The 55231-nt window shown below is 73.0% G+C and carries 55 protein-coding genes (1 of these 55 cut by a window edge); 31 read left to right on the forward strand and 24 right to left on the reverse strand.

The features are described from left to right. A partial coding sequence (locus HS99_RS23560) for a D-alanyl-D-alanine carboxypeptidase family protein (protein ID WP_370863290.1) occupies positions 1-1043 on the reverse strand: 1043 nt, incomplete at its 3' end. A 204-nt stretch (positions 1044-1247) separates the two neighbouring features. Between HS99_RS23560 and HS99_RS23565 the strand changes: the two genes are divergently transcribed. After that, entirely contained in the window at positions 1248-1445 is a 198-nt protein-coding gene (locus HS99_RS23565; protein ID WP_030278751.1) for a hypothetical protein, read from the forward strand. 79 nt (positions 1446-1524) lie between these two features. Here HS99_RS23565 and HS99_RS23570 read toward each other — a convergent pair whose 3' ends face one another. Further along, positions 1525-2283, reverse strand: a complete 759-nt coding sequence (locus tag HS99_RS23570; RefSeq protein WP_030278749.1) for a TetR/AcrR family transcriptional regulator — start codon at positions 2281-2283, stop codon at positions 1525-1527. Positions 2284-2374: 91 nt separating this feature from the next. Here HS99_RS23570 and HS99_RS23575 point away from each other — a divergent pair, with 91 nt between their 5' ends. The 3 genes from HS99_RS23575 (at position 2375) to HS99_RS23585 (ending at position 8315) form a co-directional block, all read left to right on the forward strand. Further along, positions 2375-3229: a siderophore-interacting protein gene (locus HS99_RS23575; RefSeq protein ID WP_030550646.1), complete on the forward strand. Its 855-nt coding sequence runs from the start codon at positions 2375-2377 to the stop codon at positions 3227-3229. 473 nt (positions 3230-3702) lie between these two features. Next, positions 3703-7194: a S8 family serine peptidase gene (locus tag HS99_RS23580; protein ID WP_030550644.1), complete on the forward strand. Its 3492-nt coding sequence runs from the start codon at positions 3703-3705 to the stop codon at positions 7192-7194. A gap of 152 nt (positions 7195-7346) precedes the next feature. After that, positions 7347-8315 (forward strand): alpha/beta fold hydrolase, encoded by a 969-nt coding sequence (locus HS99_RS23585; protein ID WP_030278743.1) that lies wholly within the window; start codon positions 7347-7349, stop codon positions 8313-8315. On the opposite strand, the gene HS99_RS23590 is transcribed toward HS99_RS23585, so the two are convergent. Both HS99_RS23590 and HS99_RS23595 read right to left on the reverse strand, forming a co-directional pair. Continuing rightward, positions 8312-9046, reverse strand: a complete 735-nt coding sequence (locus HS99_RS23590; protein WP_030278742.1) for a response regulator transcription factor — start codon at positions 9044-9046, stop codon at positions 8312-8314. The two genes, HS99_RS23585 and HS99_RS23590, sit on opposite strands and share 4 nt — an antisense overlap. Then, positions 9043-10284 carry a sensor histidine kinase gene (locus tag HS99_RS23595; protein ID WP_078938765.1) on the reverse strand — a complete coding sequence of 414 codons (1242 nt, stop codon included), beginning with the start codon at positions 10282-10284 and terminating at the stop codon, positions 9043-9045. The genes HS99_RS23590 and HS99_RS23595 overlap by 4 nt, the downstream gene beginning before the upstream one ends. A 258-nt stretch (positions 10285-10542) precedes the next feature. Between HS99_RS23595 and HS99_RS23600 the strand changes: the two genes are divergently transcribed. Then, complete coding sequence (locus HS99_RS23600; protein ID WP_078938763.1) at positions 10543-12753, forward strand: MMPL family transporter; 2211 nt, start codon at positions 10543-10545, stop codon at positions 12751-12753. 47 nt (positions 12754-12800) lie between these two features. Here HS99_RS23600 and HS99_RS23605 read toward each other — a convergent pair whose 3' ends face one another. From HS99_RS23605 to HS99_RS23615, 3 genes are all read right to left on the reverse strand, one after another. Next, positions 12801-14243 (reverse strand): vWA domain-containing protein, encoded by a 1443-nt coding sequence (locus HS99_RS23605; RefSeq protein ID WP_030278736.1) that lies wholly within the window; start codon positions 14241-14243, stop codon positions 12801-12803. Beyond that, a complete protein-coding gene (locus tag HS99_RS23610) occupies positions 14240-15148 on the reverse strand; it encodes an AAA family ATPase (protein ID WP_046386202.1) in 909 nt (302 codons plus the stop codon). The genes HS99_RS23605 and HS99_RS23610 overlap by 4 nt, the downstream gene beginning before the upstream one ends. Positions 15149-15318: 170 nt before the next feature. Then, positions 15319-15990 (reverse strand): hypothetical protein, encoded by a 672-nt coding sequence (locus HS99_RS23615; protein WP_030278732.1) that lies wholly within the window; start codon positions 15988-15990, stop codon positions 15319-15321. A gap of 306 nt (positions 15991-16296) precedes the next feature. Between HS99_RS23615 and HS99_RS23620 the strand changes: the two genes are divergently transcribed. The 3 genes from HS99_RS23620 (at position 16297) to HS99_RS23630 (ending at position 18437) form a co-directional block, all read left to right on the forward strand. After that, the gene (locus HS99_RS23620; RefSeq protein ID WP_046386203.1) at positions 16297-17049 is read left to right on the forward strand and encodes a TetR/AcrR family transcriptional regulator; all 753 of its coding nucleotides are present in this window, start codon (positions 16297-16299) and stop codon (positions 17047-17049) included. A 141-nt stretch (positions 17050-17190) separates the two neighbouring features. Next, a complete protein-coding gene (locus tag HS99_RS23625; protein ID WP_030278729.1) occupies positions 17191-17844 on the forward strand; it encodes a DUF6230 family protein in 654 nt (217 codons plus the stop codon). 2 nt (positions 17845-17846) lie between these two features. Continuing rightward, on the forward strand, positions 17847-18437 hold the full coding sequence (locus HS99_RS23630) for a DUF6114 domain-containing protein (protein ID WP_370863291.1): 591 nt from the start codon (positions 17847-17849) through the stop codon (positions 18435-18437). 117 nt (positions 18438-18554) lie between these two features. On the opposite strand, the gene HS99_RS23635 is transcribed toward HS99_RS23630, so the two are convergent. Further along, a complete protein-coding gene (locus HS99_RS23635) occupies positions 18555-19643 on the reverse strand; it encodes an NAD(P)-dependent alcohol dehydrogenase (RefSeq protein ID WP_046386206.1) in 1089 nt (362 codons plus the stop codon). A gap of 144 nt (positions 19644-19787) precedes the next feature. Here HS99_RS23635 and HS99_RS23640 point away from each other — a divergent pair, with 144 nt between their 5' ends. Both HS99_RS23640 and HS99_RS23645 read left to right on the forward strand, forming a co-directional pair. Further along, complete coding sequence (locus HS99_RS23640) at positions 19788-20684, forward strand: helix-turn-helix domain-containing protein (RefSeq protein ID WP_037828204.1); 897 nt, start codon at positions 19788-19790, stop codon at positions 20682-20684. Between the two features lie 100 nt (positions 20685-20784). Next, positions 20785-22062: a globin domain-containing protein gene (locus HS99_RS23645; protein ID WP_030550632.1), complete on the forward strand. Its 1278-nt coding sequence runs from the start codon at positions 20785-20787 to the stop codon at positions 22060-22062. On the opposite strand, the gene HS99_RS23650 is transcribed toward HS99_RS23645, so the two are convergent. Then, a complete protein-coding gene (locus HS99_RS23650) occupies positions 22055-23443 on the reverse strand; it encodes a selenium-binding protein SBP56-related protein (protein ID WP_030550631.1) in 1389 nt (462 codons plus the stop codon). The two genes, HS99_RS23645 and HS99_RS23650, sit on opposite strands and share 8 nt — an antisense overlap. Before the next feature lie 246 nt (positions 23444-23689). Here HS99_RS23650 and HS99_RS23655 point away from each other — a divergent pair, with 246 nt between their 5' ends. Both HS99_RS23655 and HS99_RS23660 read left to right on the forward strand, forming a co-directional pair. After that, a complete protein-coding gene (locus HS99_RS23655; protein WP_050367187.1) occupies positions 23690-24661 on the forward strand; it encodes an alpha/beta hydrolase in 972 nt (323 codons plus the stop codon). A gap of 29 nt (positions 24662-24690) precedes the next feature. Further along, positions 24691-25539 (forward strand): spermidine synthase, encoded by an 849-nt coding sequence (locus tag HS99_RS23660; protein WP_030550629.1) that lies wholly within the window; start codon positions 24691-24693, stop codon positions 25537-25539. A gap of 592 nt (positions 25540-26131) precedes the next feature. Here the strand turns inward: HS99_RS23660 and HS99_RS23665 are convergent. Beyond that, positions 26132-27025, reverse strand: coding sequence for an NADP-dependent oxidoreductase (locus tag HS99_RS23665; protein ID WP_030278713.1), 894 nt, complete (start codon positions 27023-27025; stop codon positions 26132-26134). Positions 27026-27095: 70 nt separating this feature from the next. On the opposite strand from HS99_RS23665, the gene HS99_RS23670 reads away from it, so the two are divergent. From HS99_RS23670 to HS99_RS23695, 6 genes are all read left to right on the forward strand, one after another. Next, entirely contained in the window at positions 27096-27701 is a 606-nt protein-coding gene (locus HS99_RS23670) for a TetR/AcrR family transcriptional regulator (protein WP_030278711.1), read from the forward strand. 90 nt (positions 27702-27791) lie between these two features. Then, positions 27792-28634 carry a class I SAM-dependent methyltransferase gene (locus HS99_RS23675; protein ID WP_030278709.1) on the forward strand — a complete coding sequence of 281 codons (843 nt, stop codon included), beginning with the start codon at positions 27792-27794 and terminating at the stop codon, positions 28632-28634. A 288-nt stretch (positions 28635-28922) separates the two neighbouring features. Beyond that, a complete protein-coding gene (locus HS99_RS23680) occupies positions 28923-29588 on the forward strand; it encodes a DedA family protein (RefSeq protein WP_030278707.1) in 666 nt (221 codons plus the stop codon). Positions 29589-29676: 88 nt separating this feature from the next. Beyond that, positions 29677-30357: an O-methyltransferase gene (locus HS99_RS23685; protein WP_030278705.1), complete on the forward strand. Its 681-nt coding sequence runs from the start codon at positions 29677-29679 to the stop codon at positions 30355-30357. 73 nt (positions 30358-30430) lie between these two features. After that, a complete protein-coding gene (locus HS99_RS23690) occupies positions 30431-31330 on the forward strand; it encodes a Gfo/Idh/MocA family protein (RefSeq protein WP_030278703.1) in 900 nt (299 codons plus the stop codon). Further along, positions 31327-31959: a ribonuclease FAU-1 family protein gene (locus HS99_RS23695; RefSeq protein WP_046386277.1), complete on the forward strand. Its 633-nt coding sequence runs from the start codon at positions 31327-31329 to the stop codon at positions 31957-31959. Before HS99_RS23690 ends, HS99_RS23695 begins: the two co-directional genes overlap by 4 nt. Positions 31960-31965: 6 nt before the next feature. Here HS99_RS23695 and HS99_RS23700 read toward each other — a convergent pair whose 3' ends face one another. Then, a complete protein-coding gene (locus HS99_RS23700) occupies positions 31966-33075 on the reverse strand; it encodes a hypothetical protein (protein ID WP_030550625.1) in 1110 nt (369 codons plus the stop codon). Between the two features lie 236 nt (positions 33076-33311). Here HS99_RS23700 and HS99_RS23705 point away from each other — a divergent pair, with 236 nt between their 5' ends. The 3 genes from HS99_RS23705 (at position 33312) to HS99_RS45160 (ending at position 36559) form a co-directional block, all read left to right on the forward strand. After that, on the forward strand, positions 33312-35318 hold the full coding sequence (locus HS99_RS23705) for a transglycosylase domain-containing protein (protein WP_046386278.1): 2007 nt from the start codon (positions 33312-33314) through the stop codon (positions 35316-35318). A gap of 23 nt (positions 35319-35341) precedes the next feature. Beyond that, positions 35342-36349: a glycoside hydrolase family 113 protein gene (locus HS99_RS23710; RefSeq protein WP_030550623.1), complete on the forward strand. Its 1008-nt coding sequence runs from the start codon at positions 35342-35344 to the stop codon at positions 36347-36349. A 72-nt stretch (positions 36350-36421) separates the two neighbouring features. Then, positions 36422-36559: a hypothetical protein gene (locus tag HS99_RS45160; RefSeq protein ID WP_170066672.1), complete on the forward strand. Its 138-nt coding sequence runs from the start codon at positions 36422-36424 to the stop codon at positions 36557-36559. 58 nt (positions 36560-36617) lie between these two features. Here the strand turns inward: HS99_RS45160 and HS99_RS23715 are convergent, their stop codons facing one another. The 3 genes from HS99_RS23715 to HS99_RS23725 form a co-directional block, all read right to left on the reverse strand. After that, positions 36618-37880 (reverse strand): polysaccharide deacetylase family protein, encoded by a 1263-nt coding sequence (locus HS99_RS23715; protein WP_030550622.1) that lies wholly within the window; start codon positions 37878-37880, stop codon positions 36618-36620. Between the two features lie 120 nt (positions 37881-38000). Further along, complete coding sequence (locus HS99_RS23720; protein ID WP_030278692.1) at positions 38001-38984, reverse strand: trypsin-like serine peptidase; 984 nt, start codon at positions 38982-38984, stop codon at positions 38001-38003. Between the two features lie 115 nt (positions 38985-39099). Further along, complete coding sequence (locus HS99_RS23725) at positions 39100-40137, reverse strand: medium chain dehydrogenase/reductase family protein (RefSeq protein WP_030278690.1); 1038 nt, start codon at positions 40135-40137, stop codon at positions 39100-39102. Between the two features lie 120 nt (positions 40138-40257). Between HS99_RS23725 and HS99_RS23730 the strand changes: the two genes are divergently transcribed. Then, positions 40258-40899, forward strand: coding sequence for a TetR/AcrR family transcriptional regulator (locus HS99_RS23730; protein ID WP_030550620.1), 642 nt, complete (start codon positions 40258-40260; stop codon positions 40897-40899). Here the strand turns inward: HS99_RS23730 and HS99_RS23735 are convergent. Together HS99_RS23735 and HS99_RS23740 are read right to left on the reverse strand one after the other, a co-directional pair. After that, on the reverse strand, positions 40896-41081 hold the full coding sequence (locus HS99_RS23735; protein ID WP_030278685.1) for a hypothetical protein: 186 nt from the start codon (positions 41079-41081) through the stop codon (positions 40896-40898). The genes HS99_RS23730 and HS99_RS23735 overlap by 4 nt on opposite strands. Beyond that, entirely contained in the window at positions 41078-41407 is a 330-nt protein-coding gene (locus tag HS99_RS23740; RefSeq protein WP_050366979.1) for a recombinase family protein, read from the reverse strand. Before HS99_RS23740 ends, HS99_RS23735 begins: the two co-directional genes overlap by 4 nt. Positions 41408-41533: 126 nt before the next feature. Between HS99_RS23740 and HS99_RS23745 the strand changes: the two genes are divergently transcribed. The 6 genes from HS99_RS23745 to HS99_RS23770 all read left to right on the forward strand — a co-directional run bounded on the left by HS99_RS23745 (position 41534) and on the right by HS99_RS23770 (position 46862). Then, the gene (locus HS99_RS23745; RefSeq protein WP_030550616.1) at positions 41534-42361 is read left to right on the forward strand and encodes a helix-turn-helix domain-containing protein; all 828 of its coding nucleotides are present in this window, start codon (positions 41534-41536) and stop codon (positions 42359-42361) included. After that, positions 42358-42567, forward strand: coding sequence for a DUF397 domain-containing protein (locus HS99_RS23750; RefSeq protein WP_030550614.1), 210 nt, complete (start codon positions 42358-42360; stop codon positions 42565-42567). Before HS99_RS23745 ends, HS99_RS23750 begins: the two co-directional genes overlap by 4 nt. A gap of 130 nt (positions 42568-42697) precedes the next feature. Beyond that, positions 42698-43726, forward strand: a complete 1029-nt coding sequence (locus HS99_RS23755; protein ID WP_030550612.1) for a phosphotransferase family protein — start codon at positions 42698-42700, stop codon at positions 43724-43726. Continuing rightward, positions 43726-44937, forward strand: coding sequence for an acyl-CoA dehydrogenase family protein (locus tag HS99_RS23760; protein ID WP_030550611.1), 1212 nt, complete (start codon positions 43726-43728; stop codon positions 44935-44937). The genes HS99_RS23755 and HS99_RS23760 overlap by 1 nt, the downstream gene beginning before the upstream one ends. A 59-nt stretch (positions 44938-44996) precedes the next feature. Then, positions 44997-45461: a hypothetical protein gene (locus HS99_RS23765; RefSeq protein WP_141763793.1), complete on the forward strand. Its 465-nt coding sequence runs from the start codon at positions 44997-44999 to the stop codon at positions 45459-45461. 120 nt (positions 45462-45581) lie between these two features. Next, the gene (locus HS99_RS23770) at positions 45582-46862 is read left to right on the forward strand and encodes an alpha/beta hydrolase family protein (protein WP_030550609.1); all 1281 of its coding nucleotides are present in this window, start codon (positions 45582-45584) and stop codon (positions 46860-46862) included. A 68-nt stretch (positions 46863-46930) separates the two neighbouring features. Here the strand turns inward: HS99_RS23770 and HS99_RS23775 are convergent, their stop codons facing one another. The 5 genes from HS99_RS23775 to HS99_RS23795 all read right to left on the reverse strand — a co-directional run bounded on the left by HS99_RS23775 (position 46931) and on the right by HS99_RS23795 (position 50492). After that, positions 46931-47410 (reverse strand): ricin-type beta-trefoil lectin domain protein, encoded by a 480-nt coding sequence (locus HS99_RS23775; protein WP_037828201.1) that lies wholly within the window; start codon positions 47408-47410, stop codon positions 46931-46933. 198 nt (positions 47411-47608) lie between these two features. Further along, positions 47609-48541, reverse strand: coding sequence for an ATP-grasp domain-containing protein (locus HS99_RS23780; protein ID WP_030550607.1), 933 nt, complete (start codon positions 48539-48541; stop codon positions 47609-47611). Between the two features lie 173 nt (positions 48542-48714). Further along, positions 48715-49359: a hypothetical protein gene (locus HS99_RS23785; RefSeq protein ID WP_030278668.1), complete on the reverse strand. Its 645-nt coding sequence runs from the start codon at positions 49357-49359 to the stop codon at positions 48715-48717. Further along, complete coding sequence (locus HS99_RS23790) at positions 49356-49994, reverse strand: RNA polymerase sigma factor (RefSeq protein ID WP_078938471.1); 639 nt, start codon at positions 49992-49994, stop codon at positions 49356-49358. Before HS99_RS23790 ends, HS99_RS23785 begins: the two co-directional genes overlap by 4 nt. Before the next feature lie 84 nt (positions 49995-50078). Beyond that, the gene (locus tag HS99_RS23795; RefSeq protein WP_030278663.1) at positions 50079-50492 is read right to left on the reverse strand and encodes a winged helix-turn-helix transcriptional regulator; all 414 of its coding nucleotides are present in this window, start codon (positions 50490-50492) and stop codon (positions 50079-50081) included. Between the two features lie 79 nt (positions 50493-50571). Between HS99_RS23795 and HS99_RS23800 the strand changes: the two genes are divergently transcribed. Then, the gene (locus tag HS99_RS23800) at positions 50572-51402 is read left to right on the forward strand and encodes an NAD(P)H-binding protein (RefSeq protein ID WP_030278661.1); all 831 of its coding nucleotides are present in this window, start codon (positions 50572-50574) and stop codon (positions 51400-51402) included. Here the strand turns inward: HS99_RS23800 and HS99_RS23805 are convergent. The 3 genes from HS99_RS23805 to HS99_RS23815 are packed head-to-tail and all read right to left on the reverse strand — an operon-like array spanning position 51391 to position 53905. Continuing rightward, positions 51391-52362, reverse strand: a complete 972-nt coding sequence (locus HS99_RS23805; protein WP_030550603.1) for an NADPH:quinone oxidoreductase family protein — start codon at positions 52360-52362, stop codon at positions 51391-51393. The genes HS99_RS23800 and HS99_RS23805 overlap by 12 nt on opposite strands. Beyond that, a complete protein-coding gene (locus tag HS99_RS23810; RefSeq protein WP_030278657.1) occupies positions 52359-53150 on the reverse strand; it encodes an SDR family NAD(P)-dependent oxidoreductase in 792 nt (263 codons plus the stop codon). Before HS99_RS23810 ends, HS99_RS23805 begins: the two co-directional genes overlap by 4 nt. Then, positions 53147-53905: an SDR family oxidoreductase gene (locus HS99_RS23815; RefSeq protein ID WP_037828198.1), complete on the reverse strand. Its 759-nt coding sequence runs from the start codon at positions 53903-53905 to the stop codon at positions 53147-53149. The genes HS99_RS23810 and HS99_RS23815 overlap by 4 nt, the downstream gene beginning before the upstream one ends. A 193-nt stretch (positions 53906-54098) precedes the next feature. Here HS99_RS23815 and HS99_RS23820 point away from each other — a divergent pair, with 193 nt between their 5' ends. Next, entirely contained in the window at positions 54099-54725 is a 627-nt protein-coding gene (locus tag HS99_RS23820) for a TetR/AcrR family transcriptional regulator (protein ID WP_030550601.1), read from the forward strand. 90 nt (positions 54726-54815) lie between these two features. Next, positions 54816-55231, forward strand: the 5' portion of a protein-coding gene (locus HS99_RS23825) for a maleylpyruvate isomerase N-terminal domain-containing protein (protein WP_030278651.1). It continues 214 nt past the right edge of the window; only the first 416 of its 630 coding nucleotides appear in the window; its start codon is at positions 54816-54818; the stop codon falls past the right edge of the window.

Here is a 55231-nt window from a genome sequence, read left to right on the forward strand (position 1 = left end):
CCGCCGGACGGGGTGCCGGCCGCGCCGCCGGTGCCGCCCGTGGTGGCCTGCGGGGCGAGGTCCTCGACCAGCTGCCCGACCGGCTGCACCTTGCCCGCGGCCGCGAAGCCCCAGTCGAGCAGGCTGGCGGCCTCGTCGTACACCCTGCCCTGGGCCCGGGGGTGCATCACCGTCACCAGCAGGGTGCGGCCGCCGCGCTCGGCGGCGCCGGTGAAGGTGGCGCCGGCGTTGGTGGTGTAGCCGTTCTTCACGCCGATCAGGCCCGGGTACTTGCCGAGCAGCCGGTCGGTGTTGGCGATGTCGAAGACGGTGCGCTGGCCGGTGTTCTTGTCCAGGCCGCCGGGGAAGCGCGCGGTGCGGGTGGAGCAGTACGAACGGAAGTCGGCGTTGCGCAGCCCGGCGCGGGCGAACAGGGTGAGGTCGTACGCGGAGGAGACCTGGCCGTCCATGTCGTAGCCGTCCGGGGAGGCCACCTTGGTGTCCTTGGCCTGGAGCGACCGGGCGCGGGCCTGCATCTCGCTGACGGTCTGCGGGACGCCGCCGTTCATGTGCGCCAGGACGTGCACGGCGTCGTTACCGGAGCTGAGGAAGACGCCCCGCCAGAGGTCCTCCACCCGGTACGGCAGGTTCTCCTTGACGCCGACCAGGCTGCTGCCGACACCGAGGTCGGCGAGTTCGTCGGCGGTCACCTGGTGCTCCAGCGAGCGGTCGAACTTCGGCAGCACGGTGTCCGCGAACAGCATCTTGAGGGTGCTGGCCGGGGGCAGCGGCAGGTGGGCGTTGCGGGCGGCGAGCACTTCGCCGGTGCCGGCGTCGGCGACCAGCCAGGAGCGGCCGGTCAGTTCGCCGGGCAGCGCGGGGGCACCGGCCAGCGGCGCGACCTGGACGTCCGAACGGCCCAGCCGCTCCCCGCCCACGGCGGAGGAACCGGTGTCCTGGGCGAGGGCTGCCGGGGCACCGACGCCGAGCGCCAGGGCGGAGACGGCGGAGACGGCCGTGATCCTGGTCGCGGACGGTGGCTTCGGTTGACGCTTTGGCTGCACACGGCGAACGTACCGGCGCCGCCGCCGGGCCGCCGTGCCTGCTGCTCCGTCCGGAGCCACCGGCCCTTCCGTCGCCCGCCTGCCCGCCTGCCCGTCCTCCTGCGTGCCCGTCCTCCTGCGTGCCCGGCGCCCGCGACTTTGGTGATCGCCGGTCGCGCCGAAAGTCGGTTGGGCGGGCGGCCGCGGGTTCCTAGGCTCGGAGGCATGAAGAACCTGCTCGGCTACCTCGGTTTCGTGCTGATCCTGGGCGGCGGCTCCGGCCTGCTGTCGGACCGGCTCGGGGGTTTCCGGCTGTTCGGGTTCGTCCGCTTCCTGGTGCCGGACGGCCACGAGACCGCCGGGTACGCGGTGCTGCTGGTGCTCGGCGTCCTGCTGGCGATCCCGGCCGCCCGCCAGGGCTGACCCCGCAGCACCGGCCCACCCACCGGGGCTGAGCCACCATGGCCGACCAACCGGGGCTGACCCGTTCGGCCCGAGCGCCTCAGCTCCCGGCCCCCGAGGCCACCCCGTCGAGCAGCACCGCGAGTCCGGTGCGGAAGGCCTCCCGGCCGCTGTCCTCGGGCGCGCCGCCGCCGGCGCTCTGCAGGGCCGTGAGCAGCGGGAAGCGTTGCGGGAAGTCCGGTGCCAGTTCGGCGAGTCGGGCCGAGCGGGCGTTCCACCAGTCCTCGTCGGCGACGCCGGTGGCGGCCGCTGCGCCGCGCGCGTCCGCGGTGGTGGCGGCCGTGCCACGGACGAACTGCCAGAGTGCGGCGACCGCTCCGCGCAGTCGTTCCGGGGCGAGCGCGGCCGGCTGGAGGGCCGCCAACAGGCGTTCCATCGCGGTGAGTTCGGCTGGTCCGAGGACGGGGCGGGCCTGCGAGACCTGGAGTACCCAGGGGTGGCGCAGGTAGCAGGCGTAGAGGTCCTCGGCCCAGGCGGTGACGGCGGCCCGCCAGCCGTCCGACAGCGGGAGTCCGCCGGGGAGTTCGGCGAGCACGCGGTCGTGCATCAGGTCGAGCAGTTCGGCTTTGCCCGGCACGTAGGTGTAGAGCGCCATCGCGGTGCGGCCGAGCCGTTCGCCCACGGCGCGCATCGACAGGGCGGACATCCCCTCGGCGTCGGCCACCGCGATTCCGGCGGACACGATCGCGTCCACACTCAGACCCGGTTTCGGGCCGCTGCGCCCGGTGCGCGGTTCCTCGCCGCCCCACAGCAGGGCGAGCGAGCGATCGGGGTCTCCCTGCCCGGCGTAGACGGTCATCCAGGCATCTCCTTATGGCGTAAAGTACCGGTCCGACGGCAACTCTTTATGCCGTAAGGTTATCAGCATTCCGCATCGAAGGGGTTTCGCGATGACACTGCCCGTCACCTTCCTCGAGGTCATGGCGGTCGCCCGGATCACGCCGCGCACCGCCCGGGTCACCTTCGAGGCCGAGGCCCTGGCCGACAGTGTGGGCACGACGCCCGACCAGCAGCTCAAGCTGTGCTTCCCGCGCCCCGGGCAGCGCCTGCCGGTGCTGCCCGCCCAGCAGGACGACCCGATGGGCTGGTACCAGGCCTACCTGGCCGTCCCCGAGGCCGAGCGCCCGCTGCTGCGCAGCTTCACCCTGCGCCGCCGGCACCCCGGCACCCGCCGGATCGAGGTCGACTTCGTGCTGCACGGCGACGCGGGCCCGGCCGCCGCCTGGGCGCTGCGGGCCGCACCGGGGGACCGGCTCGGCCTGGTCGGGCCGTCCGCGCTGTACGCCCCGCCGGTCCCGTTCGCCGAGGCCGCGGCGCAGGCCGACTGGGTGCTGCTGGCCGGGGACGAGACGGCACTGCCGGCCATGGCGACGCTGCTGGAGGCGCTGCCCGAGGGGGTGCGGGCGTACGCCTGGATCGAGGTCGCGGACCGGGCGGAACGCCAGGAGCTGCGCAGCCGTGCCGACTTGGAGGCGCGGTGGCTGTATCGGGACGGCGCGGCTCCGGGCAGCCTGCTGACCGGGGTGTTCCGGGAGGCCGCACTGCCGGGCGGCCGGCCCTTCGTCTGGCTGGCCGGGGAGGCGGGGGCGGTACGGGCGGTGCGCCGTCACCTGGTCGAGGGGCGGGGGGTGCCGAAGCGGGACGTCGACTTCACCGGGTACTGGCGCCACCGGCTGACCCAGGACGACGCGCCGACGGCCGAGGACCTGGCGGACGCCCGGGAGCGGCTGGCCGCCTCCTCCTGACGGCGCGTGACCGGAACCCGCCGGGCGGCGCAGGCGCGTGGAGGTGTGTGGACGAACTCCCCGGCGCCCGCGCGCCGTCCGCCCGGCGCCGTCGAAGTGCGTTGTTTCGGCTGCGGTCGACGGGGAAGGAAGGGTCGCAGTGTCGACAAGTAGGCAGCCGGTGGCGATGTTCCGCCGGTGGCCAGAGTTCGCCACCGGCGCTTTTTGCCGGTCGATCGGTCAGTTCTCACCGTTCTCCGACCGTCCCTGATCGGTGAAAAAGGGGCGGACGCCGCCGGATTTATACTGTGTATTTTACTTTCTGATGGTCATTTTTACTTTCTGATGGGGATTTCCCCCCTTGTCGCGGTCGTGTCGGATGCGCTGGAATGCGACCGCTGTCGGGACGCGCGGTCCGGAGCACACGCGTCCGACCAGGATCCGGGTACGCTCAGCCGTGCAACCTGACGTCTCATCAGACGAAAGGATGTCCATTGATCGGCTGGCGCAAGACCCAGCTAGCAGCCGCCGTCACCGTCACCGCCGCGTCCATGGTCCTGAGCCTCGGGACCATCGCGAGCGCAGCTCCGGCCCAGGACCCGCAGAACGCCCAGGCGGCGTCCTCGGACGGGGCGCCGGCACCGGTGATCGTGATCCTGAAGGACCAGATAGCGGACGCCCCGGCCGACCACGGCCACCTGGGCGCCCGTCAGCAGAAGACCGCCGGCTCTCAGGCGCCGCTGCTGAACAAGGTCAAGGCCAACGGCGGCACCAACGTCAAGAGCTTCGTGGTCGGCAACGCCTTCTCGGCCACGGTCAGCCCGGCCCTGCGCGCCTCGCTGCAGGCCGACCCGGCGGTCGCCGCCGTCGTCGCGGACACCCAGGTCCAGGTCGCCCCGGTCGCCGGGACCAAGGCCAAGAAGGACGCGGACACCGCGGCCGCGCCCTCGGGCACGTCCGGCGACGCGTCGAAGGCCGTTACGGGCAGCAACGGCCAGGCCTCCCAGGAGAACGCGACCAACACGGTCTGCCCCTCGGACCCGTCCAAGCCGCTGATGGAGCCCGAGGGCCTCTACTCGGTGCACGCCTACACCGGCAACGGCAACCCCGGCGTGGAGAACCTGGCCACCGGCAAGGGCGTCAAGGTCGCCTACATCGCCGACGCGCTCGACCCGAACAACCCGGACTTCATCCGGGCCGACGGTTCGCACGCCGTGGTCGACTACCAGGACTTCTCCGGTGAGGGCTGGAACACGCCGAGCGGTGGCGCCGAGGCCTTCGGTGACGCTTCGGCGGTCATCGCCCAGGGCCGTCAGACCTACGACGTCTCGCAGTGGGTCAACGCCTCGCACCCGCTGCCGGCCGGCTGCAACATCCACATCCGCGGCCTCGCCCCGGACGCCGACCTGGTCGCCCTGAAGGCCGGCGGCGAGATGATGTCCAACTCGTCGATCCTGCAGTCCATCGACTACGCGGTGCGGGTCGCCCACGTGGACGTGCTGAACGAGTCCTTCGGCGGCAACGTCACCCCGGACAGCGGCGCCCACGACACCATCGCGCTCTTCAACGAGCAGGCCGTCAAGGCCGGTGTCACCGTCGCCGTCTCCACCGGTGACGCGGGCCTCAGCGGCACCATCGGCACCCCGGCCACCGACCCGTACGTGATCTCGGTCGGCGCCTCGACGGACAACCAGAACTACCAGCAGACCGGTTACGCGGCCTCCAAGTTCTCCAACGGGACCTGGAGCAACAGCCGGATCTCCGCGCTGTCCTCGGGTGGCTTCACCCAGGCCGGCCGGACCCTCGACCTGGTCGCCCCGGGCGAGTCGGACTGGGCGCTGTGCACCGCCGACACCTCCAAGTTCGCGGACTGCACCAACTTCAACGGCAAGCCCACGAACATCCAGTCGTTCGGTGGCACCAGCCAGGCCGCCCCGTTCGTCACCGGTGCCGCGGCCCTGGTCATCCAGGCCTACCGTGACACCCACGGCGGCGACTCGCCGTCCCCGGCGCTGGTGAAGAAGTTCATCACCGGCACCGCCTCCGACCTCGGCGTCCCGGCCGAGGAGCAGGGCGCCGGTCTGCTGAACGTCCGGGCCGCCGTCGAGGCCGCCCGCGGCTACGACGACGGCGACGGCACCGACGGTGCCCGCACCGTCGTGGTCAACACCGGCCAGGTCAACATCTCCGGCACCCCGGGCTCGACCCACACCGCCGACGTCTCCGTCACCAACACCAGTGACGAGACCCAGTCGGTGAGCGCCACCACCCGCAGCTTCGCCCCGCAGGCGAACAACCAGCAGACCGTCAAGCTGGACTCGTCCGCGACCGACACCTTCAAGTACGCCACCAACGGTGCCACCTGGGTGCAGAAGCAGGTCAAGTTCACCGTTCCGGCCGGTGCCGACCGCCTCGCGGCGTCGATCGCCTGGCACGGCGGCCCGAACCCGGTCACCAACGGCCCCGTGGTCCGCATGACGCTGCTCGACCCGTCGGGCCGCTTCGAGACCAACACCCGTCCGCAGGGCGGCGCCACCCCGGCCAACTACGGCCTGGTCGACGTCCCGCACCCGGTGGCCGGCGAGTGGACCGCGGTCCTCTACACCCCGGCGGGCAAGGCCGGTTACACCGGCGACGTCCAGTTCGGCACCTCCACCCAGCGCGCCGTCCCGGCCGGCTCGGTGAGCCCGAACACCACCGACCTGAAGCCGGGTGAGACCAAGACCCTCAAGGTCCAGCTCACCACCCCGGCGACCAGCGGTGACAGCAGCGAGGCCGTCGTGGTCTCCAGCTCGAACGGCAACACCACCAGCGTTCCGGTCGTGCTGCGCAGCCTCGTCCCGGTCAAGGACGGCAAGGGCACCTTCACCGGCACCATCACCGGCGGCAACGGCCGCGGCTCCTCGCCGACGCAGATGTTCGCCTACGGCTTCGACGTCCCGAAGGGCCAGAAGGACCTGCGGGTCGGCGTCACCGTCGCCAAGGACGCGAACCTGTTCATGCAGGGCGCGCTGATCAGCCCGAACGGCACCCCGATCGACATCGAGGGCAACGCGCTGTTCGACGCCCAGGGCAACGTGACCGGCACCGCCAACGGCGTCTCGGCCACCACGGTCAACCCGGCCGAGGGCCACTGGCGCTTCGTCCTGAACGTGCTCGGCCCGGTCAGCGGCCAGGAGCTCTCGCAGGACTTCGCCGGCACCATCGCGCTCAACCAGAACCAGGCCACCGCGGCCGGTCTGCCGAACGACGCGAAGACCAAGCTGGCGGCCGGCAAGCCGGTCACCGTCAACGTGAACTACACCAACAACACGGTCGCCCCCCAGTCGATCGCGGCCGACGGCCGCCTCGACAAGCGCGTCGACCTGCCGCTGGTGCCGCAGGGTGCCTCGGCCAGCGTCAACCTGCCGCTGAGCCTCACCTCCTCGGTGCCGAGCTTCCTGGTGCCCCCGGGCACCGACCAGCTCAAGGCCGTGGCGGCGTCCACGACGCCGGCGCAGGTCGAGCTGAGCGCCACCACCGCCTCGCCGGACCTCTTCGGTGACCTGAAGAAGGCCCAGGACGGCTCGACCATCTCGGTCGCCACCTCCAAGGGCAGCGCCGAGCAGCCGGTCGTCCCGGGTGCCTGGGGCACCTTCGTCCAGCAGATCGGCCCGTTCGGCCCCGCCGGCGCGCCGAAGGGCACCTCCACCATCACCGCCACCGCGCACACCCTGGCGTTCGACCCGGCGCTGACCTCCAGCACCGGTGACCCGTACGCCTCCGGTGTCAACGCCTCGGCCCCGGCCGCCGCCCCGGTGACCGTCGCCCCCGGCGCCACCGGCTCGCTGCAGGTGACCCTCACCCCGAACGGCCCGAAGGGCAGCACGGTCAAGGGTGTGCTCTACCTGGTGTCCGGCCCGACGTTCGTGCCGACCGCCAACAACAGCCTCGGCACCACCGGTGCGGTGCTCGCGGCGATCCCCTACAGCTACACGGTGAACTGACGCTCAATCAGTTCAGCGGTAGCTGAGGCCGAGGCCGTCCCGGGAACTCCGGGGCGGCCTCGGCCGCTTCGGCCCCCCGGGATTCCGGACCCGCCGCGCTGGGCAGGTTCGGATCGAACTGACCATCCGTCGGGCCGAACAGGGAGCGGGAGTTGAACGAGGCGATCGAGCACAGCCACGTCGAGGTGAACGGCGTACGGCTGCACCTCGCGGAACAGGGGGAGGGGCCGCTGGTCCTGCTGCTGCACGGCTTCCCGGAGAGCTGGTACTCCTGGCGGCACCAGTTCGCACCGCTCGCCGCCGCCGGGTACCGGGTGGTCGCCCCCGACCAGCGCGGCTACGCCCGCAGCTCGCAGCCGGCGGACGCCGACAAGTACACCCTGCTGCACCTGGTCGGCGACGTGACCGCGCTGATCGGCGCGCTCGGCGCGGAGCGGGCCGTGGTCGTCGGGCACGACTGGGGCGCACCGGTCGCCTGGGCCACCGCGGCGCTGCGCCCGGACCTGGTGCGCGGCGTCGCCGGGCTGAGCGTGCCGCCACTGCCGATCGGCGGGCCGCCGCCGCTGCGGGCCGCCCGGGAGAACTTCGGGGACGGCTTCTACCAGCTCTACTTCCAGGAGCCGGGCCGGGCCGACGCCGAGTTGGCGGCCGACATCAAGTCCAGCCTGCGGCGCATCCTGTGCGGCGTCCAGCCGGACGGCGTGCCGCGCCCGTGGATCGTGCCCGAGGGCAAGGCCCTGCTGGAGACCGTCCCCGAGCCCGAGGAGCTGCCGGACTGGCTCACCGACGCCGATCTCGACGCCTTCACGGCCGACTACGCACGGCACGGCGGGCAGGCCTTCACCGGCGGGCTCAACTGGTACCGCAACCTGGACCGCAACGCCGAACTGCTGGCCGCCTTCACCGGCGTGACGGTCGAGGTCCCGGCGCTGTACGTCGCGGGCGAGCAGGACCTGGTCAACGCGATGGTGCCGCCGGAGGCCCTGGCCCACCTGCTGGGCCGGCTGCCCAGGCTGCACCGGCACGTCCGGCTGCCGGACACCGGGCACTGGACCCAGCAGGAGCGCCCGGCCGAGGTGACCGAGGCGCTGCTGGACTTCCTGAAGAGCCTGGACGGCTAGCCGCTCCGTTCGGCCTGGTCGCCGTTGCCCGTGCGGGCGGTGACCAGGCCGGATTCGTAGGCCGCGATGACGGCCTGGGCGCGGTCCCGGACGTCGAGCTTGCCGAAGATGCTGGTGATGTAGTTCTTCACGGTGGACTGGCTGATGTCCAGGGCCAGCGAGATCGCGGCGTTGTCCAGGCCGGTGGCGATCAGCCGCCAGACCTCGACCTCGCGGGGCGTGAGCTCGCCGGTGCCGGGCGCGGGCGGCGCCGGGGCGGCGGCCGCGACGGGTGCCCGGACGTAGGTCGAGATCAGCCGGGTGAGCAGGCGCGGGGCGACCACCGCCTCCCCGGCGTGCACGGTCCGGATCGCCGCGGCCAGGTCCTCCGGGGAGACGTCCTTGGGCAGGAACCCGTGGGCGCCGGCGCGCAGCGCGGCCACCACGTACTCGTCCATGTCGAAGGTGCTGAGGGCCAGCACCCGACAGTCGGGCAGCACCCGGGCCAGTCGTTCCGTCGCGCCGACGCCGTCCAGGACGGGCATCCGGATGTCCATCACCACGACGTCGGGGCGCAGCCGGAGGGCGGCGGCGACGGCCTGCTCCCCGTCCTCGGCCTCGCCGACCACGTGGAGGGACGGGTCGGGGGAGAGGATCAGCGACAGGCCGCGCCGGACCAGCGGCTGGTCGTCCACGACGAGCACCTTGACGGCGGTGCCGGCGCCGTCGCCCGGGTGGCTGCGGTCGGTCACCGGATCTCCTGCCCGTGCTGGACGGCCGCCTCGGCCGATTCGTCGCAGGAGAGCGGGAGTTCGGCCCGCACGGCGAAGCCGCCCTCCGGCCGGGGGCCGGCCGTCAGGGTGCCGCCGTGCAGGGCGACGCGCTCGCGCATGCCGAGCAGGCCGTACCCGGCCGGGCCGGTGCCCGGCGCGCGCTCCGGCGGCGTGCCGCCGCCGTCGTCCCGAACCTCGACGGTGATCCGGTCCGGGTGGTACGCCAGGCGGACGGACGCCCGGGCGGGGCCGGCGTACTTGCGGGCGTTGGTCAGGCCCTCCTGGACGATCCGGAACACGGTCAGGCCGACGGTCGGCGGCAGCGGGCGCCGGGGCCCGTCGACGGTGAGCTCGGTCGGCAGCCCGGCCAGGCAGGACTCGTCCACCAGCCGGACCACCTCGTCCGCCCCGGGCTGGGGCAGCGGCGGGACGGACTCCGGTTCGTCGCCGGCCCGTAGGACGTTCAGCAGCTGGCGCATCTCGCGCAGCGCCAGCCGTCCGGAGGACTCCAGGGTGACCAGGGCGTCCCGGACCACCTCCGGCCGGTCGAGGTTGGCGCGGGCGCCGCCCGCCATCAGCTGCATCGTGGTGATGTGGTGGGCCACGATGTCGTGCAGCTCCCGTGCGATCCGGCGGCGTTCCTCGGCCACCGCGCGGTCGGCCTGCAGCCGCCGGTTGGCGTCCACCTCGCGCTGCCAGCGCGCGACCACGAGGCCGGCGCAGCCCACCAGGACGGCGGAGAGCGGGTCCGCGACGACCTGCTGCCAGAGCGGGGCGTGGAAACCGACCTGGCTCAGTGTGGTGGCCGCGGCCGTCAGCACGACGGCCGCCAGCGTGACCGGGACGCTCCGGCTGCGGCCGACCGAGAAGAGGGCGACGGTCAGCACGGCGCCGAAGTGCGGGCCGATCGGGGCGGTCAGGTCGATCGCCGCCTGGAGCACCAGGACGGCGGCGAGCACCGGCACCGGACGGCTGTGCCGGGCGAGCAGCGGCAGGGCGGACAGCACGATGAGGGCGAGGCCGGGCACGGTCAGGCCGCGGGCGCCGGCCACCTCGCCGAGGAACAGGTAGCCGAGCAGGTCGATGGCGCCGGCCCCGATGGCCACCAGGGCGTCGGGGCGGCTCCACGACAGGCCGACGACGGTGCCCTCCGTGGGCACGGTGCCGCCCGCGGGGACGGCGTCCGCCGTACGGCTGTCGGGCTGGTGCCCGCTCATCTGGTCCTCCCGGTTGATCATCGCTGACCCGCCCATTCTGGCATCGGCCGACCGGCCCGCACGTGCTCCCGGAGGCCGAGGGCGCGGGGGCCGGACCAGGACCACGGTCCCGGTTCCGCCGCAGGTGGGGGAGCGCGGGCCCTGTTCCGGATCGTCCGCTGCTCGGACGCTCCGGTACCCCCTCGCCTGATGGTCTTGGGACGGGCCGGGAAAACCCGGCGCCGAGGCCGACGTTCGCGTCCATCAGCCGGAGGAACAGTGATCCGCGCACTGACCGGGTTCTCCACCAGACACGCATGGAAGGTCATCGCCCTGTGGGCGGTGCTGGGCATGGGGCTGGGGGTCCTGGGCCCGATGCTGATGTCCCGGGTGACCGAGTCCCAGAGCGGGGACTTCCTGCCCCGGAGTTACGACTCGGCCGCCGCGCAGCGGATCGGGGAGGAACACTTCGGCGTGAAGTCGGACGCCACCACGGTCACGGTGCTGGTCGCCCGGACCGACGGCAAGGCGCTCGGCGCCGCCGACCAGCAGCGGATCGAGTCCGAGGCCGCGAAGCTCGCCACCCACCGGGTCACGATGCCCCGGCGGGCGGACGATCCGGAGTTCCTCGTCACCGACCGCTCCCAGACGCCCCGGATCGCCCCCGCGACGGTGGCGCCCGACCGGACCTTCGAACTGCTCTCGGTCGAGTTCACCGGCAACGCCTCGGAGGAGGGCGTGCAGGGCGTCTTCAAGGCCTTCCGGGACGACGCCCGCACACGGTTCGCCGACCTCGGCATGCGCACCGGGTTCACCGGCGGCCTCGCCCAGGTGTCGGACAGCGCCGACGCCAACCGGACCGCCGCGACGATCGGCAGCGCCCTCGTCACGGGACTGATCGTCCTGCTCAACGTGCTGGTGTTCCGCAGCGTCCTCGCCGCCGTGCTGCCGCTGCTCGCGGTCGCCGTGATCGGGGGCGCGGCCACCGGCGCCGTGGCCGGCGCGGCTTCGCTCACCGGCCTCAAGCTGGACGCCAGCACCCCGAGCCTGATCTCCGTGGTCCTGCTCGGCATCGGCGTCGACTACCTGCTGTTCCTGCTCTTCCGGTTCCGCGAGCAGTTGCGGGCGCGGCCCGAGCAGCCCGCCCGGGAGGCCGCCGCCCAGGTGTCCGGCCGGGTCGGTACCGCGATCACCTCCGCCGCGCTGACCATCGTGGCCGCCTTCGCCACCCTGGGCGTGGCGACCTTCGGCCTGTTCCGCTCCCTCGGCCCGGCCATCGCCGTCGCCGTGCTGGTCATGCTGCTGGGCAGCCTGACCCTGATGCCCGCCCTGCTGGCCGCCTGCGGACGCAAGATGTTCTGGCCGTCGCGCAGCCTGCGGCGGGTGCCGCGACCGGGCCTCGCCGCCCGCCTCGGCGACCTGGTCGCCCGCCGGCCGCTGGCGCTGCTGCTCGCCTCCGTCGCGCTGCTCGGCGCGCTGGCCGCCGGTACGGCCGGGCTCCGGATGAACTACGGCCAGGCCGACGACACCAGGACGCCGGCCACCGCCACCGCCGAGGAGATCGCCCGTGCCCTGCCGGCCGGGGTGTCCGACCCGACGACCGTCTACCTGGTGGCCAAGGACGGGGGCACCCTCGACGCCGGCCGGTTCGACGGCCTCGCCCACGCCCTGACCGGGGTCGAGGGCGTCGGCCAGGTGGGCCGGACCGTCCTCGCCGACGACCACCGCGCGGCCCGGATCGACCTCTACCTGAACGCCGACCCGCAGAGCCAGCGGGCCCGCGACCTCGCTTCCGGCCCGGTCCGCGCCGCGGTCGCCGCGCACGCACCGCAGGGGACCACCGGCCACGTCGGCGGCACGGCGGCGATCTTCGCCGACATCTCCACCGCCGTCGACCACGACCTGACCGTGGTCTTCCCGGTCGCCGCCGCGCTGATCGCCCTGATACTGCTCCTGCTCCTGCGCAGCCTGCTCGCCCCGCTGGCCCTGATGCTCGCGGTCGGCCTCGGCTTCGCCGCCACCCTCGGCGCCGCCACCCTGCTGTTCCAGCACGGCCTGGGCGAGCCCGGCGTCGCCTTCACGCTGCCCCTGGTGCTGTTCCTGTTCGTGGTCGCCCTGGGCACCGACTACAACATCCTGATCACCGACCGCATCCGCGAGGAGATGCACCGGCCCGGCCCGGCCCGCGCCGCCGTGGCCCGCGCCGTCCGGTACACCGCCCCCGCCATCGCCACGGCGGGCCTGGTGCTGGCCGGCTCCTTCGCCACCCTGGCCACCACCCCGGGCAGCGAGCAGGTCGCCTTCTCGCTGACCCTCGGGATCCTGCTCTCCGCCCTGGTCCTCTCCCTCGTCACCGTCCCGGCCGCGGCGGCCCTCCTCGGCCGCTCCCTCTGGTGGCCGCTGCGCCCCACCCCGGTCGCGCCGCCGTCCGCCGACCGCCCGCCGGTCGCCACCCCGCGGTCGGCCCCGGATCACCTGCGCCTCGGGTGACGGTTCCCGGCCGCAGCGGTCTGACGTCCCGGCCGTTCTCCGGGGCGTCAGACCGGCAGCAGCCGGGCGATCAGTTCGCCGAGGCGGCGGGCGTTGCGGCAGGAGTGCATCTCCACGACGTCCGCGTAGGCCGGGGCGGCGGAGTCGCCGGTCGACCAGAGTGCGGGCTGTTCGGGGTTGAGCCAGAAGACCCGCCGGGCCCGGGCCGAGATCCGGCGCAGGGCGTCCAGGTTGGGGTCGCGGTGGTTGTTGCGGGCGTCGCCGAGGACGAGCACGCAGGTGCGGGGGCCGACGGCGTCCGGGTGGCGGTCGGCGAACTCGCCGAGGGCGGAGCCGTAGTCGCTGTTGCCGTGGTGGCCCATCACCCTGGCCTCGGCGAGGATGCGTGCGGCGAGACGGGCCGGGTCGTCCTGGCCGCGCCGCAGCAGGTCGGTGACCTCGGCGGTGCGGTTGACGAAGGCGAACACCCGGACCTTGCTGAACTGCTCGCCCATCGCCTGGACCAGCAGCATGGTGAAGTCGGCGAAGCCCGCCACCGAGCCGGACACGTCGCACAGCAGCACCAGCTCCGGCCGACCCGGGCGGCGCAGCCGGTACGCCGGGCGCAGCGGGACTCCGCCGGTGGTGAGCGAGCGACGCAGGGTGCGGCGCAGGTCGATCTGTCCCCGGGCGGCGCGGCGGCGCCGGGCGGCCAGCCGGGTGGCGAGTTTGCGGGCCAGCGGGTGGACGGTGCGGCGCAGTTCGGCGAGCTGCTCGCGGCCGGCGTAGAGGAAGTCGATCCGGTCGGTGCTGGGGGCGACGGCGCGCTCCGCGATCCGTTCGGGCCCGCGCAGTTCGGCGACCCGGCGGCGGGCCTCGCCGGTGACCTGGGCGCGGAAGTCCTGGATGCGGCGGCGGATCTCGTCGGCGAGGACGCGTTCGGAGAGGTCCTCCCGGGCGGGGCCCTCCCGTCCGGGGTCCTCGCGCAGCGCGGCGAGGATCCGGGCGAGCAGGGTCTCGGGGGAGAGGCGGCCGAGGGCCTGGTGGGCGGACCAGCCGTCCGAGCCGGGGGTGCTGCCGGTGCCGTACCGGCCGAAGGCCTCGACGACCTCGCCGGCCAGCCGGGCCTGGGCGGCGCGGTCGTCGGCGGCGAGGGCGGCGGCGAGGCGTTCGCGCAGTTGGTCGCGCAGTGGGTCGGGGCGGCCGAAGCGGGGCGGCTCGGGGTCGTCCGGTGCGGGCGGCGGTTCGACGCGCAGGGCCTCCGGGGTGCCGACACCGAGCGGGAAGAACAGGTCGAAGACGGCGTCGAAGACCTTCCGCTGGCCGTCCGAGCGCAGCAGGGCGGCGGCCAGGCCGGCCCGCATCTGCTCTCGGTCGGCGAAGCCGAGGACGTCGAGCACGGCGGCGGCGTCCACCGTCTCGGCCGGGCCGATCCGCAGGCCGTGCCCGCGCAGGGCGCGGACCAGGCCGGTCAGCCGGGCGGCGGTGTCGGCGGGGCCTGCCGCGGTCATGCGAGGGTGAGCTTCTGGGTGGCCTTGCGGATGTCGTCCTGGTGCTTGAGGATCACTCCGAGAGTCTCCCGGACGACGGTCTCGTCCAGGCTGTCGGCGCCGAGCGCGAGCAGGGTGCGGGCCCAGTCGACGGTCTCGGCGACGGACGGTGCCTTGCGCAGTTCCATGGCGCGCAGCGCGCCGACCACCCGGACCAGCGAGGCGGCCAGGGTGTCGTCCAGGCCGGGCACCTTGAGCCGGACGATCCGCCGCTCCAACTCGGCGTCCGGGTAGTCGAGGTGGAGGAAGAGGCACCGTCGGCGCAGCGCCTCGGAGAGCTCGCGGGTGGCGTTGGAGGTGAGCAGGACGAAGGGGCGGCGGGTGGCGGTGACGGTGCCGAGTTCGGGGACGGTCACCTGGAAGTCGCTGAGCACCTCCAGCAGCAGGGCCTCGACCTCGATGTCGGCCTTGTCCATCTCGTCGATCAGCAGCACCGTGGGCTCCTCGCCGCGGATGGCGGTGAGCAGCGGGCGGGTGAGCAGGAACTCCTCGCCGAAGATGTCGTCGCGGGCCCGGTCCCAGCCCTCGTCGCGGCCGGCGGTGATCCGCAGCAGCTGCTTGGCGTGGTTCCACTCGTAGAGGGCGCGGGCCTCGTCGATGCCCTCGTAGCACTGCAGTCGCACCAGCCGGGCGGCGCCCAGTTCGGCGACGGCCTTGGCGAGTTCGGTCTTGCCGACCCCGGCGGGGCCCTCGACCAGCAGGGGCTTGCCGAGCCGGTCGGCGAGGAAGACGGTGGTGGCCACGGCGGTGGAGGGGAGGTAGCCGGTCGCGGCGAGCCGTTCGGCGGTGTCCGCCACCGAGGTGAAGAAGCCCGTGCCGTCGCCGTTCCCGTTGACGCCGCCGTTCCCGCCGCTGCCGCTGGTCATCTGCCGCGCCCCGTTCCGGTTCGCCGGGCCCGTTCCGTCGGGCCCGCGCGGCGCCACCCTACCGGCCGGTCACTTGCTTGTCGCGGGGCCGGGAAGGGCACGGTGGAGCGGCGTACGACGGGCTGCTGCCCGTTGTACGCCGCTCGTGTAATTCCGCCGTCCCCGGGGCGTCAGTTGACGTACAGGACCGGGTTGCCGGCGGCCGAGGTGTCGGTGACCGGGCCGTAGGTGGCGCTGAAGTACCCGGTCGAGAAGCACAGGCCGGGGCCGGAGACCAGGGTGGCGGCCTGGTCGGCGAAGCTGATGGAGTTGCTGCTGTTCGAGGTGGAGCCGGTGATGCCGCTGGGGCTCTGGTAGACGCAGTTGACGGTGCCCAGCAGGGTGTTGAGCACCACGGTGATGCCCACCGGGCCGGCGCTGGTGCCGTTGAGCGACACGTTGTTGCCGGAGCCGGAGGTGACGGTGTTGGTGTAGGGCAGGCTGGTGGCGGTGACGCTCTGCACGCTCATCACGCCGAAGACGCTGGAGGTGCAGGAGTCGAAGGACTGGCTGTTGAGCTGCTCGGTCGCGCTGCCGGGGGCGGACGGGTTGGACGTCACGGTGGCGGAGAACGAGGAGTTGGCGCAGCTGACGCCGTTGGTGCTGCCGGGGCCGTCGGTGAAGGTGGCGGCGGTGCCGGAAGCGAGGTTGGCGACCAGGGTGTCGCCGACGGCGATGGCCGGGCCGCTCGAGCCGCCCTGGGTCAGGACGGCGGCGGCGGAGGCCTGAGCGGGTGCCACGGCGGCACCGGTGAGGGCGATGGCGGCGAGGGATGCGGCTGCGAGCGTGCGACGGATGCGCATGAGGGTGCCTCTCTCCGTCCGGGGACGGGTGGGGGAATCCCCGCGTGCGGGTGTGGTGGTGTGCACGACGGGGGAGGTGCACGGCGAACCGGAGCTCCGGCGGAGCGCGAGTGGGTGCGGGCCGGCGGACAGGCACTGGGGGCGGGCCCGGCGCCACGGGCCCGCTCGTGCGGTTCGGCGGTGTTGAGTGCAGTGCAGCGGTGTCGGAGTCGGTCGACGGTGGCCTGCGCACCGACCGGTCGGAAACCTGGCAGTGTTGTAAACCGGGCGTTGCGTCAATGTCAATACAGGACACAGGAGTTGGTGATGGATCCCAAGAACCTCCGGAGTTCCGACGTGCTCCTCCTGCCGGGTGCCCGCACCGGCCGTGATCCGGCCAGGTCGATCAAGCCGGGCCCGCGCCGGCAGCCCGCCGGAGTGGTCGCCGCGACCCAGCGCGAGCGGCTGCTGGACGGGCTGGTCCGGACGGTGGCCGAACGCGGCTACCAGCACGCGACGGTCAGCGACATCTGCCGGGCGGCCGGGGTGACCAGGCCGGTCTTCTACGAGCTGTTCAACGGCAAGGAGGACGCCTTCCTGGCCGCGCACCGGTTCGGCACCGGGGTGGTGGTCCGGCGGATGGCGGCGGCCTTCGCGGCCGAATCCGACTGGTGCGCGGGGATCCGGGAGGCGCTCGGAGCGATGCTCCAACTCCTGGCCGGGACACCGTCCTTCGCGACCATGGCGGTGATCGAGATCGAGGCGGTCGGGCCCGCCGGTCGGCTTGAGCGCGATCAACTCCTCACCCGATTCCGGGTGTTCTTTGCCGAGGTGCCACAACTTCCGTGCGGTGTAAGGGTGCAGGAGATGGTGGACGCGGTGGTGGGCGGTGTGTACAGCGCGATCTACCGGCGGATCGCCTCCGGTCGTACCGATCAACTGCCGGAACTGCTGCCGGTGTTGGGCATGTTCTGCCTGGCGCCATTCCTCGGGCCGGCCGAGGCGGACCGGCGACTCGGGTCGAGGATCGGTGAAGATCCTTCGTGCACCCGTAGTGACCCGGCAACTACCCAGCAGTAGCTTCCAGTTACTCACCGCGCCCCGACCGGACCGACCCCGCCGCCGAGCGGCGGACGGCCCGGCCGGGACGCGCACAACGCTGTCCGCGCCAGGGCAACGTGCCAGTGCCTGCACACCCATTTCCGTCCACAGGGAGCACACATGGCCATGTCCGAGGACGCCGCCGTCGCGGCGGAGACCCCGACGCCGACCGGGACCAGAAGAGGCCGGGTACGGATCAAGCGCACCGCCCTGATGGCCGTACCGGCCGTCGCCGTCGGGGGCATCCTGATGACCCTCACCGCCCAGGGCGTGCTCGCCGCGCAGTTCTCCATCTCCGGCATGCCGTTCACCATCACCGCCGACAAGCTCGACGGCGACGGCTTCGCCCAGTTCGGCTCGCTGGACCACATGATCCCGGGCAGCCCCAACCAGGGCCACACCGGCGGTCAGGTGCTGGTCGCGGTGTCGGCGATCAAGACCGCCGAGATCACCAACCTGTGCCAGAGCGTCGACCTCGGTGGCGTCAACCTGGTGATCCACGCGGGCGACCAGGGCACCCCGGTGTCCGCCTCCGACCTCACCACCGACTCCGACCTGCTGTCCGGCGACGCGGAGTTCAAGAACATCGAGATCGGCGGCGACGCCAGCACCTACACCAAGGCCGGCGACGTCGGCAAGGGCGGCAAGGGCGTCTTCGGCCAGCAGGCCGACCACGTCCAGCTAACCCACCTCAACCAGCACAACTACGCGAGCACCGCCGTCGGGTTCAAACTGCCCAACCTGCGGCTGAGCTTCAGCTCCAAGGGCTGCTGAGCATGACGGAGTCCGTACCGGAGCCGGCCGCGACCGGCGAGGGCACCATGGCGCGGGCCGAGGCGGTGACGGCCCAGGGGACGGCCGCCACCCCCGCCGCGGCCACCGCCCCCGCCGCAGGCCCCGCCGCAGCTCCCGCTGCGTCCGAAGCGTCCGCTCCGACCGCCGCGCCCGCGAGCCTCGCGGGCCCGGTCAGGCGTGACTGGCGGGGCCGACGACCGTTCTGGGGCGGGCTGCTGGTGACGCTCGGCGGCGCCGAGATCCTGTTCACGCTGTGGGCCCCGCTGCCCCTCCTGCTGCACATCTCGCTGGTGGGCCTGGCGGGGTACCTGGTGCCCTCGGTGATGCTGCTGTGCGGGCTGCTGATCCTGTTCAACCCGACGCAGCGGCTGTTCTACTCCGTCCTCGCGGTGCTCGCCTCGCTGGCCAGCTGGGTGACCTCCAACCTCGGCGGCTTCCTGATCGGGATGCTGCTCGGGGTGGTCGGCGCCTGCCTGACCTTCGGGTGGCTGCCCGACCAGCCGCTGCGCCGTGGGCGCCAGCGGCGGGAGGACCGGCGCGCGCAGCGCCGGGCGGCGCGGGCCGGGGTCTGACGGCCGCCGGGAGTCATCGACGGCGCCCCGCTCAACTGTGGTGGGAGAGCACAGGTTGAGCGGGGCGTTCCGTCCTGGCCGTCCGTCTGGCGGCCTGGCGGCCTGGCGGTGGGACGGTCAGATCGTCGAGGCGTCGATCACGAAGCGGAACCGGACGTCGCCGTCCAGCACCCGCCGGTACGCCTCGTTGATCTGCTCGGCCCGGATCAGCTCGATCCGCGCGGTGATGCCGTGCTCGGCGCAGAAGTCCAGCATCTCCTGGGTCTCCGGCAGCCCGCCGATCGCCGAACCCGCCAGCGAGCGGCGCCCGATGGCCAGCGGGAACGGGTGCAGCGAGACCGGCTTCTCCGGCACGCCGACCTGCACCATGGTGCCGTCGGTGCGCAGCAGGCCGATGTAGGCGGTCAGGTCGAGATCGGCGGACACCGTGTTGACGATCAGGTCGAAGCTGCCCGCGAGTTCCTCGAAGGTCGTCGGGTCGGAGGTGGCCCGGTAGTGGTCCGCGCCGAGCCGCAGGCCGTCCTCGCGCTTGCGCAGCGACTGGCTGAGCACGGTGACCTCCGCGCCCATCGCGTGGGCGAGCTGCACACCCATGTGGCCGAGCCCGCCCAGGCCCACGATCGCGACCTTCTTGCCCGGGCCGGCGCCCCAGTGCGCCAGCGGCGAGTACAGCGTGATGCCCGCGCACAGCAGCGGCGCGGCGGCGTCCAGCGGCAGGGCGTCGGGAATGCGCAGCGCGTACGCCTCGTCCACCACCAGTTCTGCGGCGTAGCCGCCGTACGTCGGCCGGCCGTCCCTGCCGGTGTCGTTGTAGGTGAAGACCATCCCGCCCTCGCCCTGGCAGTACTGCTGCAGGCCGGCCCGGCAGTTGTCGCACTCCCGGCAGGAGTCGACGAAGCAGCCGACGCCGACCCGGTCGCCGACCTGCCAGCGGGTGACGCCCGGGCCGACCTCGGCGACCACGCCGGCGATCTCGTGGCCCGGGACCATGGGGAAGGTCCCGCTGCCCCAGTCCTCGCCGACCTGGTGGATGTCGGAGTGGCAGATGCCGGAGTACTTGATGTCGATCACGATGTCGTGCTCGCCGGCGGCCCGGGTGGTGACGGTGGTCTTCGCCAGCGGGGCCTTCGGCCTCGGGGCCGCGTAGGCGGCGACGGTGCGGGTGGTGCCGGTCGGGGTCGTGCTCTGCGTCGTCTCGTTCGTCATGCCCACCAGACTGCGGCGGCCCGGCGGGTCCAACCAGGTCGGAGTTCATCGCACGAAAGCGGAACGTACGACTGCGGAACCTACGCACGGCAGTATCACCCTCGCCCGTGCCCCGGCGGTTCCTGCGGCCCGCATACTGCACTCATGGACCAGCGCACCGAACTCAGCGAGTTCCTCCGATCCCGCCGCGCCCGCCTGCGGCCCGAGGACGTGGGCCTGCCGGGCGGCACCACCCGCCGGCGGGTGCCCGGGCTGCGCCGCGAGGAGCTGGCCCAGCTCGCCGGAGTCAGCACGGCCTACTACACCCGGCTCGAACAGGGCCACGGCGAGAACGTCTCCGCCGCCGTGCTGGACGCCATCGCCCGGGTGCTGCGGCTGGGCCCCGCCGAGCGCGACCACCTCGGCCGGCTCACCAAGCCCGCCCGCCGCCGCCCCGGCGGCACCGGGCCCACCCGCCCGCAGCGGGTGCGGCCCGCGCTCCAGCAGCTGCTGGACACCATGGAGAGCGTGCCCGCGTACGTCCTCGGACGGCGGCTCGACATCATCGCCTGGAACCGGCTCGGCGCCGCCCTGCTCGGGGACTTCGCCGCGATGCCGCCCGAGCAGCGCAACATCGCCTGGCACGTCTTCCTCGACCCGGCCGCCCGCGAGCTCTTCGAGGACTGGGAGACCAAGGCCGGCGACGTCGTCGGCCTGTTGCGGCTGGACGCCGGGCGCTACCCGGACGACCGGGGACTCGCCTCGCTGATCGGCGAACTCTCAGTCAAGAGCGAGGACTTCCGCAGCCTCTGGGCCACCTACCGGATCCAGGACAAGGGCCACGGCACCAAGCGCCTGCACCACCCGGTGGTCGGGCCGCTCAGCCTCCAGTACGAGACGCTGCGCCCGGCCGGGGACGCCGACCAGGTGCTGGTCGCCTACCACGCCGAGCCGGGTTCGCCGTCCGCCGAATCCCTGCGGTTGCTGGCGAGTTGGGACGCCACCGAGCTCCGGCCGGAGCCCGCCGACCGGGCCGGCCGGGTCGCCGAGCAGAACCGGTAGCGGGCAGCGCCGTCGGTTCACGGAGGGCCGATGGTCCCGGGTCGGTCCGGGGCCATCGGCCCTTCTCGCGCGCGGCGGTGGGCAGTTGACTGGATCGGTCATGGACAACAGCCGCACGGCCGATGCCGCCACCGCCACCGCCGAGTACGACCGCCTGATCGCCCGCCACCACGCGATGAGACTGCGGCGCCAACTCCTCACCCCCGCCGGTCCGTCGGAGGCCGCTCCCGGAGCCGATCCGGGTTCCGCCGGCCACGAGGGCTACGACGGCTCCGTGGACCAGCAGGTGATCCGGCGCGACCTCGACCTGGTCGCCCCGCTGTCGGAGCTGATCGACCACCTCTACGCGGTCATGTTCCGCCGCCGCCCGTACCTGCGCGCGCTCTTCCCCGCCTCGATGGAGTTCCAGCAGTCCCACCTGGAACGCGTCCTCCAGCACCTGGTCGACCACCTCCATCGGCCCGCCGAACTGGCCCGGACGCTCCGCCAGCTCGGTCGCGACCACCGGAAACTGGGCGTCCGCCCGGTCCACTACGAGGCCTTCGAGGAGGCCCTGTGCGCGGCGATCCGGCACCGGGCCGGCGAGCACTGGACGGACGGCCTCGAAGCCGCCTGGGTGCGGATGCTGCGCTTCGCCGTCGGCGCGATGGTCGCCGGCGCCGACTCCGCGCTCGCCGAACCCCCGTACTGGCACGCCGTGGTGACCGGCCACGAGCGCCGCCGCCCCGACCTCGCCGTCCTGCGGGTGCGCACCGGCGAGCCGTACCCCTACCGGGCCGGCCAGTACGGCACGGTCGAACACCCGGCGCTGCCGCACACCTGGCGGCAGTACTCGATCGGCTGCGCCCCGCGCGGCGGCAACGAGCTGGAGTTCCACGTCCGCCGGACCGGCCCCGGCGGTGTCAGCGCGGCCCTGGTCGAGCGCACCGCCGTCGGCGACCGGCTGCGCCTCGGCCCGCCGCGCGGCGGCCTGCTGCCCGAGGGCGACGGCCGGGGCGGGTCCCGCGACCTCTTGCTGGTCGCGGGCGGCACCGGACTCGCCCCGATGAAGGCGATCGTCGAACAGCAGGTGCTGCACCGTCCGCCGGGCCGCCGCGTTCACCTCTTCGTCGGCGCCCGCGACCGGGCCGACCTCTACGACTGGTCCGCGCTGGCCGAACTCGGCCTGCACAAACCCTGGTTGGCCATCACCCCGGTGACGGTCGGCCGCCTCGCCGACACCGTCGCCGCCGCCGGGGACTGGCGCGAACACCTGGCGTGCGTCAGCGGGCCGGCCGGGATGGTCGCCTCGGTGCGGTCCGAACTGCTGACGGCGGGGCTTCCGTCGGCACGGGTTCGGTACGACCAGGTGCTCTCCCGGTGGTCACGTCCTACCTGAAGCAGTAGGAGTCCGAGGAGGCGTCGCCGCCCGCCAGATGGGTCTGGTGGACGCGCAGCCCCCGGAAGTCGGCGCCGTGCGGGAAGAAGCGCTCGTCGATGCTCAGCCCGCCGTTGACCGGGTCGGCTTCCAGCTTGACCAGCCAGGGGTCGATCCCGTCCGGGTAGAACTGGTCGTCCCAGGCGCCGTAGAGGGAGTTGGTGAGGTAGAGCCGCCGCCCGTCCCGGCTGATCTCCACCATCTGCGGGGCCCCGTTCAGCGGACGCCCCGGCTCGGCCGGGTGCGGCGTCCGGGCGGCGATCCCGCCCAGGCGCACCGAGGAGGCGAGCCGGGGGTGGAACGGGTCCGAGACGTCGTACTGGAGCAGCTCGCCGGTGCCCCAGGCCGAGACGTACAGCCAGCGGTCGTCCACCGACAGGTTGATGTCCGTCACCAGCGGCGGCACCGCGCCGAACGGCTGCAGCGCGGGGGGCAGTTCGTCGGCCGAGGCGGGTACCGCCGGGATCTCGATCACCTTGCGCGCGGTGAACGCCGGGCCCTCCCGGTACCAGAGCCACACCGAGGAGGAGAGGTCCTCGACGTTCACCACCACGCCGGCGAACCCCCACTCCGCCTGCGGGTCGTGCGCCGGGCGCAGCTCCAGCACCATCTGGTACTGGTCCCCGAGGTCGACCCGCTGGAGGTGCCGCCCGGTGCCCAGCTCCCAGAAGTGAAGTGCGTGCCCGTACTTGCGGCCGAGCAGCTGGTCGGGCAGCACGCCGTCCTCGACCATCCACGGGGTGCCCCACTCGCTGGTCACCCCGACGTCCGTCCCGAGGTGCCACCAGACGTCGTAGGCGAAGTGCTGCGGCCCGCGCTCGGTCTCCCAGGGGCGCAGCACGTCGAAGGTGGTGTGGTCGAGCAGCGCCACCCCGCCGGGCCCGTCGCCGCCGTCCGCCGCCCCGAGGCAGGACAGGAAGACGCCGTCCGGGCCGCAGTGCAGGGTGTGCGGCCGGGAGTAGCCCGCCCGCTCCGCAAGCTCCTTGGCCTCCACCGTCTTGACCAGCCGGGGCCGGACCGGGTCGGGGTGGGTGTCCATCACGTGCAGCCGCGAGGACCGCAGGCCGGGCAGCAGCAGGTAGCGCCGCTCCGGGTTCTCGTGGCAGGCGTGCGCCAGGGCGCTGGAGCAGGCGTTCCACCCGAAGTGGTGCAACTCGTCGCCCAGTGTGGGAAGTTCGGCGAAGTTGAGCACCTTCCCGTAGCTCGCCGACTGCGGATCGGTGTCGACGGTCAGCAGGGCGTCCGGCCGTTGCCCCGACCGGTCGAACCCGGCCACGTACGCCAAGGTCTCCGGCGGAGCCGCGATCGCCTCGGCAGCCGACCGGTAGAGCGACGAATCCATCTGTTCTCCCAACTCGCCGTGTCCGTCCGGGCAGCGTTCCACACGACCACCGGCGCACAGCAGGCGCACGGGAAGCGGCCGGGAGGCGCGCACGGCCACCCGGGTCAGGGGCGCGACAGGCGGCGAGGCGAGGCCCTGCGCCGACGTCGCCGCGCAGCGCGGATCTACCGGCCGGTATGGTCAGGGGCGGACCGGGTGGTCACCCGCCGTGGCGGCGGGCGGAGCAGAGGACGGGTGCGGCGGCAGATGGAGTTTCGGGAAGACATCCTGGGTGCCCCCTACGAGGCGACGGAGCTGGAGCTGCGTGCCGACGACGAGGGAGCGGTCTGCGCGACCCTCGTGCGGCGACTGGTGCCGGGGGCCGAGCGGGCCGTGCTGTACATCCACGGGTACAACGACTATTTCTTCCAGACCAACCTGGCCGACCACTATGCCGCGCTCGGGTTCTCCTTCTACGCCCTGGACCTGCGCAAGTACGGGCGCTCGCTGCGGCCGCACCAGTCGCCGAACTTCGTCCGGGACCTCGCCGAGTACGACGAGGAGATCGACGAGGCGGTCCGGATCATCCGGGAGGTCGACGGCCACCGGCAGCTGCTGCTGAACGGGCACTCCACCGGCGGCCTGGTCGGCGCCCTGTGGGCGGGCCGCCGCGCCGGGCGGGGCGTGGTGGACGGGCTGTTCCTGAACAGCCCCTTCCTGTCCATGCCCGCCGGGGCGGCCGTGCGGACCGCCGGCGGTCCGGTGGTGACGGCGATCGGCCGGCTGAGGCCGACCCGAATCCTGCCCTCCTCGCTCAACCCGCACTACACCCACAGCCTGCACCGGGACCACAAGGGCGAGTGGGACTTCGACCTCCGGCTCAAGCCCGCCGAGGGCTTCCCGCTGTACGCGGGCTGGCTGTCCGCGATCCACCAGGGCCACCGGCAGCTGCGGCGCGGACTGGGCATCGACGTGCCGGTGCTGCTGATGGCCTCGACGAAGTCCATCTCCACCACCACCTGGCACCACGGCCTGCACCAGGCCGACGCCGTGCTGCGGGCCGACGACATCGCCGCCCAGGGGCCGAAGCTGGGGCGGCACGTCACGGTCGTCCGGATCGAGGGCGGCATGCACGACCTGGTGCTCTCCGGGGAGGCGGCGCGTACCAAGGTGTTCGCCGAACTGGACCACTGGCTCGCCGCCTACCTGGACGTCCGGCCGGTGGGGGAGGACGCGTGACGGACGAGCCGGCCACGGGCGAGCCGTCCATGGACGAGCCGGTGCCGGTCGGACGGACCACCGACCTCGGCTTCGCCAAGCTCATGCCGGACATCGACCGCGACGGCGGCTGGCTGCTCACCCTCGACGGCACCCCGCAGTCGTACGTCGACCTCGCCGACCCGACCCACCTCGAGTTCGAGTACACCCGGCGGATCGGCCACCTCGTGGACGCCCTCGCCCCCGCCGGCCGTCCCCTGGACGTGCTGCACCTGGGCGGCGGCGCCCTCACCCTGCCCCGCTACCTGGCCGCCACCCGCCCCGGCTCGCGCCAGCAGGTGGTGGACGTGGACGGGCCGCTGCTCGACCTCGTCGCCGAGCACCTGCCCTGGCAGGGCCCCGGCGCGGACATCACCGCGACGGTGGGCGACGCCCGGGCCGCACTGGCCGCCACCCCGGCCCGTTCGCAGGACCTGGTGATCGCGGACGTCTTCCACGGCTCCCGCACCCCGGCCCACCTCACCTCGGTGGAGTTCCTGCGGCTGGCCGCGGCCGCCCTGCGCCCCGGCGGCTGCTACGCCGCCAACCTGGCGGACGGCCCGCCACTGGCCTTCGCCAAGGCCCAGGCGGCAACGGTGCGGGCGGTGTTCCCGCACGTCTTCCTGGTCGCGGAGGCCCCGGTGCTGCGCGGGCGCCGCTACGGCAACATCCTGCTGGCCGGCTCGACGGCGCCGCTCCCGACGGCGGAGCTCACCCGCCTGCTGGCGGGCGACATCTTCCCGGCCCGGCTCACCGAGGGCGAGGAACTGGCCGCCCTGGTCGGCCGCACCGCCCCGGTCACCGACGCCGACGCCACCGACTCCCCGCCCCCGCCGGACGGCGCCTTCAGCGTCGGCTGATCCGGCGGCTCCGCCTTCCGCCCGGTCCGACAGCGCCGCCGACGCCGTCCAGGTTGTCCAGCCGGCGCGCAGCAGGCCGGGGAACCGCTCGTCGAACTCGTCGGCCCGCAGCCGGGCGCTCCGCTGCTGCCACTGACGGGTGCGGAGGAACAGGCCGCACTCGCGCAGCCGCGCAAACCGCCGCTCCTGCCCGGCGGGCACTTACTGTCCCACAACCACCCCAACCGACTTCGCCAGCAGAGTCGTGAGGCCGACTTCTCGTGCGGTGAACCCCGTGGCCCGCGGGGCCCGTGGCCGGGGCACTGCCAGTTGCCGGGTCCCCTCGTCAGGCCGAGGGTCGGGGGATTGTCGGCCCGGGTCGGCACCAGAAGTCGGTCTGGCCGACTTCTGCTGCAGCCGACCCGCACGGCCTGTGGCTGAGGGCCGGTGTTGGGCCGGATGGAAGCCGGTGGCGAGGGCCGCCGTCGGCGCGAGAAGTCGGTGTGGTCGACTTCCTGTGCAGGGAGGCTGGCGTGCCGTCAGGGCGTGGCGCAAGCCGCCCGGCGGGGGGAGCCGGGCGGCTTGCGGCGGCGGGATGTTGGTGCCGGGGAGGTCAGGGAACGATGACGCGGCGTCCGCGGGCGTGGCCTGCTTGGCTGTCGACGTGGGCGGCTGCGGCCTCGGCGAGCGTGTAGGTCCTCTCGACCGGGATGTGGAGCCTTCCGCGCGAGATGAGGTCGGCGGCCACGGAGAGCGCCGCCGGTACGCTCCCGGCTACGCCGGAGAAGCGGACGCCGAGGTCGGGCGCGCCGAGGTCGGCGATGGTGATCACCTTCTGCGGGTCCCCGGTCAGTTCGACGAGTTCGCGGATCACGCCCGAGCCGGCCAGGTCGAGGGCGGCGTCGATGCGGCCGAGTTGCCGTACCCGGTCGACCCAGCCCTCGCCGTACGTCGTGGGGAGGGCGCCCAGGCCGCGCAGGTAGTCCTGGTTGGCGGCCCCGGCCGTGCCGATCACCGTGATGCCGCGGTCGCGGGCGATCTGCAGCACCGCCGAGCCGACGCCGCCCGACGCGCCGCTGACCAGCAGCGTCTGCCCGGGCTGCACGCCGACCTCGCGGATGATGCGCAGCGCGGTCTCCACCACGGACGGGTAGCCGGCGGCCTCTTCGAAGGACAGGCCCTCGGGCATGCGGGCCCAGGCCGACAGCACGGTGAACTCGGCGTAGGTGCAGGCGCCTTCGCCGAACACGCGGTCGCCGACCTCGACCCCTTCGACGCCCTCGCCGACTTCGTCGACCACCCCGGCGGCGTCCAGGCCGACTCCGGAGGGCAGCTCGGTCGGATGGGCTCCCAGTTTCTGGCCTTCGCGGATCCTCCAGTCGACGGGGTTCACGCCGGCCGCCCGTACGGCGATGCGTATCCGACCGGGGCCCGCGTGGGGCTCCTCGGCGTCGATGAGTTGCAGAACGTCGGGGCCGCCGAACTCGGCGAAGCTCACTTTCCTCATGCGGTGAACCGTAGCACTAACCGTTAGTGTTTTGGAACTGTTGTGGTTTCGTATTTGCTAGGGTCACGGTATGACCGCGCCGCCCGGCCGCCGTGAGCGCAAGAAAGCCGCGACCCGCCAGAAGATCGCCGACACCGCCCTCCGGCTCTTCCTGGAGCGCGGGTACGAGGCGGTGGGAATCCGTGACGTGGCCGCCGAGGCCGACGTGGCCGTCACCACGCTCTTCTCCCACTTCGCCTCGAAGGAGGCCCTGGTCTTCGAGCGGGACGACGACTTCGAGCAACGCCTCACGCGGGCGGTCACCGGCCGGGCGCCGGACCAGCCGCTCATCCCCGCGCTGCGCCGTGAGATCGAGGCCCTGGTCCGGCACTGCACGGCGGACGGCGCCGCCCCGATCTGGCGCATGATCGACGAATCGCCCGCCCTGCGGGAGTACGAGGAGTCGATGAGGCTGCGCCACGCGGAGTCGCTGGCAGCGGCCATCGCCGCTGATCCCGAGCTGTCACCGACCACGACGGCGAGCCGGACGATCGCGAGGTTCGTGATCGACGCCTACTCGCTGGCCCGTGAGGCGGCCGATCCGGACGCCGCGCTGGACGAGATCTTCGGGATGATCGAGGCGGCCTGGGCCGTCACCCGCCCCTCCGGGGAGCCCGACGGGAGGGCCGCCCTGTAGCCGGGTCCGGCGCGTCGGGGGGAAGGGCGGCACCGGGTCGGTGTCAGAATCGGCGGGGTCCGGGCCGGGGTTGTCCACGGAGGAGTCGAGATGAGCGGCGGCGGCGAACGACCGGAGTTGGAGCAGGTGCCGGAGACGGCGCTGTGGACGCTGTGGCACCGGGCGCTGGAGGCGCGCCGGCCGGACGCCGTGCTCCACGATCCCGAGGCCGTCGAGCTGGTCGACCGGATCGACTTCCCGTTCGCGGAGCGGTTCGGCGCCAGCGGCGTCCAGGGCCAGCTCCAGGCCCTGCGCGTGGCCTGCTTCGACCGCGAGGTGGCGGACTTCCTGGCGCGGGAGCCGCGCGGCACGGTGGTCTGTCTGGGGGACGGCCTGGAGACCCAGTACTGGCGGGTCGACAACGGACGGGCCCACTGGCTGAGCGTGGACCTGCCCGAGTCGGTGGCGCTGCGGGAGAAGCTGCTGCCTCCCGGGCCGCGTCAGCGCTACCTGGCCGCGGACGCCACCGACCTGGACGCCTGGGCCGACGAGGTGGACCGCGATCAGGCGGTGCTGATCAGTGCGCAAGGACTGCTGATGTACCTTCCGCCCGCCCGGGTGAGGTCCCTGATCGCGGGCTGCGCGGAGCGCTTCCCGGGCGGCTCCCTCGTACTGGACGCCGTCCCGCGCTGGTTCGGCCGACTCGCCTCGGCGGGGAGGATCCGCGGCCGCGGGTACCAGGTGCCGCCGATGCCGTGGGCGATGGACGCGGACGAGCGGGACAAACTCCGCACCGCCAGTCCGGCTGTGGTGGCGGTACGGGATGTCCGGCCGACCGGCGGCCGCGGACTCCTCGGCGCCCTGCTGCCACTGGCCATGACCGTCCCGCCGCTGGCCAGTCGCCGCCTCTCCGTCACCGTCCTGGACTTCGCCGAGCGGACCGGGCAGGCGTAGCAGTGGGCGACGAACGGGCGGGATGCCGCTCACGCGGTGGATCATGCAGTGTCCGGCGGCGGCCGCACGACGTTTTGCCCAATCTTGAAGGAATGCCGACCGGGCTGGAACTATTGGTGCGGGGGCGCACGTCGTAACCAGGGGTGATCGGCCGGGGGGCGGGCTGTTCGGCACGTTAGGCTGCGCCCCGGGGGAGCGGCCTGGTGCCGCCATCGGACAACCACCGGGACGGGTGTTCGGCTCCACGGGGAGCCGGGGCCGTTCCGAGCTGCCACGGAGGTGCTGGCCTTGCACATCGACGCCTGGATCGAGAGCGTCCCACCGACTGCGGTGTACGCCCTGATCGGCCTGATCATCGGGCTCGAGTCGCTGGGCATCCCGCTGCCCGGCGAGGTCGCCCTGGTCACGGCGACCCTGATGGCGGTCAAGGGCGTGGTGAGCCCGTGGGGGATCGCGGCCTGCGCGATCGCGGGCGCGATCATCGGCGACTCGATCGGGTACTCGATCGGCCGCAAGGGGGGCAAGCCGCTCTTCGAGAAGCTGGGGCGGAAGTTCCCCAAGCACTTCGGGCCCTCGCACCTGGCCACCGCCGAGCGCTCGTTCCAGAAGTGGGGCATGTGGGCGGTCTTCTTCGGCCGCTTCATCGCGCTGCTGCGCATCTTCGCCGGTCCGCTGGCGGGCGCGCTGAAGATGCCCTACTGGAAGTTCCTGATCGCCAACGTGCTGGGCGGCGTGATCTGGGCCGGCGGTACGACGCTGCTGGTCTTCAAGGTGGGCAAGGCCATCGAGCCGTGGCTGTCCCGGTTCTCCCTGGTGGCCCTGGCGGCGGCCGTCGTGGTGGGCGCGACCTCGGCCTGGCTGATGAAGCGCCGGGCGGCGAAGACCCACGCGAAGATCGAGGCCGAGGAGGCGGCGAAGGCCGCCGAGGCGCTCAAGGCTCCCGTCGCGGAGTGACGGAGCGTAACGGATACTGTGCCGGCGTCGTCGGGCCCCGGAGTAGCATCGGCTGGAACCTGTCGATCTTGCACCACTGGAGGGCCCGATGACGCAGCCGACGCAGCAGACGACGTGGAACGCCGTGGACGCGTACTTCTCCGAGCAGTTGGTCGGCCACGACCCGGCGCTGGAGGCCGCCACGGCCGCCGCCGACGCCGCCGGGCTCCCGAAGATCGCGGTGGCGCCGAACCAGGGCAAGCTGCTGCACCTGCTGGCGCTGACCCAGGGGGCGCGCCGGATCCTGGAGGTCGGCACGCTCGGCGGCTACAGCACGATCTGGCTGGCCCGGGCACTGCCCGCGGACGGCACGCTGATCTCCCTGGAGCTCGACCCCCGGCACGCCGAGGTGGCGCGCGGCAACCTGGCCCGTGCCGGGCTGGGCGAGGTCGCCGAGGTGCGGGTCGGCCGGGCCGCCGACTCGCTGGCGGCGCTGGTCGAGCAGGGCGAAGAGCCCTTCGACCTGGTGTTCATCGATGCGGACAAGCCGAGCAACCCCGAGTACTTCCGCCGGGCGCTCCAGCTGACCGGGCCGGGTTCGCTGATCATCGTCGACAACGTGGTGCGCGGCGGGGCCATCGCCGACGCCGCCAGCACCGACCCGGCGATCGTCGGCACCCGCACCCTGCACGAGCTGATCGCCGCCGAGCCGAGGGTCACCGGGACGTCCGTCCAGACGGTGGGCAGCAAGGGCTACGACGGGTTCACGCTGGTGCGGGTGCAGGGTTGACCGAGGTGCACCTGAGCGAGGTGCAGGGCTGAGCGAGCACAGCGCAGGGCAAGAGAGAAGGAGCGGAGACATCGTGCGCATCGGACTGCTGGGCACCGGCACCTGGGCCGAGCGGGTGCACGCGCCCGTGCTGGCGGAGCACCCCGGGCTGGAGTTCACCGGCGTCTGGGGCCGCCGGCCGGAGGCGGCCGAGGCGCTCGGCGTGGCGCACGGTGTGCCAGGGTACGGCGACCTCGACCGGCTGCTGGCCGAGGTGGACGCGGTCTCCGTCGCGCTGCCGCCGTCCGTCCAGGCGGGGCTCGCCGTACGGGCCGCCGAGGCGGGCCGCCACCTGCTGCTGGACAAGCCGGTCGCGTTCACCGTGCCGGACGCCCGGGCGGTGGCCGAGGCGGTGCGCGCGCACGAGGTGGCCTCGGTGGTGTTCTTCACCGTCCGCTTCGGCGGCGAGCAGATCCCGTGGATCGAGCGGCAGGCGGAACTCGGCGGCTGGTTCACCGGCCGCTCGGACTGGCTCGGCTCGGTGTTCGCGCCGGGCAGCACCAGCCCGTACGCGGCCTCGCCGTGGCGCCGGGAGAAGGGCGCGCTGTGGGACGTCGGCCCGCACGCGCTGTCCGTGCTGCTCCCGGTGCTGGGCGACGCGACGCAGGTCACAGCGGTCGCCGGGCCGCTGGACACCGTGCACCTGGTGGTGCGGCACGTCGGGGGCGCGTCCAGCACGATGGCGCTCAGCCTGACCGTGCCGCGGGCGGGCGGCGGCGCCGTGATGGAGCTGCGCGGCGAGCACGGGGTGGCGCAACTGCCCGAGCGCGGCGAGGCCCCGACCGTCGCCCTGCACCGGGCGGTGGACGCCCTGCTGGCCTCGGCCGCCTCCGGCGAGCCGCACCCCTGCGCGGCGGACTTCGGTCTGCGGGTGGTGGAGATCCTGGCCGGGGCCGAGCGCTCGCTGGCCGACGGCCGTCCGGTGGACCTGTGAGGCCCGCCACGACGCCTCCGGAGCATGTCCCGGGGCAGGTGCTGCGCTGGAACTTCCACTTCGGCGGGCAGCTGACCAGCTGCCTGCCGATGCGGGTGGTCGAGTGCGGCCCGGACGGGCTGCTGCTCTGGCTGGCGGCCGGTTCGCCGCTGTGGAAGGCCGAGCTGCCCGACGGGCAGCACATCCGGGACATCCCGCCGGAGAGCCACCCGGCCGGGGGCTACCCGATGGTGGCCGGGGAGTGGGACGCGATCAGCGCGCTGATCCACCAGCCGGCCAGTGAGCCGTACGCGGTCTGGTGGATCTTCGAGCCCGGCAGCGGCTTCTCGCACTGGTACGTGAACCTGGAGCGCCGGGAGTACCGGGGCGGGGAGATCGACGTCCACGACCTGGAACTGGACCTGGAGGTGGACGCCGAACGGCGGTGGCGCTGGAAGGACGAGGAGTCCTTCGCCGCCAAGACCGGGCACCCGGCGTTCTGGAGCGCGGCACAGGCCCGTGCGATCCGGGCGGGCGGCGAGGCGGTGGCGCGGCTGGTCGAGGCGGGGGCGTTCCCCTTCGACGGCACCCACCGCGACTTCGCCCCGCCCGCCGACTGGCCGCTTCCGCCGCTGCCCGCCCGGCCGTAGGGCGTCTCAGGCCGGCGGCAGCGTGGGCCGGGAGTTGTCCGGCCGGCGGTCGGTGGGCCGGGCCGGCGGGATGACCGGGGCGTGGAAGTCGCGCGGGCCGGTCCACAGCGTGGGTACGGCGTCGCTGCGGCGGGCGAGTTCGTAGGCCAGCGCCTCGTAGTTGACGCGCCAGCCGCGGAAGTGCCGCCAGGCTTCCTCGACCGGGCGTTCGTGCGCGAAACCGGCGGCGGTGATCATGGCGACGGCGCCCAGGTACTCGGCGTAGGTGAGGCGGATCGGGGTGTCCGGGTCGGGGTCGGTGTCGAAGTCGACGCGCAGCGAGCGGCCGATGTCGCGCATCGCGGTGAAGCCGGCCCGGATCACCAGCCGGGCCTCGGGCGGGGCAGAGCGCGGGCAGAGGGCGAGGTGCAGGGCGGCGGCGTCCATGACGGCGATCAGGCCGACCACCCAGCTGCGGTTGGGCTGCGGGGAGCGGAAGGACAGCAGCACCGGGTAGTTGGAGTGGCTCTCGCCGATGTCGGCGGCCAGGCGCTCCCAGTCGCGGTAGAGCTGGGGGAGCGCCGTCTCGGTGTCGACCAGGGACTGACGGGCGAGCAGCTCCGGCCCCCAGGCCGGCTCGCCGGCCCGGGACTGGAGCAGGGTCACCTCGGTCTCGCGCCGCTGGTAGGCGGCGTACAGGGTGGGCAGGTAGGCGATCTGCAGGGCGATCACCAGCGGGCCGCTGGCGGCGGCCAGGAAGTCGATCGCGGACAGCTGCAGCCGCTCGCCGCTGGCGTAGCCGAGGGTGAACAGACTGGACCCGGCCTCCCGGATGGACACCGACCAGCTGAGGTCGGAGATGCCGTGCAGCAGCAGGGTGTAGGCGAGCAGCATCCCGCTGAGCCATATCCCGAGCATGCCGAGCAGCACCAGCGGGGCCAGCCAGGTCAGCGCGCGGTCCTGCGCCCGGTAGGTGCCGAACGGCGCGGCCCACAGCCGTAGCACCGTGCGCAGCACCCACCAGAGCCGGTGCACCAGGGCCGAGTAGAGACCGCGGGGGACGACCAGGGTGCGCAGGATGCTGCCCACGACGAGCAGGAGCAGCAGCACGCCGAGCAGCGTGTGGATCAACCTCATGCCGCCATTCTGGCGGTAGGCCGCGGGGGACGGGCTCCCAGGGGCTCCGGGCGGGTCCCGCAGGGGTTCCGGGCGGGGTTCCGGGCGGGGTTTTCCACGGCTTCCGCAGGGATCCCGCAAGGGTTCCGCCTACCGCTATGAGCATGATCACACCGGTTTCGCCCGTCCAACGGACCGGCCTGTCGGCGTCTATCCAGTGGAGGGGTCTGTCCCACGAGCGAAGCGGAGAGCGGCCTGTGAGTGCACATCAGGACGGGGAAGTCGAGGAGCGGAAGGCCGGGCGCCGCCGGTGGCGTGCGCTGCGGTGGATCGACTACCCGCGCGGCGGGCGGCGCGGCGTCCGCCGCTGGCTCCCGTCCTGGCGGCAGCTGCTCGTGGTGGTGGGGCTCCCGGCGGTGGCGCTGACGGCGCTGGCGGCCTGGTTCTACGCGACCACGGAGGTCCCGGACGACCTGAACGCCTTCGCCACCCAGCAGAACAACGTCTACTACTGGGCCGACGGCACCGAGATGGCCCGGATCGGCGACACCAACCGGCAGGAGGTGCCGCTGGACCAGGTGCCGGAGCCGGTGCAGTGGGCCGTGCTGTCCGCCGAGAACGAGACCTTCTACTCGGACCCGGGGATCTCCCTCAAGGGCATCAGCCGTGCGGTCTACGAGATGCTCTCGGGCGGCGACACCCAGGGCGGCTCGACCATCACCCAGCAGTACGTGAAGAACATCTACCTGAACCAGCGCCAGGACGTCTCCCGCAAGCTCAGCGAGATGGTCATCGCGGTCAAGCTGGACCGGCGGATGAGCAAGCGGGAGATCCTGGCCGGCTACCTGAACACCAGCTGGTTCGGGCGCGGCAGTTACGGCATCGAGCGCGCCGCGGCGGCGTACTACGGCAAGGACGTCTCGCAGCTGAACCCGAGCGAAGGCGCCTTCCTGGCAGCCCTGTTGAAGGGGGCCGGGCAGTACGACCCGGCGCTGGGCGCGGCCAACCACGAGCGGGCCGAGGAACGGTGGTCCTGGATCCTGGACCGGATGGTGGAGGCCGGCAAGCTGTCCGCCGCCGAGCGCGCCACGTACACGGTGTTCCCGGAGCCCCGGCCGCAGCCGAAGGCGGCCGGGCTGAGCGGGCAGGTCGGGTACCTGGTGGACATGGCCCGGAGCTACGTGGAGAGCCACACCGACATCACGCCCGCCCAGTTCGACCTCGGCGGCCACCAGATCTTCACCACCTTCGAGAAGCCGAAGGTCAACGCCCTGGCCGCGGCGGTGCAGGAGGCCACCAAGGGCATCGACCCCGGCAGCCGGGAGGCCGACAAGCTGGTGAAGGTCGGCGCCGCGTCGGTGGCCCTCGACGGGCGGATCGTGGCGCTGTACGGCGGCCCCGACTACCTGAAACAGGGCTTCGACAACGCCAATGCCTCGACCGTGCCGATGGGTTCGGCCTTCACCCCGCTGGTGTACGCCGCCGGGCTCGACCAGGGCGTCCAGCGCCGGCGCGACGGCAACCGGACCCCGGTGACACCCGGCACCACCTACGACGGCGACAACGGCGTGAACGTGACGACCCCGGAGGGCCCGTACTGGGGGCGCGACGGGAAGACCGTGAAGACCGCCAACGACGGCAAGCGGAACTGGGGCCAGGTGACCCTGCGCAGCGCCGTGGAGCAGTCCGTCAACGGGCCGATGATGCAGCTCGCCATGGACGTCGGCCTGGACCGGGTGCAGCAGACCGCGGCCGCCCTGGGCCTGCTGCCGGACAGCATGGGCGAGTTGGTGCCCGCCTTCGGCGTCGGCAACTCCAAGCCGAGCGCGATCCGGGCCGCCGACGCCTACGCCGCCTTCGCGGCCGGCGGCCGCCACACCGACCCGTACTCGGTGCTCAGGATCACCCGCAACGGCGCGCAGCTCGACCTGCGGCTGCCGACCGCCGTTCAGGCGCTGCCCCCGTCGGTGGCGGCGGACGTCGACACGGCGCTCAAGGGGGCGGTGCGCGGCGGCAGCGCCCAGTCGCTCGCCGAGGCGGGCCCGGGCCTGGCGGCCAAGCCCGGCACCACCCCGGACCGTACGGCCGGATGGACCGTCGGCTACAACGGGCAGCTGTCCACGGCGGTCACCGTCTTCCGGGCGGACCTGAAGGACATGAAGCTGTTGTCATTGGAGGGCCTCGGCGGGGCAGCGCCGGACACCCCGGACTCCGAACTGCCGGGCCGGATCTGGACCTCGTACATGAAGGAGGCGGGCCGGTAGGAGAATTCCGGTAGAACAGAGGGGTGAAGATCAACGGCATCACCTATGACACCGGCACCCCGACCGTCGACGGCTCCGTCACCCGTCCGGGCCTCACGGCGGCGACGATGCGGCGGGAACTCGCCGCGGTCGCCGGCGAACTGTACTGCACCGCGGTCCGGATCACCGGCGACGACGTCACGAGGATGCGGCAGGCCGCGGAGACGGCCATCGGCCTCGGCCTGGCGGTGTGGCTCTCCCCGATGCTGCCGAACGCGGACGAGGCGGCGACGCTGGGAGCCGTCGCCGCGGCGGCCGAGGTCGCCGGGGAGCTCCACCGGGCCGGCGGCGACGTCACCCTGGTGGTCGGCTGCGAGCTGAGCGCCTTCATGACCGGACTGGTTCCGGGTACGGACATCGCCGCCCGGCTGGCCGCGCTGGCGGACCCGATGAGCTGGCCGCCGGAGTACTTCGCGGCCGGTCCGCCGCCGGTCCGGTTCAACGCCTTGCTGGCCACCGCCGTCGCCACCGCCCGGAAGCACTTCGACGGTCCGGTCACCTACGCCGCCGGGCTGTGGGAGGACGTCGACTGGACGCCCTTCGACCTGGTGGCGGTCGACGCCTACCGGGACGCCGCCAACGCGGCGACCCTCCGGACCACGCTCGAAGCGCTGCACGGGCACGGGAAGCCGGTGGTGGTGGCCGAGTTCGGCTGCGCCGCGTTCACCGGGGCGGCCGACCACGGCGCCCTGGCCTGGACCCTGGTCGACCGCACGGACGGCGTCCGCCGACCGCGCCCCGGACTGGTCCGGGACGAGGCGGCCCAGGCCGCCGAACTCACCTCGCTCATCGAGCTGTTCACGGCGGCGGGGCTGGCCGGAGCGTTCGTCTTCACCTATGTGACCCCCGCCTACCCGGCGTCCGACGACCCCCGGGAGGACCTGGACACGGTCGGCTACGGCCTGGTCCGCTCCTGGCCGGACGGGCGCACCACGCCCAAGGCCGCCTTCGGGGCCGTGGCCCGGGCGTACGCGCCGCCCGGCATCGGCTGAGGTCCTCGCCGGATCAGCCCTCCCGCACCCAGGGCCAGGAGCTTCTCCGGGTCGCGGACCACCCGGATCCGGGTGACCCGGCCGTCGTCCGAGACCTCGAAGGAGGCCACCGTGGTGCTCGGCATCGCGCACGTCCCTGCGGTCCACCTCCTGCTGGGGGTGCGGAAGTTCGGGCTCAGCGTGCTCGCCCTGGCGCGGCGCACCGGCTGAGGGGGTCCTGCTGGATCGCCCGCCCGCCCGGCCGCCCGCCCGGCCGGCTGCCCGCGCGTCACTTCACCAGGCGGGACCAGTCGGCCGGTTGGCCGGGGTCGAGCTGGCGCAGCTTGTCGAGGACCTTCGGATCCTGGGTGTCCAGCCAGTCGGCGACCTGGCGGAAGGTGACGCAGCGGACGCCGTCCCGGTGGCAGACGTCCTTCACCACGTCCTCGATGGCCTGCATGTAGATGCCGCCGTTCCAGTCCTCGAAGTGGTTCCCGATGAACAGCGGGGCCCGGCTGCCGTTGTAGACGCGCTCGAAGCCGGCGAGGTAGCTCTCCTTGGTCTCCTTCTCCCACTCGTCGAACTTCTTCGGATCGCCCTTGGAGGTGTTCCCGGACTGGCCGGCGAGGAAGTTGAAGTCCATCGAGAGGCCCTGGGAGCCCTTCGCCGGGAAGGGCAGCAGCTGGAGCGGAAAGTTCCAGATGCCGTCCTTCTTGCTCGGCCAGACCTGGAACTCGCCGGGGGAGCTGGCGTCGTAGCGGAAGCCCGCCGCCTTCTCGGCCGGGAGGAGGTTCTTCTGCCCCTCCAGGCAGGGGGCTCGGCCGCCGACCAGTTCCTTGGTGTAGTCGAAGGGAAGCGGCGGGAGGTCCTTGTAGCCCGTGTTGGTCTTCCAGTTGGTGACGAAGGAGACGGCCTGGTCCAGCTCGCTCTTCCACTCCTCGGCGCTCCAGTCGTCACCGCCCTTCTTCCCGCAGAAGTGCCCGTTGAAGTGGGTGCCGATCTCGTTGCCGTCCAGCCAGGCCAGGCGCAACTGCTCCAGGGTGTCCTTGATGTGGGCGTCGGTGGCGTAGTCGATCGAGGCGGCGCCCGGGTCGTGCTGGGGCGGGTGGTAGAGGGTGCGCTTGGACTTGGGGAGGGTGTAGATGCCGCTCAGGAAGTACGTCATCTGCGCGTTGTTCTCCGCGCCCAGCTTGCGGAAGCGGGAGAACAGGTGGTCGTCGCCCTCCAGGCCGCCGTCCCAGGAGAAGACGACGAACTGCGGTGGCTTCTCGCCCGGTTTGAGCTTCTCGGGCGTGGGCTGCTTTGGCTGGGGGCCGGTGTAGGAGGTGGAGCCGTCGCCGAGGACGTGGACCTTGCCGTCCCAGGTCGGCGTCGGGGTGGGGGTGGGAGCGGGGGTGCCGGCGGGTTCCGGTTCCGGCTCCGCTTCAGGGGCGGTGGGATCGGGGGCGGCGGCGTTCGGTCTGCCCCGCGAGAAGGAGTCTCCCGTGGTGAGCGTGAGGGACGCGACGACCCCCACGGCCAACAGGACGACCGCACCGCGAGCAGTCCGCACGGATTCCCCTTCTCCCGGCCTACAGTTCGATCGAACAGAACATTCATGTGATCGATGACCTGAGGGACGGAAAAGGTTGCACGGGTCGTCGAACAATCTCGCGAACGGGAGCGCGGGGGTTCAGGAAGCGGGGGCCGCCGGAGGCGCGCCAGTGGTCGCGGCGTCGTAGAGGTCCCGGGTGGCGGAGCCGAACGAGGCGCTGTAGGAGATCTGGGGGGTGTTGCCCCCGGTGTGGTAGCCCCCGATGATTCCGATCACCGCCCAGCCGCCCGGCCACGGCACCAGCATGGGCCCGCCCGAGGTCCCGCCGACGAAGCCGTCGCACGCGATGCGTTCGAAGGTGCCCGGATCCGCCGGGTCGTCGCTGGCCCACCAGGTGGTCCAGCTCAGGCACTCCAGCGGTTTCGGCGCGCCGCCCGGGTACCCGATCATCCGGACCGGAGCGTGGAACCAGCCGGTGCCGGTGAGCAGCCGGACCGCGCCCACCGCGTCCTCCAGCCGCTCGCCGTCCTGGTTGGGCTCGGTCACGGCGAACCCGAAGTCGTAGGCGGCGCCCGCGTGTTCACCCTTGTCGTAGTACTCCTGCGGGACGTAGACGCCGTTGCTCCTGACCGGGAAGATGCCGAACGGCTTGAGTCCGTCGTGGTACTGCGGGACGAAGCCCAGGTTCCGCTCGGGGGCGGTGCCGGAGTAGCCCTTGAGGCAGTGCCCCGCGCTCAGCACCAGGTCGTGGTCGGGACTGTGCACCACGGAGGCGCTGCACGTACGACCGGTGCCGCCGGCGTCGGTCCAGAAGAACGTGCCCACTGGGGGGATGCCGTCGAAGCTCCTGCTCGACGGGATGAACTCCCCGGGCCGGGGGCCGTCCGCCGGGGCCGCCGCTGCCGTAGTCGGTGCGGTGGGTGCGGTGGGTGCGGTGGGTGGGGCGGGGGCAGGTAGGGCGGCCGCCATGCGGGCCGGGGTCCAGTACGCGTTGAGCCGCTTCGCGGTCGGGTTGGCCGGGCCCGGTGTTGCGGCGCCGGCGGCGGGGACAGGCCCGGTCGTCAGGAGCAGGGTGGTTGCTGCGGCGGTGGCACGGCTGATGAGCCTCGTCCTGCGCACCATCAGTTGTCCTTCCTGCGTCGGTGGGCCGATGGTTCAAGGCTCCCGTGGAAGGACCGTGGGCGCTACGCCAGTGCGCTGTTTCCCATGGACCGGCCCGTGGAGCACGCCGCCGACGTCAGGCGACGATGACGACCTTGCCCGCGACGGTGCGTGACTCTGCCAGGGCGAGCGCGGCCGCGGCCTGGTCCAGCGGGAACTCCGCGGCGACCTGGGCGGTGAGAGTGCCGTCGGCGAGCAGGGTCAGCACCTGGGTGAGGTCCTCGCGCAGGCGGGCGCGGAAGGACGCGGGGCGGCGCTTGCCCGCCCAGAGGTTGTAGAAGTGCGCGGACCTGCCGTTGGGGAGGAGGTTCCACAGGGCCAGCCGGGCGAACAGCTTCAGCACCGGGAGCCGCGAGTTGCCGGCCTCGTCCTTGGTGGCGGCGGTGCCGTAGGACACCAGGGTCCCACCGCGGCGCAGCAGCCGCCAGGACTCCTCCAGCCCGGCGCCGCCGACGTGGTCGAACACCGCGTCGACGCCGTGCGGTGCGAGCTGCCGGATGCGGCGGTACTGCTCGGGGTCGCGGTAGTCGACGGGGGTGGCGCCCAGGGCGCGGACGGCGTCGTGGTGCCGTGCGGAGGCCGTGCCGATCACCGTGATCCCGGCGTGCCGGGCCAGCTGGACGAGGGTGGAGCCGACGCCGCCGTTGGCGCCCAGCACGACGATGGTGGCGCCCCGGGAGACCTTCGCGGTGCGGTGCAGCATCTGCCAGGCCGTCACGCCGTTGACCACCACGGTCTCCGCGTCGGCGGCCGCCACCCCGTCCGGTACGGGGACGGCGTCAGCGGCGTCGAGCAGCAGGTGGCTGGCCCAGGCCCCGGTCTTGGTGACGGCGGCGACGCGGCGCCCGACCATCGCGGGGTCGACGCCGGGGCCGGTCGCGACCACCGTGCCGACCACGTCGTAGCCGGGCACGAAGGGGAAGGGCGGCTGGTCGTAGTACTTGCCTCGGCGCATCTGCTGCTCGGCGAAGGAGACGCCGGTGGCCTCCATCCGCAGCAGGACCCGGCCCGCGGTCGGCGGCGGGAGGTCGCGGGTGCGGAGCCGGAGGCCGCTCGGCTCGACCTCGCCCGGCAGGACGACCTCGGTGGCGGGGGTGGCGACGGGGTTGCTCATGGCGTGCTCCGTTTCGGGGCGGTGGCGGTGACGGTTGTGGCTACGGCCGTAAAGTTACAGGTGTAAGTTCACGGCCCGCAAGGGCTGCCGGTCGTAAGTTCTCACCTGTAAGCTCACGCCATGGGAAACGACGAACCGAGCACGCCCCCCGCCCGCGCCCGCAACCGCCGCGGGGAAGGTGCCCGTCTGCGCGAGGACATCGTGGCGGCGGCGGTCGAACTGCTGGACGAGGCCGGCACCGAGAGCGCCGTCACGCTGCGGTCGGTGGCCCGCCGGGTCGGGATCGCCGCCCCGTCGATCTACCGGCACTTCCCCGACCAGCCGGCCATCATGCTGGCCGTGGTGCGGCAGGCCTTCGACGAGTTGGAGGCCCAGCTGCGGGCAGCCCTGGGCAGTGCCGGTGAGGATCCGCAAGGGCGGCTGTTCGCCCTCTGCCGCGCGTACCTGGGGTTCTCCCGGGAGCACCCCGAGCGCTACCGGACCATGTTCGGCGGCGTCTGGGTGCCCGCGCTGCAGGACAGCAGCGTGACGGTGGATGATATGAGCGCCCTCGGGCAGGGGGTGCTCCAGTTGCTCATCGAGGCTCTGGGCGCGTGCGTGGCCGCGGGCGTGTCCGGCAGTGATGATCCCTACGCGGACACCGTGGCCCTCTGGCTGGGCCTGCACGGGCTGGCCCACCAGCGGGCGGTCACGGTCGCCTTCGCCTGGCCCGAGGACATCGCCGACCGGCTCGTCGTCGCGCTGGCGCGGCTGAAGAGTTAGCTGGCGGGGGAGTTGGTGCGGGTCCAGGCGAGGGCCTGGGCGTAGGAGTAGAAGCGGAGCGGCTCGTCGGCCGGGGGGAGGGCCTTGACGAGGTGGGTGGTGGTGCGGTCGCGGACGACCCAGACCTGGTAGGAGGCGCCGTGCGGGGCGTCGGCGGGGAGGATGGCGTAGCGCTCGGTCATCGCCGGGTCGCGATCTGGATGAAGCCGGAGGCCTTCTCCACGCGCTCGGCGAACTCGTTGAACTCGCCGTCGATGGGGGAGATTGTCGCCTTGGTGGGGACGAGGATCGCGCCGGCTCGGCGGTCGAGGAGGCGCTGAAGGGCGGCCTGGAGCATGGGCCGGTGCTCGGGCCCCTTCGCGTGGGTCTCGTCGTCGACGACGATGAGGGAGATGTCCCAGTTGAAGGTGTTGGCGTAGGACTCGCACATGCGCAACTCGCGCTCGGGGAAGGCGGAGTTGCTCTTGGCCAGGTACAGGACGACCTGGAAGGGGATGGTGGGGGGCATGGGTGTCTCCATGGTTGCACACTGCGTCCGGCGAATCACCGGATGTAGCCATGGTGGCGTGTGGGGGGTTACGATCTCCAGGCCGCAACCTTCACGGTTGTGCCGAGTGACAGCCAGGGAGACGCCTTGGAGCTCTTGGAAATTGACTCGACATCATCTCCGGCCGTTCGCTTCGGCGAGGAACTTCGCAGGTTGCGGCGTTCCAGGCGCTGGTCGCAGTCGGAACTCGGTCGGCGCATGGGCTACAGCCATGGCCTGGTCTCGTACGTCGAGCGGGCTAAGAAGCCCGTCACCCTTAAATTCGCGGTGGCGGCAGACCGGGTGTTCGACACGGGTGGCGTCTTCAAGGAGCTCTGGCGCCGGATCTCGAACGCCAGTCTGCTGGAGGGATTTGCCGAGTTCGTGGACGCGGAGGCGCGCTGCCGGAAGCTGCGAACCTTTGAATTGGGAGTGATGCCAGGTCTGTTGCAGACCCTGGACTATGCCGCTGCCCTGGAGGTGGGGAGTGTCCGCCGTGGGAGCATCACTCAGGCCCAAGCCGCTGGGCGAGTTGACTTCCTGGCCGGTCGGCAGAGGCTGCTGGAGAAGGACCGGCCGCCAATCATTCATGCTGTGCTCGACGAGAGTTGCCTGCTGCGCACTGTGGGTGGTGCGGAGGTCATGCGTGCGCAGTTGGATCATCTTCTGGCGTTGGCCGAGAGGCCGAACATCACCATCCAGGTGGCCCCGTTCCGGCTGGGTGAGCAACGGCCGTTTCTCCTGCCGGTGGTGCTGTTGACGCTTCCCGACAGGTCGGTGGTGGGCTACGCGGAATCCCATTCGCGTGGCCATCTGGAACGGGGGAGGGAAAGCGTTGCGGGCTGGGAGGAGGACTACGATCACCTGAAGGTGGAGTCGTTGGACACGACGGCTTCGCTCGCCATGATCCGCGCTGTTCGGAAGGAAGTTCAATGACGGCCCATAGCCTGGCAGGCGCACGGTGGGTGAAGAGTCGCCACAGTGGCAACGGTGGCAACTGCGTCGAGGTGGCCCCGGACTTCCCCGGCGTGATGCCCGTACGTGATTCCAAGGATCCCGAGGGGCCGGTGCTCCTCTTCCCGGCCGAGGCGTGGAAGTCCTTCGTCGCTGCGGCTGCCTCGGGCGAGTTCGGCGACATCTAGTCCCATCCGTCTTCCCTGCGAGCCTCCGGACTGACCAGTCCGGGGGCTCGTGGCATTGACAGGAGGGTCCTTGCGCTGAATGCTAAGCAAGCGCTTAGTCATCGATCTCGCCACCCTCAGGAGCCGCCCGATGTCCGAGACCCCCGCCGATCCGCCCGGCCTGGATCTGGGCCGCCTCCGCTCGTACCTGGACCAAAAGCTCCCGGGGATCGTCCAGGGGTCTCTGCGTGCCGACCTCATCGAGGGGGGCCGCTCCAACCTCACGTACGTCCTCAGCGACGACGCCTCCCGCTGGGTCCTGCGCCGCCCCCCGCTCGGGCACGTCCTGGCCACCGCGCACGACATGGGCCGGGAGTACCGCGTGATGTCCGCCCTCCGTGACACCGGCGTTCCCGTCCCGAACATGCTCCTGATCGACCACGACACCGACGTCCTCGGCGCTCCCTGGTACCTCATGGAGCACGTCCCGGGCGTCGCGCACCGGTCCCGGACGACCCTGGCCGCCGTCGGCGAACAGCGGGTCGCCGCGCTCGGCCGCCGCCTGGTCGAGACCCTCGCCGCCCTCCACAGGATCGACCCGTCCACCGTCGGCCTCGCCGACTTCGGCCGGCCCGACGGCTACCTGGAGCGCCAGCTGAGCCGCTGGTCCAAGCAGCTCGCCGCCTCCCGCAGCCGCGACCTCCCCGACCTCGACCGGCTGCACGCCCTCCTCTCCGACCGCCTCCCGACCTCTCCGGCCCCCGCCCTGGTCCACGGCGACTACCGCCTCGACAACGTCCTGGTCGACGACTCCGACACGATCACCGCCGTCCTCGACTGGGAGATGTCCACCCTCGGCGACCCGCTCACCGACATCGGCCTCCTGGTGATGTACACCGAGCTGGCCGGCGTCGGCGGCGGCATCATCCCCTCCGCCATGACCGCCCCCGGCTTCCCCAAGGCCGACGAAATCGTCTCGTACTACGCCGAGTTGACCGGACGCCAGGCCGCCGACCTCGACTGGTACGTGGCCTTCGCCTCCTTCAAGCTGGCCGCCGTCGCCGAGGGCATCCACTACCGCTTCCAGCAGGGCCGCACCCTGGGCGCCGGTTTTGAGCGCGCGGGCGAGATGGCCCCGATCCTCGCCCGGCACGGCCTCGGCACCCTCAAGGAGAACTGATGGACTTCGCCTACGACGCCCGCACGAACGAACTCCGTGAGCAGCTGCTCGCGTTCATGGACCAGCACGTCCACCCCGCCGAGCCCGTCCTGGCCGCCCAGCTCGCCGACCCCGCCCGTGAGCCCTGGGCCGTCCCGTCCGTCGTCGCCGACCTCCAGGCGGAGGCCCGCAAGCAGGGCCTGTGGAACCTCTTCATCCCCGGCGAGCACGGCGCCGGACTCACCAACCTCCAGTACGCCCCGCTCGCCGAGATCACCGGCCGCAGTATCCAGTTGGCCCCGCCCGCCCTCAACTGCGCCGCCCCCGACACCGGCAACATGGAGCTGCTCGCCCAGTTCGGCAGCGCCGAGCAGAAGGAGCGCTGGCTGCGCCCGCTCCTCGACGCCGAGATCCGCTCCGCGTTCGCGATGACCGAGCCCGAGGTCGCCTCCTCGGACGCCACCAACATCGCCACCCGGATCGAGCGCGACGGCGACGAGTACGTCGTCAACGGCCGCAAGTGGTACATCACCGGCGCGATGAACCCGGACTGCAAGCTGTTCATCGTGATGGGCAAGACCGATCCGACCGCCGAACCGCACCGCCAGCAGAGCATGGTGATCGTCCCGCGCGACACCCCGGGCGTCACCGTCAAGCGCGGCATGACCGTCTTCGGCTACGACGACGCCGACCACGGCGGCCACGCCGAGGTGCTGTTCGACGGCGTCCGCGTCCCGGCCGAGAACCTGATCGGCGAGGAGGGCACCGGCTTCGCCATCGCGCAGGCCCGGCTCGGCCCGGGCCGGATCCACCACTGCATGCGGGCCATCGGCATCGCCGAACGCGCTCTGGAGCTCATGTGCCGCCGGGCGAGCGAGCGGGTGGCCTTCGGCCGTCCGCTGGCCGAGCAGGGCGTGGTGCAGGACTGGATCGCCGAATCCCGGGTGCGGATCGAGCAGTTGCGGCTGCTCGTCCTCAAGACCGCCTGGCTGATGGACACCGTCGGCAACCGCGGCGCCCACACCGAGATCCAGGCCATCAAGATCGCCACCCCGCGCACCGTCGAGTGGATCCTCGACAAGGCCGTCCAGGCCCACGGCGCCGCGGGCGTCAGCCAGGACACCCCGCTGGCCCAGCTGTGGGCGGGCAACCGCACCCTGCGGCTCGCCGACGGGCCGGACGAGGTCCACAAGCGCTCGCTGGCCCGCCGGGAGCTCAAGCGGTACCGCTGATGCGCGATGAGGCAGCCCTCGCGTTCGGTCCTCGGTGATCCCCTTCTACTCTGACGGGCATGACTGAGGCTCTGATGAACCGCTACCGACCGGCTGTGCAACCTCTGCTGGAGCCGGGCGAAGACCTGGTGGACGTCGCGAAGGTAATTCCGGCCGCCGGGGCGGAGGGGGTCGGGGACGGCGCCGGAGCGGCGATCGGCAACGCGCTGGCGCGGATCGGTGCGGTGACGGGGGAGTCGGGCAGCATCGCCCGCAGCTTCCCGAAGGCGGAGGGCGGGGTGGCGGCCAAGCTGCTGGTGGTGACCGACCGCCGGACCGCCTTCGTCACGGTCGGGCCGGACATCCGCAAGGTCGGCCGACTGCTGTGGCACGTCCCGCGCAGCGTGGTGGCGCGGGTGGAACGGCGCCCGCGACTCCAGGCCATGGCGAGGTTCCGGCTGTGCTTCGCGGACGGCTCCGCGGTCTCGATGTACACCATGCGGCGCCGCACCGTGGAGGCCCTGGCCGACCATCTCGGGCGGTAGCGCCCGCACGAGGGTCATACCCGAGTACCCAGGACGACTTGGCTCCTCGGTATGACGGATTCCGACCGCCCCGCCCGTAGCGTTCCCCTCGTCAACGGAACACGACGAGGAGGCAGTGGGATGGGCAGGCGGGGACGGGCCGTGGCGGCGGTACTGCTGGTGGCGTCGGCGGCGCTCGGGGTGGCGGGTGCGCCCGGGGCGGTGGCGGTGGCGGCGCCGGCGGACGGTGGCGGACGGCAGGCCGCGGCGTGGCTGCCGCAGCCGACCGGGCCGTACCCGATCGGGACCACCTCGCTGCACCTGACCGACGCCGGGCGGGAGGACCCCTGGCACCCCGGGCACGAGCGCGAGCTGATGATCAGCTTCTGGTACCCGACCGCCCGCCCGGCCGCCGGGCAGGAGCGGGCCCGCTACATGGCGCCCTCCGCCGGGGAGCACTTCGGCAGCGACACCGGCGCGGGAAAGCTCAACTACGGTCTGCAGCCCGGCAGTACGGACTGGTCCGGCATCCTCACCCACGCCCGGCAGGACGCGCCGGCCCGCCCCGGCGGATCGCGCCCGGTGGTGCTGTACTCGCCCGGGCTCGGCGACCCGCGCAGCTGGGGCACGGCCCTGGTCGAGGACCTCGCCTCGCGCGGCTACGTCGTCGTCACCATCGACCACACCTACGACGCCTCCGAAGTCGCCTTCCCCGGCGGGGACCTGGCCACCTCGGTGTTCCCCGCCATGATGGGGCAGCCCGGCCTGGACATCGGCGCCGTGCTGCGCAAGTCCATGGCCACCCGGGTCGACGACACCCGCTTCGTGCTGGACGAACTCGCCGGGCTGCGCCGCTTCTCCGGCCTGCCGACCGGCCTCGCCGCCTCGCTGGACCTCCACCGGATCGGCATGGTCGGCCACTCGGCGGGCGGTTTCACCGCCCTGCAGACCATGCACGACGACCCGCGGATCGCGGCCGGGATCAACATGGACGGTCAGATGCACTTCCCCGGCCCGGACGGGCAGACCGGCGTCTTCCTGCCGAGCGTCACCCAGGACGGCCTGGACCGCCCGTTCCTGCTGATGGGCACCAGGAGCAACGACTCCGGCAGCTACCACGGACAGCCCGGCTGGGACGCGCTGTGGCAGAACAGCACCGGCTGGCACGCCGACCTCACCCTGGAGGGCTCCCGGCACGGCTCCTACACCGATGCGGAGTCCCTGCTGCCCCAACTCGCCCGCCAGGGCGCGATCAGCCCCGAAGGGCTGGCCTCGGAGGTCGGGACCATCCGCCCCGACCGCGCCGAACTCGCCACCCGCTCCTACGTGGCGTCCTTCTTCGACCGCTGGCTGCGCGGCCACGACGACCACCTGCTGGACGGCCCCTCGGCACGCTTCCCGGAGATGACGTACGAGCGGTAGTCCCTTGCGCAGGACAGGGCCGTGCCCGGGGCCGACTGGAGTGGCCCCGGGCACGGCGGCGGGGTTCGTCAGGCGAGCGCCAGGCTGATCTGGTCGTCGAAGACCACCCAGTGCTGTCCGGGGTCGGCGGCGTTGCACGGCCTGGTGCCGACGCTCGGGCTCTGCCAGACGTTGGCGAGGCAGTGGGCCGGGGCGAAGGTGAGGGTGATCTGCTGGCCCGAGACGGTCCAGTACTGCCCCTGGTCATTGGGGTCGCACGGCTTCACCGAGACGGTCTGGGTACCCCAGGTGTTGGCGAGGCAGTAGCCCCGGGCGTTGCTGAGGGAGATCTGCTCGCCCGAGAGGGTCCAGTGCTGGCCGAGGTCGCTGGGGTAGCACGGCTTGGTGCCGATGTTCGGGGTGTTCCAGGTGTTGGCGAGGCAGTAGAGGCCGGGGGTGCGCGGGCTCGCCTGCGCGGTGTCGGCGGCGCCCGCCCCGACGGCCGGCAGGAAGGAGGCCGTCAGCGCCAGGGCCGCGACGGCGAGGGTCTTGCGGAGAGCAAACACCATGACGAGTCGGTTCCGTTCTCGCTGAAGGTCGTGCGGATCGCACACGACCGTGGTGGGCTTCAGCAGCTCGGGCTCGAGTGCGTGCCAATTTGAGCATCGCTCGTTGGCGAACTAGTAGAGTCGGCTTACGTATTCATGCGAACGGCTCATCATGGGTGGTCTGGTGTTCGAGGGTTGAATTTCGGTCGAAACCTTGCTTCAGGAGTGCAGGTGTGCTGCGACGTACGGGGCGGCGATCTGGTCCACGCCTAGGGTGCGGCCGAAGGCCGGGTGGACGTTGACCTCGAAGACCACGCCGCCGCTCTCGGCGGCGAGGTCGACGCCGGCCAGCGGGAGGCCCAGGGACTTGGTCGCGAGGATCGCCAACTCCGCTATACCAGGCGGTAGTTCGTCGATCTCCAGGGTGGTCGAGGAGGCGCCCTGGCACTCGTTGCAGGGGGCGTCCGGATCCGGCTGGACGTGCTCCACCGCGCGGACGGCCCGGCCGTCGAGGACGACCACCCGGTACTGGTGGCGCCGCCCGTCGGCGGTGAAGTTCCGGGCGTCCCGGGCGATCAGCCAGTCCTGCCCGAGGTCAGCGTAGTGCCGTGCTGCGGCAGCGAGTTGGGCGTGGTCGGTGACGTGGAAGACGTCGTTCCCGCCCATGCCGACGCACGGCCGGGCCCAGACGTCGCCGCCGAGTCGTGCGAAGGCCTCGGCGGCGGCCTCCGGCGTCGGCCGGGAGAGCGTGATCGTCGGCATGTGCGGTACGCCGTCGCGGGTGAAACGCTCGACCGTGCGGTCCTTCTCGGTCGCCGTGCGCCAGGCCTCGACGTCGGTGCCCAGCGAGCGGACGCCGGAGGCGCGCAGCAGCCGCTGGCAGTGGGCGAAGGCGGGGCGCCAGTGCGGCGGGATCTCGTAGACGACCACCGCGTCCGTCGTCACGACGCGCCCCTCGGCCTCCAGTCGGACGGTCCCGTCGCCCACCGCCTCGATCCGGCCGGTGCAGGCGGCGCTGCCCGTCATGAAGTGCCGGGCGTCCAGCTGGACTGGCTCGCGGCCGGTCAGCCGCCGGGCGGCGACGGCCATCGCCTCCCGGGTGCCTTCGGTCGAGCTGTGGTCGGTCAGAAGAACGAGATCCCGTCGGCTCATGGAGCCATGGAAACGGCGCGCACCCGGACGCGGCAAGGAGGCCTGGTGAGCCATCCGGGTGCGGCCGTGGCCTGAACCGGCCCGGCCCGGCCCGGCGTCGGTGGGCGGTGCGCACCGGCTTGCCGACGGTGCGTCCGACCCCGCCGAGCCGGGGCGGCCCCAGCTCAGGGTGTTCAGCCCACGCCGACCACGTTGGTCTGGGAGAGCGGGAAGCAGCTGGGAGTCTCCTTGGTCAGCGAGATGTCCAGGCTTCCGACCGTGGCCGGGTGGAGCGATCCCTCGGGGACGGTGTTGAGCAGAAGCAGGCTCTCACCGGGCGGGATGGCGGCCGGATGAAGGACGGCGATGCGGCCGTTGGCGGGGTCCAGCGACATCACCTCCTCCAGTCCGTTGCTATTGGTGGCCACCGAGGTGCGGCAGGACGCCGAGGGCTTCATGACCAGGGCCGGCACTCCCACGGAGCGCAGCGCCTCCTGGAGCCCGGACCATTCGGCGCCCATCAGCTGGAAGGAGACGGTGCCGTCCTTGTTGGGGGTCACCGTGTAGGAGGCGGTGCTGAGCCGCACAGCGGTGGCCGACGGTACGGGAGCCGACGGGCCCGAGGGAGCCGCAGGAGCCGCGGGGGTCGCGGGGGTGGCGCCGGTGTGCGGTACCAGGACGACCGCAGTGACGGCCGCGGCCAGCCCGAAGCCGGTCACCACCACCCTGCGGGTGTGGCGCGGCCGGACCCGGACCGGGGCGGCCGCGGCGGGCAGGTCGGCGGCACGGGCGGTGAGTTCGTCGGCGAGCTGCTGCCGGAAGTGGGCGGGCGTGGTCACGGGGCAACCTCCAGAAGGTTCACGGACGTGCCGGCGGTGTCGTGGGTCTCCGGGGTGCCCCGGGTGGCGGTGCTGTCGGTGCTGCCGGGTGTGCCGGTCGGCGGGGCGGCCTTCTGCAGCGCCTTGCGGGCCCGGTGCAGTCGCACTCGGGCGGTGGCGGCGGTGATGCCCAGCGCCTTGGCGGTCTCGCGGACGGCCAGCCCGTCGACGGTCACCAGGTCCAGCACCGCGCGCAGCGGCTCCGACAGGGCGGCGTGCCGCGCCGCCAGCGCCCGGGCCTCCCGGGCCGCGTCGATGCGTTCCTCGATCGCGGACACGTCCTGGTCGTCCAGCATCCGCTGGCCGGCGATCCTGGCCACCGCCCTGAACTCGCGGGCACTGCCGCGGAAGTGCGAGGCCACGACGTTGCGGGCGATGCCGTACAGCCAGGCGGCCGGCGTGCCGCGGCGGGCGTCGTAGTTGTCGGCCTGCTCCAGCGCCGTGAGGAAGATGTCGGCCGTCAGATCGGCCGCCAGGTGCACGCTGTCGGTGCGCCGGGTGACGAATCCGAGCACGGCGTCGAACTGTTGCTGGTAGAAGACGGCGAAGGCCGCCGGGTCACGCGAGGGTGGTGCTATCGGGTGCTCCGCTGACACGGGTGAACTCCTTGGAACGGCGAGCACTGCCTTACGCCACTACTTGGCTCGGGCCGTCCGGGGCGTTACACGGGCCGTGCCCGGTCAGCGGATCTCCGAGCCCGGGTTGGCCTCGTCCCACTCCCGGCGGGAGGTGACGATCGCGTCGTGGTGGGAGTAGGACCAGTCGACCATCGCCCGCACCAGGTGGGTGAGGCTGTGGCCGAGCGGGGTCAGCTCGTACTCCACCTGCGGGGGGACGGTCGGGTGGACGGTCCTGGAGACCAGGCCGTCGCGCTCCAGGCGGCGCACCGTCAGGGTCAGCATCCGCTGCGAGATCCCCGGCAGGGCGCGCTGCAGCTCGCGGAACCGCCGTACGCCCTGGGCGAGTTCGACGACGGCCAGGACCGACCAGCGGTCGCCGAGGCGGTTCAGCAGGTCGCGGATGCCGCAGTCGACGCCGTCGTCGCACCAGACCACCGGCCGGCGGGTGGTTACCGCGGTGTGCCCTACTGACATGGAAGTGCCTCCTTACGCCGGAGGCCCAGGCTACCGAGGATGGTCACGTCCTCAGCGACCAGCCGTCCGAAGGAGAAACATGCTGCTCGTCACCGGTGTCAACGGAGGGCTCGGCGCCCTCGTCCTGGAGCGCCTCGCCGGCCGTGCGGACGTCGTCGCCGGGAGCCGGACACCCGACCAGGTCCGGGCCGAACTGCCCGCCCGGCTGGTGGACTTCGACCGGCCGGAGACCCTGGCCGCGGCCTTTGGGGGCGTACGGACGCTGCTGCTGATCTCGGCGGGCGCCGCCGAGGACGACGTGGTGACCGCCCGGCACGGCGCGGCGATCGAGGCCGCAGAGAAGGCCGGCGTCGAGCACGTGGTCTATACCAGCCTGTCCGGCGACGGCGACCACCTGCCCTACGCGCTGGCGCACCGCTGGACCGAGCGGCGGCTGCGCGAGTCCGGCACCCTGCGCTGGACGGTGCTGCGCAACGGCCTCTACGCGGAGCTGCTGGCCGGGATCGCCGCTCCCGGCCCGGACGGGGTGATCACCGCGCCGCTGGGCACCGGTCGGCTGGCGGCGGTGGCCCGGGCCGACCTCGCCGAGGTGGCGGTGAACGTCGCCCTGGCACCCGCGCGGCACGCCGGCCGGACGTACGAGCTGGTGGGGGAGCGGGCGGTGGGCGGCGCGGAGGTGGCCGAGGTGCTGGGCGCCGAGTACCGCCCGGGCCGGCTCACCGACGCCCGGGCGTCGGTGGCAGCCTCGGACGCCCTCGACTTCCAGGTGCCGATGGTGCTGGGCACCTACTCGGCGATCGCCCACGGCTTCCTGGCCGGGCCGGGCGGGCCGGGCGATCTGGCGGCCCTGCTCGGCCGCCCGCCCCGCCCGGCCCTGGAGGTCATCGCCGGGGCGGCGTCAGTCGGCTAGCACCGCGATCCGGCCCGTGCTGCGCCCGTCGGCGACCAGCTGGACGGCCTCGGCCGCCCCGGCCAGCGGCACCCGGGCGCTGACCAGCGGCCGGACCACGCCCTGCTCGGCGAGCTTGGTCAGCTCGTCGTGGGCGGCCCGGACGGCGCGCGGGTCGTGGGTGTTGTAGAGGCCCCAGTGCAGGCCGAGGATCGCGTAGTTCTTCACCAGGGCGTGGTTGAGCGCGGGCGCCGGGATCTGCCCGGCGGCGAAGCCCACCACCACGATCCGGCCCTCGAAGGCCACGCACCTGGTGGAGCCGGTGTAGGCGTCACCGCCGACCGGGTCGAAGACCACGTCGGCGCCGCGCCCGCCGGTGAACTCCTTGACGGCGGCGACGAAGTCCCCGGCCGTCCGGTCGACCACCAGGTCGGCAGCGAGGGCACGGGCCGTCTCCGCCTTGGCCGGGCCGCCGACCACGGCGACCACCCGGGCCCCGGCGGCCCGGCCGAGCTGGACGGCCGCGCTGCCGACCCCGCCCGCCGCCGCGTGCACCAGCAGGGTCTCCCCGGCCCGCAGCCGGGCCCGGCGGTGCAGGGCGAACCAGGCCGTCTGGTAGCCGATGTGCAGCGCCGCCGCCTCGGCGTCGTCCAGCGCTTCGGGCGCCGGGAACGCGGCCGCGGCGTCCAGCAGCGCGTACTCGGCGAAGGCGCCGTGCGGCAGCACCGGGTTGCCGATCAGCCGCTCGCCCCGCCGGGCGCCGTCCGCGACCTCGCCGCACAGCTCCACCCCGGGGGTGAACGGCAGCGGCGGACGGACCTGGTACTGCCCGCGCACCATCAGCGCGTCCGGGAAGTTCACCGCCGCGGCCCGGACCCGCACCAGCAGCTGCCCCGGGCCGGGCACCGGCCGTGCCACGTCGTCGGCCAGCCGCATCACCGCGGCCGGCTCGCCGAGCTCACCCACCTGCCAGGCCCTCACAGCACCTCGCTCCTCTCCAGTCCCTGCTGGAGCCGGTTCATCCCGGCGATCCAGCGGTCCGGGTCGGTGGCCCGGACGCGGTAGTACTCGGCGGTCTCGGGGTGCGGCAGGATCAGGAAGCGGTCCTCCCGCAGCGCGTCGAGCGCCGCTCCGGCGACGACCTCCGGCTCCAGCGCGGTCGGCGCGAGCAGCGCCTCGCCGACCGCGCCGGTGGAGGCCAGCATGTCGGTGCGCACGCCCTGCGGGCACAGCGCGTGCACCTTGACGCCCCGGTGTTGGTAGGTGGCGGACAGCCACTCGGCGAAGGCGAGTGCGCCGTGCTTGCTGACGGCGTACGGCGCCGAGCCGAGCATGGTGAGCAGCCCGGCGGCGGAGACGGTGGCCAGGAAGCGGCCCTGGCCGCGCTCGAGCCAGTGGGGGAGCAGCAGTTCGGCGGCCCGGACGTGGGCCAGCACGTTGACCTCCCAGGCGCTCGCCCAGGCCGTGGCGGGCGCGTCGGCGCCGCCGACCGGGGCGACGCCCGCGTTGGCGCACCACACGTCGATCTCGCCGAGTTCCGCGCGGGCCCGGCCGACCAGGGCGGCCAGACCGGTGGCGGAGGCGGCGTCCCCGGGCAGTGCGACGCCGCCGCAGTCCTCGGCGACCGCGCGGGCGGCCCCGGCGTCCAGGTCGTTGACCACCACCCGGGCGCCGGACGCGGCGAAGGCCCGGGCCAGCGCGGCGCCGATGCCCCGGCCGGCGCCGGTCACCACCACGCCCTGGCCCTCGAAGGCGCCGTGCTCGCTCACAGGCCACCGCCGAGGGTGACTCCGCCGTCCACCACCAGGGTCTGGCCGGTGATCCAGTCGGCCGCCGGGGAGAGCAGGAAGGCGACCGCCCCGGCGATGTCCTCCGGGACGCCGAGCCGGCCCAGCGGGTAGGCCTTGGCGACCTTCTCCTCGCGGCCCTCGTACAGCGCCTCGGCGAACTTGGTCTTCACCACGGCCGGGGCGACGGCGTTGACCCGGATGCCCTGCGGGCCCAGCTCGGCGCCGAGTTCGGTGGTGAGCCGTATCAGCGCGGCCTTGCTGACGCCGTACATGCCGATCCCGAGGGAGGCGCGGATGCCGGCGATCGAGGCGACGTTGACGACCGAGCCGCCGTGCTCGCCCATCCAGGCGGCGTGTGCCCGGCGGGTCCAGGCCAGCGGGCCGAGCACGTTGACGGCCATGATCTTGGCGGCGGCGGCCTCCTCGGTCTCCAGGACCGGCCCGTACACCGGGTTGATGCCGGTGTTGTTGACCAGGTGGTCGAGCCGGCCGAAGGCCTCCAGGGTGCGGGCGACGGCCTCCTCCTGGTGGGCCGGGTCGTCGGCCTTGCCCGCGACGGCGATCGCGTTCTCCGGACCGCCGAGGTCGCGGACGGCCTCGGCGAGCGGCTCGGCGTTGCGGGCGGTGAGGCAGACCTTGGCGCCGCGCCCGACCAGTTCGCGCGCGATGCCGAGGCCGATGCCGCGGCTCGATCCGGTCACGACGGCCACCCGGCCCTTGAAGGAGTGCACCACGGAGGGTCCTGCCTTTCCCGCGAGGGTCTTGAGTTCGAGACTGCCGACCGGGTCGGCGTGGGCTGACCGGGCGGCTGGACTGACTAAGCGCTTGCTCAGCATGGTGTCGGTGCGGCAGCCTGTCAACAGTCCGCCGGACCACGACGGACGGCCGACGGGAAAGCCCGTACGAATCCTCTGGGAGGATGGCGCCATGACCAGCACGCCGATCGCCGACCTCTGGCCGACCCTGCCCGGCGCCGACACCCGCCCCGAGGCGGCGTACCGGCTGCTCCAGGCGGCCGTCGAGTCGTTCGCGGAGCGCGGCTTCCACGCCACCACCACCCGGGACATCGCCACCGCGGCCGGAATGAGCCCCGCCGCGCTGTACATCCACTACCAGTCCAAGGCCGCCCTGCTCGCCGAGATCAGCCAGGCCGGGCACACCGCCACGCTCGCGCTGGTGCGGGCGGCGGCGGCCGGGGACGGCGGCCCGGCGCAGCGGATGCGTCGGATGGTCGAGCAGTTCACCGCCTGGCACGCCCGGGCCCGTACCGTCGGCCGGGTGGTCAACTACGAGCTGCACGCGCTGCCCGAGGACGCCTACGCCGTCGTCGCGGCGCTGCGCCTGGACATCGAGCGCGAGGTCAGCGCGCTGATCGAGGCAGGCGCGGCGGCCGGGGAGTTCGAGGTCGCGGAGGTGCGCACGGCTGCCCGCGCAGTGACCTCGCTGGGCATCGACGTCTCCCGCTGGTACACCGAGCGCTCCTCCGAGACGCCGGAGGAACTCGGCCGCCGTTACGGCGACTTGGTGCTGCGGATGCTCGGCGCCCGGGTCTGACCTCCGGCGTGCGGAGGGGGTGCGGGAGGCTCGGTCGGTGAGGACGGGTAGCGTGGTGGCTCCGGTGGACTTTGGTTCGAGGAGGTACTGATGGCCGATCAGAACGACCGTGTGAGCGAGCTGTTGGCCGAGGTCTGGATGTCCTGGGCGGAGCGCGGCGCGACCCTGAGCGCGGAGGACTGGGACCGGCCCACCCGGCTGTCCGAATGGACCGTCCGGGACCTCTACGCGCACGTGGCACCGGCGCCGGGGCAGTTCTCCGAGCTGCGCGAGGCCGTGGTCGAGGGCCCGGCCGGGCTGACCGGCGGGGCGGAGATCCTGCGGGTGTTCAACCAGCCGGGCGGGCTGGCCCACACCGCCGCCGGGCAGATCGCCGAGATGGCCAAGGAGGCCGCCAAGGCGACCGAACCCGCCGTGCTGATCGCCCGGTTCGGCACCGAGGGCCCGGCCGCCCTGGCCGCGATCGCGGACCTCGCGCCCGACACCGTGGTGGCGCACCAGCTGCT

Source organism: Kitasatospora aureofaciens, from assembly GCF_001188955.3.
In the GTDB taxonomy this organism is placed as follows: domain Bacteria; phylum Actinomycetota; class Actinomycetes; order Streptomycetales; family Streptomycetaceae; genus Kitasatospora; species Kitasatospora aureofaciens.

Bases quoted from the DNA above. Each gene is read 5' to 3' on its own strand.
- HS99_RS23565 (WP_030278751.1), top strand. From the start codon at position 1,248: ATGAAGAACCTGCTCGGCTACCTCGGTTTCGTGCTGATCCTGGGCGGC.
- HS99_RS23570 (WP_030278749.1), bottom strand. From the start codon at position 2,283: ATGACCGTCTACGCCGGGCAGGGAGACCCCGATCGCTCGCTCGCCCTG.
- HS99_RS23575 (WP_030550646.1), top strand. From the start codon at position 2,375: ATGACACTGCCCGTCACCTTCCTCGAGGTCATGGCGGTCGCCCGGATC.
- HS99_RS23595 (WP_078938765.1), bottom strand. From the start codon at position 10,284: ATGAGCGGGCACCAGCCCGACAGCCGTACGGCGGACGCCGTCCCCGCG.
- HS99_RS23605 (WP_030278736.1), bottom strand. From the start codon at position 14,243: ATGACCGCGGCAGGCCCCGCCGACACCGCCGCCCGGCTGACCGGCCTG.
- HS99_RS23610 (WP_046386202.1), bottom strand. From the start codon at position 15,148: ATGACCAGCGGCAGCGGCGGGAACGGCGGCGTCAACGGGAACGGCGAC.
- HS99_RS23615 (WP_030278732.1), bottom strand. From the start codon at position 15,990: ATGCGCATCCGTCGCACGCTCGCAGCCGCATCCCTCGCCGCCATCGCC.
- HS99_RS23620 (WP_046386203.1), top strand. From the start codon at position 16,297: ATGGATCCCAAGAACCTCCGGAGTTCCGACGTGCTCCTCCTGCCGGGT.
- HS99_RS23625 (WP_030278729.1), top strand. From the start codon at position 17,191: ATGGCCATGTCCGAGGACGCCGCCGTCGCGGCGGAGACCCCGACGCCG.
- HS99_RS23630 (WP_370863291.1), top strand. From the start codon at position 17,847: ATGACGGAGTCCGTACCGGAGCCGGCCGCGACCGGCGAGGGCACCATG.
- HS99_RS23635 (WP_046386206.1), bottom strand. From the start codon at position 19,643: ATGACGAACGAGACGACGCAGAGCACGACCCCGACCGGCACCACCCGC.
- HS99_RS23640 (WP_037828204.1), top strand. From the start codon at position 19,788: ATGGACCAGCGCACCGAACTCAGCGAGTTCCTCCGATCCCGCCGCGCC.
- HS99_RS23645 (WP_030550632.1), top strand. From the start codon at position 20,785: ATGGACAACAGCCGCACGGCCGATGCCGCCACCGCCACCGCCGAGTAC.
- HS99_RS23650 (WP_030550631.1), bottom strand. From the start codon at position 23,443: ATGGATTCGTCGCTCTACCGGTCGGCTGCCGAGGCGATCGCGGCTCCG.
- HS99_RS23655 (WP_050367187.1), top strand. From the start codon at position 23,690: ATGGAGTTTCGGGAAGACATCCTGGGTGCCCCCTACGAGGCGACGGAG.
- HS99_RS23660 (WP_030550629.1), top strand. From the start codon at position 24,691: ATGGACGAGCCGGTGCCGGTCGGACGGACCACCGACCTCGGCTTCGCC.
- HS99_RS23665 (WP_030278713.1), bottom strand. From the start codon at position 27,025: ATGAGGAAAGTGAGCTTCGCCGAGTTCGGCGGCCCCGACGTTCTGCAA.
- HS99_RS23670 (WP_030278711.1), top strand. From the start codon at position 27,096: ATGACCGCGCCGCCCGGCCGCCGTGAGCGCAAGAAAGCCGCGACCCGC.
- HS99_RS23675 (WP_030278709.1), top strand. From the start codon at position 27,792: ATGAGCGGCGGCGGCGAACGACCGGAGTTGGAGCAGGTGCCGGAGACG.
- HS99_RS23685 (WP_030278705.1), top strand. From the start codon at position 29,677: ATGACGCAGCCGACGCAGCAGACGACGTGGAACGCCGTGGACGCGTAC.
- HS99_RS23700 (WP_030550625.1), bottom strand. From the start codon at position 33,075: ATGAGGTTGATCCACACGCTGCTCGGCGTGCTGCTGCTCCTGCTCGTC.
- HS99_RS23720 (WP_030278692.1), bottom strand. From the start codon at position 38,984: ATGGTGCGCAGGACGAGGCTCATCAGCCGTGCCACCGCCGCAGCAACC.
- HS99_RS23725 (WP_030278690.1), bottom strand. From the start codon at position 40,137: ATGAGCAACCCCGTCGCCACCCCCGCCACCGAGGTCGTCCTGCCGGGC.
- HS99_RS23730 (WP_030550620.1), top strand. From the start codon at position 40,258: ATGGGAAACGACGAACCGAGCACGCCCCCCGCCCGCGCCCGCAACCGC.
- HS99_RS23735 (WP_030278685.1), bottom strand. From the start codon at position 41,081: ATGACCGAGCGCTACGCCATCCTCCCCGCCGACGCCCCGCACGGCGCC.
- HS99_RS23740 (WP_050366979.1), bottom strand. From the start codon at position 41,407: ATGCCCCCCACCATCCCCTTCCAGGTCGTCCTGTACCTGGCCAAGAGC.
- HS99_RS23750 (WP_030550614.1), top strand. From the start codon at position 42,358: ATGACGGCCCATAGCCTGGCAGGCGCACGGTGGGTGAAGAGTCGCCAC.
- HS99_RS23755 (WP_030550612.1), top strand. From the start codon at position 42,698: ATGTCCGAGACCCCCGCCGATCCGCCCGGCCTGGATCTGGGCCGCCTC.
- HS99_RS23760 (WP_030550611.1), top strand. From the start codon at position 43,726: ATGGACTTCGCCTACGACGCCCGCACGAACGAACTCCGTGAGCAGCTG.
- HS99_RS23765 (WP_141763793.1), top strand. From the start codon at position 44,997: ATGACTGAGGCTCTGATGAACCGCTACCGACCGGCTGTGCAACCTCTG.
- HS99_RS23770 (WP_030550609.1), top strand. From the start codon at position 45,582: ATGGGCAGGCGGGGACGGGCCGTGGCGGCGGTACTGCTGGTGGCGTCG.
- HS99_RS23775 (WP_037828201.1), bottom strand. From the start codon at position 47,410: ATGGTGTTTGCTCTCCGCAAGACCCTCGCCGTCGCGGCCCTGGCGCTG.
- HS99_RS23780 (WP_030550607.1), bottom strand. From the start codon at position 48,541: ATGAGCCGACGGGATCTCGTTCTTCTGACCGACCACAGCTCGACCGAA.
- HS99_RS23795 (WP_030278663.1), bottom strand. From the start codon at position 50,492: ATGTCAGTAGGGCACACCGCGGTAACCACCCGCCGGCCGGTGGTCTGG.
- HS99_RS23800 (WP_030278661.1), top strand. From the start codon at position 50,572: ATGCTGCTCGTCACCGGTGTCAACGGAGGGCTCGGCGCCCTCGTCCTG.
- HS99_RS23820 (WP_030550601.1), top strand. From the start codon at position 54,099: ATGACCAGCACGCCGATCGCCGACCTCTGGCCGACCCTGCCCGGCGCC.